Raw genomic sequence first — 57,671 nt, forward strand, 5'->3', positions numbered from 1 at the left:
CGCCATCGAACAGCGCGGTAACGAAATAAAAATCGGCACCCTGAAACGCTACGTTGAGGCGCTGGGCGGCACGCTTTCACTGCAAATTGAATTCCCGGAATCCGTGAAGCATTTAGGTGTCTGAGGGTTAGCCCCGGAACACCACTTCTGCCCAGCGCGCAAGGCCTGCGGTAACCGAGCCAAAATCATCGCCGCCCGCAAGCTCAATGCCCGGCAGCTGCTGTGCGAGCGCGTGCTTAATCATCGGCGAACGCGCGCTGCCGCCGGTGAGATAAATCACGTCCGGCTTCACGTTGCTGTTTTCAAGCGCCAGCGTTACCTGCTCCAGAATGCGCTGCAGCGGCTGGCTGATGGCGCTTTCCAGATCGGCCTGGGCAATCTCACAGCCCAGATCTTTGGCGATAAACGGCAGCAGGGTGGCAACCTTCGCGCTGTCGGACAGGGCGATTTTGCTCTCTTCCGCCGCGCGCACCAGGCGATAGCTCAGGCGTTGACGCCAGACTTTTTGCAGCCAGGCAACCTTGTCGGACTCGCGAGCGTCGCGCACCAGTTCATTGAGCATTCTGCCGTTGGCGGTGCTGTAGAAGTCGTTCTGCGCGGGCACGTCGTTAATGGCGACGGCGTTCCACCACGGCAGCACCGGCAGGGCAATCCCTTTCTCGGTCTGCCCGCCCATGCCGAGCAGCGGCGAAAGCTGCTTGAACGCCAGCATAATGTCGAGATCGTTACCGCCCACGCGGCAGCCGCTGTGTCCCAGCAGGCTGTGCTCGCGGTCGCGGCGCTTGTGCCACTCCGGGCCCATCAGCAGTACCGAACAGTCGGTCGTCCCGCCGCCGATATCCACCACCAGCACCTGTTTTTCCTGTGTCAGGGAGGCTTCAAAATCCAGCCCCGCCGCCACCGGTTCGAACTGGAACACCACGTCCTGGAACCCGGCACGGTGCGCCGCGCGTTCGAGAATGCCCTGCGCCTGCTGGTTGGCCTCATCGCCGCCCAGGCCCTGGAAGTTTATCGGACGGCCAATCACCGCCTGGCTGATAGGCTCGGCGACCTGGCTTTGCGCCTGGCTGCGGATATGTACCATCATGGCGCAGACCAAATCTTCAAACAGCGCGACCTGCTGCGGCTTGAGGCCGCTTGCGCCGAGGAAGGATTTCGGGGATTTGACGAAGTAGACTTCCTCCGGGTCCTCCATGTACTGGCGCAGCGAGTTCAGGCCGAACTGCACGCTGCCGGGGAGCACGTCGATATCTTCTTCGCGGTTAAACGACACGGCGCGGCGCAGCAGTGCCTGGGTTTCGTCGCCGGTGGCCGGAACCTGGTGGTGACGGTAGAGCCACTCGCTGACCGCTTCGCGCGTTGGGGCGCAGAGCATAGAAGGAAGCAGGGAGGAGCCGTTTTCCATTTCCAGCAGTTTCGGCGCGCCGTCGCGCATCACCGCAACGGAGCAGTTTGCCGTACCATAATCAAAGCCAATAAATTGCATAATATCCCCATGCCGGTGAGAAGGGGGGCGACTTTAGCGGAATGCGCCGCCGCGGGCAACTGAATATCAAAGCAAGGCAGGAATCGGCATTTGCTATTATGCTAAGCCCATCAAAACCCACGGGAATCGACTATGTTCGCACTTGTTTACCACCCGCCCTATGACTGGCAGTGGATGTTCGGCTTTCTCGCCGCCCGTGCGGTTGCGGGCGTTGAAACCGTGTCGCCAACCCGCTACTGCCGAAGCTTTGCCCTGGGCGCGCACCGGGGGCTGGTCACTCTCGAACCGGATGAGCAAAACCACCGGCTCAACGTGACCCTGACCGACGGGCTGCTGCCCGTTGCGGATGAGGTGTTAATAAGAGTGAGGCAGCTGCTGGACGTAGACCGCCAGCCGCAGCCGGTGTTGGAAAGCCTGGGCGAGCTGGCGCAGGCGAGGCCGGGCCTGCGGCTGCCGGGCTGCATGGATTCGTTTGAGCAGGCGATTCGCGCCATTCTCGGGCAGCTGGTGAGCGTGGCGATGGCGGCGAAGCTTGCCGGGAAGGTGGCGCGGGAATTTGGCGAACCGCTGGCGGGCTTCCCGGAGTGGCAGGTTTTCCCTTCCGCAGGCCGTCTTGCGGCCCTTGCCCCAGAACAGCTTAAGCCGCTTGGCATGCCGCTCAGGCGCGGGGAGGCGATTATTAACCTGGCGCGACTGGCCGCCGCCGGAGAGTTCCCGTTGACCCTCCCCGAGGACGTTGAACGCGGCGTGAAGCAGCTGATTACGCTGCCGGGGATCGGGAGCTGGACGGCGAACTATTACGCCCTGCGCGGCTGGCAGGCAAGCGACGTGTTTTTGCCCGACGATTATCTGATTAAGCAGCGCTTTCCCGGCATGACCCCCGCCCAGATCCGCCGCTACGCGGAGCGCTGGCACCCGTGGCGCTCCTACGCGCTGCTGCACATCTGGTACAGCGACGGCTGGGTGCCGGAAAGCCCCGCGCTTAGTTAATGCCGAAGTAGCTGGTGCTCAGCAGCAGGGGCAGCGGCTGCGGAGCGCTGATGTTTTCGCCGTAAATCAAATCAATGCCGATGCCGGACAGCGTGTCCATGACCATCGGCAGATCCGCAGGCCCGGCCAGCGTTTGCAGCATCAGGCGCTGGGCGTGGCCGTGAATAATGGTCACCATCATTTCGTCCATCAGGTTGCAGTGCACGTTCTGGATCAGCTGGCTGTCGATAAGGATATAGCTGAAGGTCTGGCGGCTGATGCGGTCGAAAATCTCAAGGTCGCGCCCAACGTGCGTCAGCACCATCTGGCAGCCCTTTTCGCGCAGGCGTTGCAGGTTGCTGTGCACCTGCTCATCGTCGACGATCAGGGTTTCACTGTTGATTTGCAGATGCAGCAGGCGCGCGGGTAGCGGGCTACGCGCGAGCATTCCCAGCAGCTCGTCGATAAAGCTCGCGCTGGCAAGCCCGGCGGGGGAGATAGGCAGCGCGACGCCGAAGCCCTTCTGCGCAACCTGGGTCGCGTATTCGCGGAAGAACTCGCCGAAGACGCGGCGATCCAGCGCGTGCTGCAGCTCGGCTTCGACCAGCCCGCTGCGCAGGCCGTGCTCTTCCACCACGTCGCCGTCGCTGTTCCAGAACTTGAGCGACAGCAGGTAGAAGCTGGTGGACTCCGGCACGCGCGGCGGTGCAGCCGCTGCCGCCACCATCAGCATCGCGTTATCGTTGATGATGCGCCACTTTTCCTCTATCGCCAGCTCGTTGCGGTCTTTGTGCATGTAATGCTGCTGGGCTTCATAAACCGTCACGCGCCCGCGGCCGCTGTTTTTCGAGGCGTAACAGGCGATGTCCGCCTGCGATAGCACCTCGGAGGCCACGCGGTTATTGGCGTCGATCTGCGTGATCCCGGCGCTGGCCCCGATGCGGTGCAGGCGGCCGTCCCAGATGAAGTGGTAATCGTTGATGGTATCGATGATCCGCCCGGAAATGTGGCGCGCGTTTTCCGCCGAGCAGTCCGGCAGCAGCAGGCCGAACTCGTCGCCCCCAAGCCTTGCCAGGAAATCGCCGGTGCGCAGCATGCTCATCATCAGCGAGGAAAGCTCGCGCAGCAGCGCGTCGCCCGCCGCGTGGCCTGCGGAATCGTTGACGGCCTTGAACCTGTCGAGGTCGATAAACACCAGCGCGTGGCGCTGACGGTTTTCGCTCGCGCTTTGCAGCAGGCGCTTCATGTGGTTTTCGAAGCTGACGCGGTTGGCAAGGTGGGTCAGACTGTCGTGCGAGGCGCTGTAGCTTAGCTGTTTGAGCATTTTGCGCGATTCCGTCACGTCCTGAATCACCAGCACCGAGCCGATGCACTGCCCGTCAAGCGTGGTCAGCGGCGTGATGCTGTAGTGAATGTCGTGGCTGCCGCCGTTGCGGCAGTGCAGCACCACGTCCTGCTCGATGGCCATCCGCGAGAAGTCGCCGCTGTGAATGTTCTCCATCACCGGCCCGCCGTCGCCGAAGGTGATGCGCAGAATCGTCAGAATGTGCTGGCCGATCGCCTCGTCCTGCGCCCAACCGCTGAGTTTTTCCGCCACCGGGTTCATAAAGGTGACGTTCATGTCGACATCGGTACAGATCACCGCTTCGCCGATGGAGTCGAGCGTGATGTGCAGGCGCTCTTTTTCCTGATACAGCGCTTCGTTAAGCTGCTTCACCTCGGTCATATCCATGTTGATGCCGAGCAGCCGCTCCACGTCGCCGTTTTTATTCAGCACGCGGTTGGCGAGCGAGCGGATATGGCGAATGCCGTCTTTTACCTTGATGCGGTATTCCATCTTGAACGGCAGGCGGGCCTGCAGCGATTCGCGGAGGATTTTTTCGGCCTGCGGCAGGTCTTCAACGAGTACGCATTCCGCCCACAGCTTATAGGTCGGCTTCATGTGCGGCGCGACTTCGTAGAGATCGAACATGCGCTTGTCCCAGCTGATCACATCGCTCGCCAGATCCCATTCCCAGATACCGATGCCCCCGGCTTCGTTAGCCAGCGTAATGCGCTCCATCAGGCGCTTATTGACCCATTCGGTGTGCTTGAGGTCGTTGATGTCTTCGATTTGGGCGATCAGGTAGAGCGGGGATTTGTCGGTATCGCGCACCACGGAAACCGCCAGCAGCGCCCACACCACTTCGCCCTGGCTGGTGTAGTAACGTTTTTCCATCGAATAGCTGTTGATGTCGCCCGCAATCAGCATATCGAGCTGTCGCAGGTCCGCGTGCAGGTCTTCGGGGTAGGTAATTTGCTGGAAGTTCAGCGCGCGCAGCTGGTCTGCGGTGTAGCCGAGGAACTTGCTGAGCGATTTATTTACCTGAATCCACTGGCCTTCAATCGATACCAGCGCCATGCCGATGGCGGAATATTCCATCGCGTTGCGAAACCGCGCCTCGCTTTCGGTGATGTGCTTGCGCTCTTCGCGGAAGGAGTACATCACCATGGTCATGACGTTCGCGGGCAGCAAAATCATCAGGAACGGCAGCCACGGGGCGTTGTCGACCACCGCCGCGTGCGGAGCCATCATCGAAACGCTGTTGGTCGCCATCATCAGCGACACCACCATCAGCGTGGCAAGAAAGATGATAAACGCCTCAAGGCGGGGCAGGCGAATCGCGCTCCACATCAGGAAGACGATGATAAACGTAAACGGCCAGGGCATGAAACGCAGCGCGAAGTAGCTGAGCATCAGCGTGATGATGAAGGTGAGCACCGTTTCGAGCAGCTGCTTCGGGTTGCGGTTGCGCAGGAAATACTGCGGCTTGATGAGCAGGCCGGTCGGGAGCAGGGCCAGCGCGCCTATGGATTCGGAAAGTACCCAAACCAGGAAATTTTTAAGCACCGTTCCGCCTGCCGGAGCCGCCAGCCAAATGGCCAGCAAGCCCCCGATAATCGGCGGAATAATCGCGCTGCACACCGCCAGCCGAACCCAGCTGTTGAGATTTTGCAGCGGATTTTTAGCCGATAGGAAATGGCGCATTAAGCCTGCGGCTATTAAAGCCTCAAGAAGGTTAATTGCCGTAAAGCCGAGATTAATTTCATTTAAGGGAATTAATACCGCCGTTGCCGCTACGCTTGCGGCAGAACAAATAAGCGCAATTAACGGCCAGCGGCGCGGCGGGTTGCGGAAAAAAGCAACCGTCATTATTGACGTTGGGAACCATAGGGGCGCAAGCACGGTGCCCACAAGACTTAATTCCAGAGAGTAAAGGGTAAAAATAAAGCTCAATAAACCCAGGCCCAGCAGGAGAAATCTGGGGGCGGTGACGTCTTTCTGATAGGTATTATTTTTGTTCATTCCCGCGAAATCCGTTAAGGCAGTGCCGCCAGGAGCATGCCCGGATGCAAAAATAGAATAGTTTCGGTTTATGCTAGTACAAACAATTTACAATTCCTATGGCGTGCGCTCATAATTTAACATCAACATGTTATAAATAAGTGCGCCTGCCCACGGCTTCTTTTCATTAATGCTTCTTTTATGCTGCTTTGCCGCAAATTATCCCCTCCCGGCGGGGCATATCCGCAGCGCACTGCCTGAACTTCGGGCGAAATATTCTGCCGGTGACCATTATTCTGGTATCAACCGGCGGTTGTCCCTATAATTGCCGCGTTTGACGCACCTCGCGTCGCCCTTCCATAACATTAAGTCAACAAGGCTCGTTAACAACATGACTGACAAGTCTCATCAGTGCGTCATCATCGGGATCGCCGGCGCATCGGCCTCAGGGAAAAGTCTTATTGCCAGTACGCTGTATCGCGAATTACGCGATCAGGTCGGTGATGAACACATTGGTGTCATTCCAGAAGACAGCTACTACAAAGATCAAAGCCATCTGTCGATGGAAGAACGAGTAAAAACCAACTATGACCATCCAAGCGCGATGGACCACAACCTGCTGTTCCAGCATTTGCAAATGCTCAAAGCGGGCAACGCCATAGAGCTGCCGGTTTACAGCTACGTGGAACACACGCGTACCGCGAACACCGTTCACCTGGTGCCGAAAAAAGTCATTATTCTGGAAGGGATTTTGCTGCTGACGGACGCCCGCCTGCGCGAAGAGATGAACTTCTCGATCTTCGTCGATACGCCGTTAGACATCTGCCTGATGCGCCGCATGAAGCGCGACGTCAACGAACGTGGCCGCTCTATGGACTCGGTAATGGCGCAGTATCAGAAAACCGTTCGCCCAATGTTCCTGCAGTTTATCGAGCCGTCTAAACAGTACGCCGATATCATCGTGCCGCGCGGCGGCAAAAACCGTATTGCCATCGACATTCTCAAAGCTAAAATTAGCCAATTCTTTGAATAATCACGCTACCTGATAGCGCAATGCGAGCGTATTCTGCCAACGAATGTTCGGAACACGCTCGCAAAATACAATGAATTCCCTGTAATTATCTGTCGTTCCGTGGCTATCTGCCGCCCGGTGTGGCAGGGTAAACATAACTGTGCTTGATAAGGAGAATCTGCGATGCGTTTGTGTGACCGCGATATAGAAGCCTGGCTTGATGACGGGCGATTAACGATTACTCCACGCCCTCCGGTTGAGCGTATTAACGGCGCGACCGTTGATGTCCGTTTGGGGAACAAATTCCGTACCTTCAGCGGCCATACCGCACCTTTTATCGATCTTAGCGGCCCGAAAGATGAAGTCACCGAAGCGCTGGAGCGCGTGATGAGTGACGAGATCGTGCTGCCGGAAGGCCAGGCCTTCTTCCTGCATCCGGGCGAGCTGGCGCTGGCGGTAACCCTTGAGTCGGTGACCATTCCCTCTGATTTGGTCGGCTGGCTTGATGGCCGCTCATCCCTTGCGCGTCTTGGGCTGATGGTTCACGTTACCGCGCACCGTATCGATCCCGGCTGGCACGGCTGCATCGTGCTTGAGTTCTATAATTCCGGCAAGCTCCCGCTGGCTTTGCGCCCGGGCATGATGATCGGCGCGCTAAGCTTCGAGCCGCTTTCTGGCCCCGCCGCGCGCCCTTATAACCGCCGCCAGGATGCCAAATACCGCGATCAGCAGGGCGCCGTGGCCAGTCGTATTGATAAAGACTGAGTTGACCCCCGTTCACTGAGGATTTTATGAGACGATTTCTAACCACGCTGATGATTTTGCTGGTCGTGATAGTGGCCGGTCTTTCCGCGTTGGTCCTGTTGGTCAATCCCAACGATTTTCGCGCTTATATGGTGCGCCAGGTTGAACAGCGCAGTGGTTATCAACTCACCTTAGACGGGCCTTTGCGCTGGCATGTCTGGCCGCAGCTCAGCATTCTTTCCGGGCGCATGTCCCTGACCGCGCCGGGCGCAAGCCAGCCGCTGGTTAGCTCGGACAACATGCGCCTCGACGTGGCGCTGATTCCCTTATTTTCCCACCAGCTCCAGGTGCGTCAGGTGATGCTCAAAGGGGCCGTAATTCAGCTCACCCCGCAAAGCGAAGAACGCAAGCCTCAAAATGCCCCGGTTGGCCCGGCGGGCAGCAATCCTCCCGCGCCGGAAAACGAGCTTGGCTGGTCGTTTGACATTGCCAAACTGAAAGTCGCCGACAGCGTTCTGGTGTTTCAGCATGCGGAAGATGAGCAGGTCACCGTGCGCAATATCAACCTGCAAATGGAGCAGGATGATAAAAAACAGGCGCACGTTGAGTTCAGCAGCCGCATCAACCGCGACCAGCGGGATTTAAACCTGTCGCTGGTTGCCGACCTTGACGCCAGTAACTTCCCGCAGCAGCTTAACGCGAAGGTAACCCAGCTTAACTACCAGCTTCAGGGCGCAGATTTACCCAAAGAGGGCATTTCCGGCGGCGGCACGCTGCAAATGAGCTGGGCCGATCCTGAGAAAAAACTGGTGCTGAGCAATCTCCAGCTCACCGCGAACGACAGCGACGTGCGGGGTTTGGCGAGCGTGGTGCTGGGCGATAAGCCGAAGTGGGCGGGGGAGCTGACTTCAGGCAACCTTAACCTCGACAAGCTGGTGGTGGGAACGCCTGCCACCAATAGCTCCGTGTCTCAGCAGGGGCAGCAGCAGAACACCTTGCCGCGTCCGGTGATTGCTCGCGGTACGGAAGACACCACCTATCGTAACCTTCGCGGCTTCGCGGCCGACGTGAAGCTTGCCGCAAAAAGCGTGCGCTGGCGCGGGCTGGAGTTTACCGACGTTCAGTCGGCCATCAGCAACGACTATGGGCATTTGAAAATCGCCGAGCTGACGGGCAAGTTTGGTAAAGGCGAAATGTCGCTGCCGGGCGAGCTGGATGCCACCGGCGACGAGCCGCAGCTGGCGTTTCATCCGCGCATCAGCAACATTGAAATTGCGCCAATCCTGAACGCCTTTGATTACCCCATCGCCTTATCCGGCGAGTTCTCGATGCAGGGCGATTTTACCGGCGACAAGCTAAATGCCGATGCCTTCCGCCACTCCTGGCAGGGCGACGCGGAAATCAGCATGGCCCATTCACGCCTGCAGGGCATGAACTTCCAACAGCTGATTCAGCAGGCGGTTGAGCGCAGCAACAGCAGCGTGAAGGCGCAGGAGAACTACGACAACGTCACGGTACTCGACGCCTTTACCACAAGCGTGGCGCTGGATAACGGCAGGCTGGACCTGAAAGAGATGAACGGCCATTCGGCGCTGCTCTCCCTGACGGGCGAGGGGACGATGAACCTGGTCAAAGAGGACTGCGACACGCGCTTTGCGGTGACGGTCACCGGCGGCTGGGAAGGGGACAGCAAGCTGATTGCTATGCTGCAGGATACCCCGATTCCGCTGCGCGTTTACGGCCCGTGGGAAAAGCTCAACTACAGCCTGCAGGTCGATCAGGTCTTGCGCAAGCAGCTTCAGGATGAGGCGAAACGTCGCCTGAAAGAGTGGGCCGACCGCAATAAAGACAGCAGCCGTTCGAAGGATATTAAGCAGCTGCTGGATAAGCTTTGATCGTAGCGGTGGATGGCGCTTGCGCTTATCCACCCTACAAATTCCACATCACGAACGTAGGTCGGGTAAGCGTAGCGCCACCCGACCTACACCCTACACCTCGTAATCCATCTAGTGGGCCGACCGCAATAAAGACAGCAGCCGTTCGAAGGATATTAAGCAGCTGCTGGATAAGCTTTGATCGTAGCGGTGGATGGCGCTTGCGCTTATCCACCCTACAAATTCCACATCGCGAACGTAGGTCGGGTAAGCGTAGCGCCACCCGACGCTACACCCTACACCTCGTAATCCATCTAGTGGGCCGACAGCAATAAAGACAGCAGCCGTTCGAAGGATATTAAGCAGCTGCTGGATAAGCTTTGATCGTAGCGGTGGATGGCGCTTGCGCTTATCCACCCTACAAATTCCACATCGCGAACGTAGGTCGGGTAAGCGTAGCGCCACCCGACCTACACCTTACACCTCGTAATCCATCTCCTCGTCATCCGCTAACGGCACAATCTGCACCTTCTGCACGCGGTGGCTTTCGACCTGCAGCGTTTTCAGCTGATAATTCCCCACCTGTACCGATTCCCCGGCGGTAGGGATCCTCTGCAAATACTCCATCAGCAGGCCGGCAATGGTGTGGTAGTTGCGCCTGTCGTCAAGCGGCAGCGGGATGTACTGCACCAGGTCTTCCAGCGGCATGTGGCCGTTGGCGGTCCAGCTGCCGTCCGGGTTTTTCTGGATGTCGTGGCGGGCGTCGATCTCTTCGACTTCGTTCGGCAGGTTGCCCGCAATGGTTTCCATGACGTCGCTTAACGTCACCACCCCTTCAATCGAGCCAAATTCATCCACCACAAACGCGAAGTGCGTGCGCGCGTTGCGGAACTGCTCCAGCGCCTGCAGCAGCGGCAGGGCTTCGGGGAAAATCAGCGGCTGGCGGATCAGCGACTCAAGGTCAAGCGGCTCGCCGCGCAGCGACTGGGTCAGCAGATCAATAACGTGCACCACGCCCAGCACCTCGTCGTTGTCGTCGGTGATAACGATGCGGGTATGCTGGTTTTTATCGAGGATCTCGCGTACGCGCTCGTCCGGTTCGCTGAGCTTAACGTGCTCCACGTCGTGGCGCGAGGTCATGATGCTGCTCACGGAACGCTGGTTAAGGTGCAGCACGCGCTCGATCATCAGCCGCTCCTGCGGATTGAAGATCTCGTCCTGCCTGTCGTGGTCGGCAATCAGCGAGGACGTCTGCGCGTCCAGCTCGGCCTCTTCTTTCTTGCCGTTCAGCAGGCGTAAAACCGCCTCGGCGGTGCGCTGGCGCAGCGACTGATTGGCGGACAGGAAGCGGCGGCGGTTGAAAATCGCCAGCTGGTTTAGCGATTCAATCATGACCGAGAAGCCGATAGCCGCGTACAGATAGCCTTTCGGGATCTGGTAGCCAAAGCCGTCGGCCACCAGGCTAAAGCCAATCATCAGCAGGAAGCTCAGGCAGAGAATGACGATGGTCGGGTGGCTGTTGACAAAGCGCGTCAGCGCCCTGCTTGCGAGCAGCATCAGGCTGATGGCGATGATAACCGCGGCCATCATGACGGCGAGGTGGTCGACCATGCCGACGGCGGTGATCACCGAATCCAGCGAGAAAACGGCGTCCAGGATAACGATCTGCACGACGACGGGCCAGAAGCGCGCGCCGCGCCGCTGGGTATGCGTTTCGCTGTCTTTACCCTCCAGCCGCTCGTTTAGCTCGACCGTGGCCTTAAACAGCAGGAATAAGCCGCCGAAAAGCATAATTAAATCGCGCGCGCTGAAGCCGTAACCGTGAACGTTAAACAGCGGTTTGGTGAGCGTCACCATCCAGGAGATGGACGCCAGCAGTACCAGGCGCATCAGCATGGCAAGAATAAGGCCCGTTACGCGGGCGCGGTCGCGCTGTGCAGGGGGAAGTTTCTCGGCAAGGATGGCGATAAACACCAGGTTATCGATGCCCAGGACCAGCTCGATGACCACCAGCGTCACCAGGCCCGCCCAAATTGATGGATCGGCAATCCATTCCATACGGCTTTAGGTACCTTCTTTCTTCAATTGATTGGGAATAAAAGTATGACAAATGTCACACTGAAATAATGGATAATCTGCGCTTAAAATGCAACGTTACCCTGAGATTAATCTTAACTAATGCACAAGAATAATGTTAATTAGCGATATACCCATTCAGTAACCGGGGTAAATAATTAAAATGTGTACAGAATAATACAGTCATATTTAATTATTATGACGCGGCGGCTATGAGATATATCTGTATATATCTCGGCTATTACTCTTTATTCATTTTTTGTCAATATAAAGAAATTCCTAAAGCGCGAGTTTTGCGGCGTTAATATTATTCTTAAAAGTATCTGTATTACGATAGGGCACCTTGCCTGCCGTAGGGTTAGCTGTAACAATCATTCGCAGTGTCTGACAATGGATGTATTTTTTATAATTGATTGGTGTGGCACTTAGCGCTTCATTACTCGTAACTCTGCCTAATTGATAAATATATACGGATTTATCTTAGGATCGGTGTCCTCATATTATCTGCTTTTGTTTCAGTGGTTTGGTGACTGTAAGCCAAGGGCGGTAGCATGCCCGAAGGCAAGAGTTTAAGCCTCAATTATTCTGTCAATAGGATGTCGGGAAATAAGCCAAATTTAGGACTGATGCCAGTTATTTTAGACAGTAAGTCATGTTCAATTCTTTAACTCGCCTCTCTGATAATGGGTCGCTTATTTTATTCGCTCAGGATAATTACTCTGCCATAGTGATAAATACTCAATGATAAAATACAAACTTAAATTGATGCCTTTATTGGTGTCGGTAACCCTGATGAGCGGTTGCACAGTTCTGCCCGGTAGCAATATGTCTACGATGGGAAAAGATGTTATCAAGCAGCAGGATGCAGATTTCGATCTGGATCGCATGGTTAACGTTTATCCGTTAACGCCGCGCCTTGTAGAGCAATTACGCGTGCGCCCGGCCGTCGCCCAGCCAAATATGTCTCTGGACCAGGAAATTTCGGCCTATCAATATCGCGTGGGGCCGGGCGACGTGCTCAACGTCACCGTCTGGGATCACCCGGAGCTGACCACCCCAGCCGGCCAGTACCGCAGCTCAAGCGATGCCGGTAACTGGGTGCAGTCCGACGGCACGATGTTCTATCCCTACGTGGGCAAAGTAAAAGTGACCGGCAAAACGCTTGCCGAGATCCGTAGTGATATTACCGGCCGCCTTGCGCAGTACATCGCTGACCCGCAGGTGGACGTTAATATCGCCGCCTTCCGCTCGCAGAAAGCCTATGTTTCCGGTCAGGTCAACAAATCCGGCCAGCAGCCCATCACCAACGTCCCGCTGACCATTCTTGATGCGATTAACGCCGCGGGCGGCCTGACGGATATGGCCGACTGGCGCAACGTGGTGCTGACCCATAACGGCCAGGAAAAGCGCATCTCCCTACAGGCGCTGATGCAAAACGGCGATCTGAGCCAGAACCATCTGCTCTATCCGGGCGACATTCTCTTCGTGCCGCGCAACGACGATCTGAAAGTGTTCGTGATGGGCGAAGTGAAGAAACAGACCACCCTCAAAATGGACTTCAGCGGCATGACGCTGACCGAGGCGCTGGGCCAGGCGGAAGGGCTGGATATGAGCGCGTCTAACGCCAGCGGCATCTTCGTTATTCGTCCGCTGAAAGGCCAGCAGGGCGGCAAAATCGCCAACATTTACCAGCTTGATATGTCCGATGCGACCTCTCTGGTGATGGGCACCGAATTCCAGCTGCAGCCGTACGACGTTGTTTACGTGACGACCGCGCCGGTAACGCGTTGGAACCGCCTGATCAACCAGTTGCTGCCAACCATCAGTGGCGTTCGTTATATGACGGATACCGCCAAAGATATCCATACATGGTAACGCGCTATGTTTAACAAAATTCTTGTGGTGTGTGTGGGGAACATCTGCCGTTCCCCTACGGGCGAGCGCCTGCTCAAGGCCTATCAGCCGAGCCTGACGGTGGAATCCGCCGGGCTGGGCGCGTTAGTCGGCAAAGGGGCCGATGCCAGCGCCGCTCGCGTGGCGCAGGAGCATAACCTTTCTCTGGACGGTCACCGCGCCCGGCAGGTTTCGGGCCGCATGTGTCGTGATTACGATCTGATCCTCACGATGGAAAAGCGCCATATTTCCGCCATCTGCGAGATGGCGCCGGAAATGCGCGGCAAGGTGATGCTGTTCGGTCACTGGGACGCGGAGCGGGAAATTCCCGATCCGTACCGCAAAAGCCGTGACGCTTTCGAAGCGGTCTATGACCTGCTCGACCTTTCCGCCCAGAAGTGGGCCAACGCACTCAACGCTCATCAGGGATAACAATGACTGACAAAGTACACCGTTCGAGCGCCTCGACCGAGGGCAATGACGAAATCGATATTGGCCGTCTGTTCGGCACCGTGCTCGAGGCCCGCTGGTGGGTGCTGGGGATCACGGCGGTATTTGCGCTGCTGGCGGCAGTCTACGCCGTTTTTGCCACGCCTATCTATAAGGCCGACGCGCTGGTGCAGATCGAACAGAACGCCGGTAACTCGCTGGTCAACGACATCAGCTCCGCGCTGTCCAACAAGCCTCCGGCTTCCGCCGCTGAAATGCAGCTTATCCAGTCCCGCCTCGTGCTGGGCAAAACCGTTGACGATCTGAACCTCGATATTTCGGTGGTTAAAAACACCTTCTGGCTGTTTGGCGCGGGCTGGGACCGCCTGCACGGCCGCCAGAACGACACGGTTAACGTCACCGACTTCACGCTGCCTGCGGGCATGGGCAAAGACACCTTCACCGTGGAAGTGCTTAGCCCGACCCAGTATCAGCTGACCAGCGACGGCGGCTTCAGCGCGAAAGGGCAGGTGGGCCAGGCGCTCAGCAAAGACGGCGTGACCATGAAGGTTGACGGGATCAAAGCGCAAAAAGGCGACACCTTTACCGTCACCAAATACTCCACGCTCGGTATGATTAACCAGCTGCAGGGCAACCTGACGGTGGCGGAAAATGGCAAGGACACCGGCGTGCTGAGCCTGTCGTTTACCGGCGAAGACAAAGACCAGATCCGCGCCATCCTCGACAGCATCACGCGCAACTACCTCGAGCAGAACGTTCAGCGTAAGTCAGAGGAAGCGGCGAAGAGCCTGAAATTCCTCGCCGAGCAGCTTCCGGAAGTGCGCAGCCGCCTCGATGCGGCGGAGAACAAGCTGAACGCCTATCGCCAGCAGCAGGATTCCGTCGATCTGTCGCTGGAGGCGAAGTCCGTGCTCGACACCATGGTGAACATCGACGCCCAGCTTAACGAGCTGACCTTCAAAGAGGCCGAGATCTCCAAGCTGTACACCAAGGCGCACCCGGCCTACCGCACGCTGCTGGAAAAACGCCAGACGCTGGAAGACGAGAAAAAGCGCCTGAACGGCCGCGTGACCGCGATGCCGAAAACCCAGCAGGAGATCGTGCGTTTGACCCGCGACGTGGAGTCCGGCCAGCAGGTTTATATGCAGCTGCTGAATAAACAGCAGGAGCTGAAAATCACCGAGGCCAGCACCGTGGGCGACGTGCGCATCGTTGACTCCGCTATCGCCCAGCCGGGCGTGGTGAAGCCGCAGAAGGCGCTGATCGTGCTGGGTGCGATTATCCTTGGCCTGATCCTGTCGATTGTCGGCGTGCTGCTGCGCTCGCTGTTCAACCGCGGCATCGAAAGCCCGGCGGTTCTGGAAGAGGCGGGCCTGAGCGTTTACGCCAGCATTCCGCTGTCCGAATGGCAGAAATCCCGCGACAACGCCACCGTGCGTAACGTCAAGGGCGCGCGCCGCAACAAGCAGAGCCAGCTTCTGGCGGTGGGTAACCCTACGGATCTGGCGATTGAGGCCATTCGCAGCCTGCGCACCAGCCTGCACTTTGCCATGATGCAGGCCACCAACAACGTGCTGATGCTGACCGGGGTTAGCCCGTCTATCGGTAAAACCTTCGTCTGCGCCAACCTCGCGGCGGTTATCAGCCAGACCAACAAGCGCGTGCTGCTTATCGACTGCGATATGCGCAAGGGCTATACCCACGAGCTGCTGGGCACCACCAACGTCAACGGCCTTTCCGACGTGCTGGCCGGGCAGGGCGAAATTACCCGCTGCGCGCAGAAAACCTCGGTGCCGAACTTCGACCTCGTGCCGCGAGGCCAGGTGCCGCCGAACCCTTCCGAGCTGCTGATGAGCGAGCGTTTCGCCGAACTGGTGAAGTGGGCAAGCGCGCACTATGACCTGGTGCTGATCGATACCCCGCCAATCCTCGCGGTCACCGACGCCGCTATCGTTGGCCGCCATGCGGGCACCACGCTGATGGTGGCGCGCTACGCGGTCAACACGCTCAAAGAGGTGGAAACCAGCGTGAACCGCTTCGAGCAGAACGGCATTCAGGTGCGCGGCGTGATCCTCAACTCCATCTTCCGCCGTGCGGCGGGCTATGACGATTACGGCTACTACGAGTACGAATACAAATCTGACGCTAAATAAGCCTGCGCTAAATGGCGGGTGGCGCAGGCTTTCCCGCCCTACGTTTCGCATCCGTAGGGTGGATAAGCGACAGCGCCATCCACCGCGAAAGCCGCACTTTTCTCATCAACGAGACTTTTTTGGGGAGTGTTATGAATACCACTACATCGCGCCCGCTTATTTCTATTTATATGCCGACCTGGAACCGCCAGCAGCTGGCTATCCGCGCAATCAAGTCCGTGCTGCGCCAGGATTTTGCCAGCTGGGAAATGATCATCGTGGACGACTGTTCTTCTTCGTACGAACAGCTTCAGCGCTTTGTCGAAGAGCTTGGCGACGCGCGCGTGCGCTACACGCGCAACGACTACAACTCCGGCGCCTGCGCGGTGCGCAACCAGGCGATTCGCCAGGCGACGGGGGAATTTATTACCGGCATCGACGACGACGACGAGTGGACGCCAAACCGCCTGTCCGTTTTCCTCGAGCACAAGCATCAGCTGGTCACTCACGCGTTCTTATACGCCAACGACTATGTCTGCGAAGGGCAGGTTTATTCGCAGCCGACCAGCCTGCCGCTGTACCCGAAGTCGCCGTATTCCCTGAAGCTGTTTTACAAGCGCAATATTATCGGCAACCAGGTTTTCACCTACGCCGACCGCTTTAAAACCTGCCTGTTTGATACCCAGCTGGCGGCGGCGCAGGACTACGACATCTTCCTGCGCATGGTGGTGGAATACGGCCAGCCGTGGAAAGTGGAAGAAGCCACGCAGATTCTGCACATCAACCACGGCGAAATGCAGATCACCAAATCGACGAAGAAATTTGCCGGCTATTTCCACTTCTATCAGAAGCACAAGGACAAGTTCGACCGCGCCAGCAAGAAATACCAGCTGTTTACGCTCTACCAGATCCGCAACAAGCGCATGTCGCTGCGCACCCTGCTGGCGCTGCTGACCGTGCGCAATACCAAGCGCCTCGCCGACGGACTACGGGGGAAATAATCGTGCTGGAAGACCTACGCGCCAACGCCTGGAGCCTGCGCCCGTGCTGCATGGTGATGGCCTATCGCATCGCCCATTTCTGCTCGGTGTGGCGCAAGAAAAACGTCATCAACAATATCTGGGCCGCGCCCGTTCTGCTTATTTACCGCTTTGTCACCGAATGCCTGTTCGGCTATGAGATTCAGGCCGCCGCGACCATTGGACGACGTTTCACAATCCATCACGGTTACGCGGTGGTCATCAACAAGTTTGTGGTTGCCGGGGACGATTTCACCATCCGCCACGGCGTGACCATCGGCAACCGCGGCCAGAGCCTGGCCTGCCCGGTCATCGGTAACGGCGTCGAGCTTGGCGCGAACGTCATCATTATTGGCGACATTACCGTGGGCAATAACGTCACCGTCGGCGCGGGCAGCGTGGTGCTGAACAGCGTGCCGGACAACGCGCTGGTGGTCGGTGAGAAAGCGCGAGTGAAGGTAATTAAATGAATATTATGCAATTTAACGTGCGCCTCGCCGAAGGCGGGGCTGCGGGCGTTGCGCTGGATCTCCATCAGCGCGCGCGTCTTGCGGGGCTTTCCTCGCGCTTTATTTACGGCTACGGCAAGGGCGGCAAGAAAAGCGCCAGCCACGACAGCTTTGCTAACGTAGAAAAACACACGCCGCGCCTGACGTCGATTGCCAACATCGTGCTGTTCCGCTTCTTCAACCGTGACCCGTTTGGCAACCTGAATAACCTTTATCGTAAAGTCACCCGCACCAGCGGCCCGGTTGTGCTGCACTTTCACGTGGTGCACAGCTACTGGCTGAACCTGGAAGAAATGGTCTCTTTCTGCCAGCGCGTCAAATCCCACAAGCCGGACGTGACCTTCGTCTGGACGCTGCACGACCACTGGAGCATCACCGGGCGCTGCGCGTTTCTCGACGGCTGCGAAGGCTGGAAAACCGGCTGCCAGAAGTGTCCGACGCTCAGCAACTATCCGCCGGTAAAAGTGGACCGCGCGCACCTGCTGGTGGACACCAAGCGTCAGCTGTTCCGCGAAATGCTGGCGCTGGGGTGCAGCTTTATCTCCCCGAGCCAGCACGTGGCCGACGCCTTCAACCAGATTTACGGGGCAGGGCGCTGCAACATCATTAACAACGGCATTGACGTTGCCACCGAGGCGATTCTCGCCGAGCTGCCCCTGACCCAGGAAAGCCACGCGAAGCCGAAAGTGGCGGTAGTCGCCCACGACCTGCGCTACGACGGCAAGACCAATCAGCAGCTGGTGCAGGCGATGATTGCGCTCGGCGACGACATCGAACTGCACACCTTCGGCAAGTTCTCGCCGTTTGAAGGCCCGAACGTCGTTAACCACGGCTACATGACCGACAAAAAAGCGCTGATGAGCGAGCTTAACGAGATGGATTCGCTGGTGTTCAGCTCGAAGGTGGACAACTACCCGCTGATTCTGTGCGAGGCGCTGTCCATCGGCGTGCCGGTCATTGCCACCAAAAGCGAGGCCGCGGACGAGGTGCTGTGCAAGGTAGGCGGCAAAACCTTCGGCGAAGCGCAGGTATTGGAACTGGTGAAGCTACCGAAGGCCGAGCTGGCGCAGCAGGTTTTCGGCATGGATCTACCGAGCTTTAAGGCTACAAGCCGCCGCTCATACAGCGGGCAACAGATGCTGGAGGAGTATGTCTCGTTCTATCAGAATCTGTAGCTATCTGCTGCTGCCTTTCATCTACCTGGTGGTCAACGTCAAGCTGGCCTCGCTGGGTGAAAGCTTCCCGATAACTATCGTGACCTTCCTGCCCGCGATTTTATTTTTGTACATCGACCGCATCAGCGTCAAAAAGCTGATGATTGCGCTGGGCATCGGCGCGGGCTTAACCGCTTTTAACTACATCTTCGGCCAGTCGCTGGACGCCAGCAAATACGTCACTTCGACACTGCTGTTCGTCTACATCGTGCTGATTCTGGCGATGACCTGGAGCTGCAGCTTCAAAACGATTTCAATCCGCAATCATCGAAAGATACTGCGCCTGTTTTATGGCGTGGTGGGAATAATCGTTACCCTGGCCGCGGCGGAAATGGCGCAGATCATTCTTACCGGCGGCAGCAGCCTGATTGAGAAAATTTCGAAGTTTCTTATTTACAGTAATAGCTATGTTCTGAACTTTATTAGCTTTGGCGGACGACGTACCACCGCGCTTTATTTTGAACCGGCGTTTTTCGCTCTGGCGTTAATCTCAATTTGGCTCAGCATCAAACAGTTTGGTATCAAAACCCCGAAAACTGATGGTATGATTCTTTTAGGGATTATCCTGTCAGGATCGTTCTCAGGGGTGATGACCTTCATCCTGTTTTACCTTCTTGAATGGGCATTCCAGTACCTTAATAAAAGTGCCATAAAGAAGAAGTTGCCGCTGGCGATTATTTCTTTATCAGTGTTTTTAGTGGGGTTAATTTTCGCCTTCCCTTATATCGCCACACGTCTTGGTGATTTAGGAACAGAAGGTTCGTCATCTTATTATCGTATAATTGGCCCACTGGCTATGGTGGGGTATTCCCTGACGAATATTGATGGCGTGGTGCGCTTTGGATCTTTATACGAATATGTCGCATCATTCGGAATCTTTAACGGTGCGGACGTCGGTAAAACAGTAGACAATGGTCTGTATCTGCTGATTATTTATTTTTCCTGGTTCGCAGTGTTATTGACGATTTGGTACATGTGGAAAGTCTTTAAAATGATGCGCACGGCGTTTGGAAATAATGAAAACTTCCGCGTGCAATTATGGCTTTTTACGCCAGTATCACTGTTTTTTACCGGTTCAATTTTTAGCCCGGAATATGCTTTCTTGATTGTGTGCCCATTTATTTTGCGCAAGGCTCTCAAGATTACAAACTCCTGATGAGGCGATTGCCATGTTATTAAGCGTTATTACCGTTGCCTGGAGAAATTTAGCCGGGATTGAAAAAACCTGGCGGTCGCTGGCTCACCTGGCGCAGGCTTCCGACATTACCTTCGAGTGGATCGTGGTCGACGGTAACTCGCAGGACGGCACGGCGGAGTTTCTGGAAAACCTTAACGGGCAGTACAACTTACGCTACGTCAGCGAAAAAGATAACGGCATCTACGATGCGATGAACAAGGGCATTGATATGGCCCAGGGGCGCTACGCGCTGTTCCTGAACTCCGGCGACATCTTCCACGAAGATATTGCAAACGTGGCCCGTAAGCTTGCAAAAATGCCCGCTGACGACCGGGCGATGATTATCGGCGACGCGCTGCTGGACTTCGGCGACGGCACAAAAATCGAGCGTCGCGCTAAGCCCGGCTGCTATATTTACCACAGCCTTCCGGCCAGCCATCAGGCCATATTTTTCCCGCTTTCGGGGCTGCGTAAATATCCCTACGACCTGCAGTATAAAGTCTCTTCTGATTACGCGCTGGCGGCCCGTATGTATAAAAACGGCTATGCGTTTAAGCGCGTTAAGGGCTATGTCTCCGAATTTTCCATGGGCGGCGTTTCCACCTCAAATAATATGGAATTATGCCGCGACGCAAAAAACGTACAGCGCAAAATATTAGGCGTGCCGGGATTTATTGCCGAACTGTCATTCAAACTTCGTATGAGAACCACCGGCAAAGCTAAGGCGTTATATAACAAAGCCTAAGCCCGTAGGTCGGATAAGCGTCAGCGCCATCCGACAAAAATAAGGAATTATTATGCAAGACCTAAGCGGCTTCACCATGCCGAGGGGCTTTCGCGGCGCAAACGGCATAAAAGTGCAATTGTGGTGGGCCGTTCAGGCGACGTTATTTGCCTGGTCACCGCAGATTTTATACCGCTGGCGCGCATTTTTATTGCGCCTGTTCGGCGCAAAAATTGGTAAAGGCGTGGTGATTCGTCCGTCGGTAAAAATTACCTATCCGTGGAAATTAACGCTCGGCGATTACGCCTGGGTAGGGGACGACGCGGTGTTATATACCCTTGGCGACATTACCATCGGCGCGAATTCCGTAGTGTCACAAAAGTGTTATTTGTGCACCGGCAGTCACGATTATTTGAGCGAGCATTTTGATATTACCGAGACGCCGATTGTGATTGGCGAGAAATGCTGGCTGGCAACGGACGTATTTGTTTCTCCCGGCGTAACGATTGGTGATGGCACCGTCGTGGGCGCAAGGAGCAGCGTTTATAAATCATTACCGGCGAATGCCGTTTGCCGGGGAAACCCAGCAGTGAAAGTACGCGATCGAGTTTTGTAGCCCTGTAGGCCGGATAAGCCTGCGCCATCCGACAAAGCGGTGGATGGCACAGCGTTTATCCACCCTACGGACCCACAAATAAGAACCTGGTTTAACAGAGGAAAATCCATTATGACTAAAGTAGCGCTCATCACGGGTGTAACCGGACAAGACGGCTCCTATCTGGCAGAACTGCTGCTGGAAAAAGGTTACGAAGTTCATGGCATTAAGCGTCGTGCTTCTTCTTTCAACACCGAGCGTGTTGACCATATTTACCAGGATCCGCATACCAGCAACCCGAAATTCCACCTGCACTACGGCGACCTGACCGACAGCTCCAACCTGACCCGTATTCTGCAGGAAGTGCAGCCGGACGAAGTGTACAACCTGGGCGCGATGAGCCACGTTGCGGTTTCCTTCGAATCCCCTGAATACACCGCCGACGTCGACGCCATGGGCACGCTGCGCCTGCTGGAAGCGATTCGTTTCCTGGGCCTCGAGAAGAAAACCCGTTTCTACCAGGCTTCTACCTCCGAGCTGTACGGCCTGGTGCAGGAAATCCCGCAGAAAGAAACCACGCCTTTCTACCCGCGCTCCCCGTATGCGGTAGCGAAACTGTACGCCTACTGGATCACCGTGAACTACCGCGAATCCTACGGCATGTATGCGTGCAACGGCATTCTGTTCAACCATGAATCCCCACGCCGTGGCGAAACCTTCGTCACCCGCAAAATCACCCGCGCGATTGCCAACATCGCTCAGGGCCTCGAAAAATGCCTGTATCTCGGCAACATGGACTCCCTGCGCGACTGGGGCCATGCGAAAGACTACGTGAAAATGCAGTGGATGATGCTGCAGCAGGACAACCCGGAAGACTTCGTGATCGCCACCGGCGTGCAGTATTCCGTGCGCCAGTTCGTGGAAATGGCTGCCGCCCAGCTCGGCATCAAGCTGCGCTTTGAAGGCACCGGCGTGGACGAGAAGGGCATCGTTGTCTCCGTGACCGGCCACGACGCGCCGGGCGTTAAGCCGGGCGATGTGATTGTCTCCGTTGACCCGCGTTACTTCCGTCCTGCCGAAGTGGAAACCCTGCTGGGCGACCCAACCAAAGCGCACGAGAAGCTGGGCTGGAAGCCAGAAATCACCCTGCAGGAAATGGTCGGTGAGATGGTAGCGAAAGACCTGGAAGCGGCGAAGAAGCACTCTCTGCTGAAATCCCACGGTTACGAGGTTGCCATCGCGCTGGAGTCCTGAGCATGAATAAAAAACGTATCTTTGTTGCCGGCCACCGCGGGATGGTCGGGTCGGCCATCGTCCGCCAGCTTGAGCAACGCGATGACGTGGAGCTCGTGCTGCGTGGCCGTGACGAACTGAACCTGCTGGACGCCGAGGCGGTAAACGCTTTCTTCGCCGACGCGCGTATCGACCAGGTTTACCTGGCCGCCGCAAAAGTGGGCGGTATTGTGGCGAACAATACCTACCCGGCGGATTTCATCTACGAGAACATGATGATCGAGAGCAACATTATTCACAGCGCGCACAAGCACGACGTGAATAAGCTGCTGTTCCTCGGTTCGTCGTGCATCTACCCGAAGATGGCCAACCAGCCGATCGCCGAGAGCGAGCTTTTGCAGGGCACGCTTGAGGCGACCAACGAGCCGTACGCGATTGCTAAAATCGCCGGTATCAAGCTGTGCGAGTCCTACAACCGCCAGTACGGTCGCGACTACCGCTCGGTCATGCCGACCAACCTGTACGGGCCGAACGACAACTTCCACCCGAACAACTCGCACGTGATCCCGGCCCTGCTGCGCCGCTTCCACGAGGCAACCGAGCAGAACACGCCTGACGTGGTGGTGTGGGGCAGCGGCACGCCGATGCGCGAGTTCCTGCACGTTGACGACATGGCGGCGGCGAGCATTCACGTGATGGAACTGGACCCGGAGGTGTGGGCCGAAAATACCGAGCCGATGCTTTCGCACATCAACGTCGGCACCGGCGTGGACTGCACCATCCGCGAGCTGGCGCAGACCATCGCCAAGGTGACGGGCTACCGTGGCCGCGTGGTGTTCGACGCCTCCAAGCCTGACGGCACGCCGCGCAAGCTGCTGGACGTCACCCGCCTGCGCCGCCTCGGCTGGTATCACGAGATTGCCCTGGAGCCTGGCCTTGCCAGCACCTACTGGTGGTTCCTCGAAAACCAGTCCCGGTTCCGGGGGTAAGCATGTTTCTGAGTCAGGAAGATTTCGCCACCGTTGTTCGCGCAACGCCGCTGATCTCCATCGATCTCGTTGTGGAAAACCCGGCAGGGGAATACCTGCTGGGCCTGCGTACCAATCGCCCTGCCCAGGGCTTTTGGTTCGTGCCGGGCGGCCGCGTGCAGAAAGATGAAACGCTGGCCGACGCCTTCGCTCGCCTGACCGAGGCCGAGCTGGGGCAGCGGTTCACGCTTGCCGACGGTGAGTTTTACGGCGTGTGGCAGCATTTCTACGACGACAATTTTTCCGGGAAGGATTTTTCCACCCACTACATCGTGCTCGGTTTCCGCCTGCGGGTGGATGACGCGCTCAAATTACCGGACGCACAGCACAGCAGCTATCTGTGGTTAACGCCTGAGCAACTGCTGGCGCGCGATGACGTACACGAAAACAGTCGCGCCTATTTCCTCGCGGATAAATGCGCACAAACTCCGGGCTGTTACACGAAATCATTCGGCCTGGGTCAAGGCGGCAAACCTGAGAGTCCCCAGGAGCTTACTCAGGTAAGTGACCGGGTGAACAGGTGCAGCCAACGCAGAAGCGGGCTGAAGGATGATGTGTAAATGAGAATTTTGGTCTACGGCATTAACTACTCGCCGGAACTAACCGGCATCGGGAAATACACCGGTGAAATGGTGGAGTGGATGACCGCCCACGGCCACGAGGTGCGGGTAATTACCGCGCCTCCTTACTATCCGGTCTGGGAAGTGCATCCGGAATATTCGGCATGGAAGTATAAAAAAGAGCAGGGTGCGGCGACCGTCTGGCGCTGCCCGCTATACGTGCCGAAACAGCCTTCCACCCTAAAGCGCCTGATTCACCTCGGCAGCTTTGCGGCGAGTTCGTTCTTCCCGCTGATGGCGCAGCGCCGCTGGAAGCCGGACTGCATTATCGGCGTGGTGCCGACCCTGTTTTGCGTGCCGGGCATGCGCCTGCTCGCAAGACTTAGCGGGGCGCGCACGCTGCTGCACATTCAGGATTACGAAGTGGACGCGATGCTCGGCCTCGGCATGGCGGGCGGCAGCAAAAGCCGCGTGGCAAAGCTTGCCCAGCGCTTTGAACAAAGCTGCCTGCACGGCGTCGACAACGTTTCTACGATTTCCCGCTCGATGATGAATAAAGCCGTCGAGAAAGGCGTTGACCCGCAGCGCGTGATCTTCTTCCCCAACTGGTCGGAAGTGGAGCGTTTTCGCGATGTTTCACCCGAGGCCGTGGCGGCGCTACGCACCAGCCTGAGCCTGCCTGCGGATAAAAAAATCATTCTCTATTCCGGCAACATCGGGGAAAAACAGGGGCTGGAGACGGTCATTGACGTTGCTCAGCGTTTTGCTGACCGGCCTTACCTGTTTGTGATTGTCGGCCAGGGCGGCGGGAAAGCGCGCCTTGAAAAACGCGTGGCGGACTGCGGGCTGCAAAATGTGCTGTTCCACCCGTTGCAGCCCTATGACGCGCTGCCAGCTCTGCTGCGGCTTGCCGACTGCCATTTGGTTATCCAGCGTCGCGGCGCGGCGGACGCCGTGCTGCCCTCCAAGCTCACCAATATTCTTGCCGTTGGCGGCAACGCGGTGATTACCGCCGAGCCGGAAACGGAGCTGGGCCAGCTTTGCGAGCAGTATCCGGGCATCGCCGTTTGCGTGGAGCCTGAATCCGCCGACGCGCTTGCCGCGGGTATCGAACGCTGCCTGCTGCTGCCCGCACACAACACGGTGGCACGTGACTACGCCGAGCGCACGCTCGAAAAAGACAACGTGCTGAGCCAGTTTTTATCAGATATCGCGTCACACGACGCCGGGGTTAAACCATGAGTCATTCGCAGCTTTATCCGGTGATTATGGCCGGGGGGAACGGCAGCCGTTTGTGGCCCCTGTCCCGCGTGCTTTACCCGAAACAGTTCCTCTGCCTGAAGGGGGATCTGACCATGCTGCAAACCACCATCAGCCGCCTAAACGGCGTGGAGTGCGAAAGCCCGGTGGTGATTTGTAACGAAGAGCACCGTTTTATCGTTGCCGAGCAGCTGCGCCAGCTGAACAAGCTGACCGAGAACATCGTCCTCGAGCCCGCAGGCCGCAACACCGCACCGGCGATTGCGCTGGCCGCGCTTGCCGCCATCCGCAACCAGCCGGAAAGCGATCCGCTGATGTTGATCCTCGCCGCCGACCACGTGATTCAGAACGAAGACGCCTTCCGCGCCGCGGTGCGCAACGCGCTGCCGTACGCCGAGGCGGGCAAGCTGGTGACCTTTGGCATCGTGCCGGATCTGCCGGAAACCGGCTACGGCTACATTCGCCGCGGCGAGCCGGAAGCGGCGGGCATGGACGCGGTAGCGTTCAGCGTGGCGCAGTTCGTGGAAAAACCCGATTTGAACACCGCGCAGGCCTACGTCGCCAGCGGCGAATACTACTGGAACAGCGGCATGTTCCTGTTCCGCGCCGGGCGCTACCTGGAAGAGCTGGCGAAGTTCCGCCCGGACATTCTGGAAGCCTGCGAAAAGGCGATGGCGGGCGTTGACCCGGATCTCGACTTCGTGCGCGTCGACGAGGCGGCGTTCCTCGCCTGCCCGGACGAGTCCATCGACTACGCGGTGATGGAAAAAACCGCCGACGCGGTGGTGGTGCCGATGGACGCGGGCTGGAGCGACGTTGGCTCCTGGTCATCGCTGTGGGAAATCAGCGCCAAAAGCACCGAGGGCAACGTGCACCACGGCGATGTGATCAGCCACGAAACCGAGAACAGCTATATCTATGCGGAATCGGGCCTGGTGACCACCGTCGGGGTGAAAGATTTGATCGTCGTGCAGACCAAGGACGCCGTGCTTATCGCCGACCGCGACCACGTGCAGAGCGTGAAGAAAGTCGTCGAGCAGATTAAGCACGACGGCCGCCACGAGCACCACAAGCACCGCGAAGTTTACCGCCCGTGGGGCAAATACGATTCGATTGATTCCGGCGAGCGCTACCAGGTGAAGCGCATCACCGTGAAGCCGGGCGAGGGGCTGTCTTTGCAGATGCACCACCACCGCGCCGAGCACTGGATCGTGGTGGCGGGCACGGCAAAGGTGACGCTGGGGGACGAGGTGAAGCTGCTGGGCGAAAACGAGTCCATCTACATCCCGCTGGGCGTGACGCACTGCCTGGAAAACCCCGGCAAGATCCCGCTCGACCTGATTGAGGTGCGTTCCGGCACCTATCTCGAAGAAGACGACGTGGTGCGTTTTAAAGACCGTTACGGGCGGATTTGATTTTGTCGGCTTTGTCGGATGGCGCTTCGCTTATCCGACCTACGGTCTGGATGATTTGTTGGATGGCGCTTCGCTTATCCGACCTGCGAAAGCCGGACGTGTAGGGTGGATAAGCGTCAGCGCCATCCACCGGAATGATGTCGGACGATCCGACCTGCGAATTTATTGAATCAAGGCCCTTCGGGGTCAGGGCTAACCGTTGCCCGAAGAAGAGGTCATCATGGAAAAATTAACCTGTTTTAAAGCCTACGATATTCGCGGCAGGCTGGGCGAAGAGCTGAATGAAGACATCGCGTGGCGCATCGGCCGCGCCTACGGCGAGTACCTGAAGCCGAAAACCATCGTGCTGGGCGGCGACGTGCGCCTGACCAGCGAAAGCCTGAAGCTGGCGCTTGCGCGCGGCCTGCAGGACGCGGGCGTGGACGTACTGGATATCGGCCTGTCCGGCACCGAGGAAATCTACTTTGCCACCTGGCATCTGGACGTGGACGGCGGCATCGAAGTGACCGCCAGCCACAACCCGATGGACTACAACGGCATGAAGCTGGTACGCCAGGGCGCGCGCCCGATTAGCGGCGATACCGGCCTGCGCGACGTGCAGCGCCTGGCGGAAGCGAACGACTTCCCGCCGGTGAATGAAGCAAAGCGCGGCGGCTATAAGAAGATATCCGTGGTGGAAGCCTACATCGACCACCTGTTCTCCTACATCAACGTCAAAAACATCAGGCCGCTGAAGCTGGTGATTAACTCAGGCAACGGTGCTGCTGGCCCGATCGTTGACGCCATCGAAGCGCGCTTCAGGTCCCTGAACGTGCCGCTGACCTTCGTGAAGGTTCACAACGCGCCGGACGGCAGCTTCCCGAACGGTATTCCTAACCCGCTGCTGCCGGAGTGCCGCGACGACACCCGCAACGCGGTGATTGAGCACGGTGCGGACATGGGCATCGCCTTTGACGGCGACTTCGACCGCTGCTTCCTGTTCGACGAGAAGGGGCAGTTTATCGAGGGCTACTACATCGTGGGCCTGCTGGCGGCGGCGTTCCTCGAAAAGCAGCCGGGGGCAAAAATCATTCACGACCCGCGCCTGTCCTGGAACACGGTGGATATCGTCGAGCGCGCGGGCGGCACGCCGGTGATGTCGAAAACCGGGCATGCGTTCATCAAGGAGCGCATGCGCGAGGAAGACGCGATTTACGGCGGCGAGATGAGCGCCCACCACTACTTCCGCGACTTTGCCTACTGCGACAGCGGGATGATCCCGTGGCTGCTGGTAACCGACCTGCTGTGCCTGAAGGGCAAAACCCTGGGCGAGCTGGTGTGCGACCGCATGGCGGCGTGGCCTGCGAGCGGTGAAATCAACAGCAAGTTAGCCGACCCGAAGGCGGCAATTGAGCGCGTGCAGCGGCATTTTGCGCCGCACGCCGAAGAAATCGACGGCACCGACGGGGTGAGCATGGCGTTCGGCGACTGGCGCTTCAACCTGAGAAGCTCGAACACCGAGCCGGTGGTGCGCCTCAACGTGGAGTCGCGTGGCAACGAGGAGCTGATGCAGGCGCGAACGCGGGAAGTTATGGCGCTGTTGAATCAGTAATTGCGGGTACGGAATCGCCTTGCATTTGTAGGGTGGATAAACGTAGTGCCATCCACCGCGAAGTCGCCCGATAGCGCGGCGGATGGCGCAGGCTTATCCGCCCTACAAAAGAAGGGAAGGGGTTCCGACACCCTTTGAACAAAGGTAAAACGATGACAAATCTAAAAAAGCGCGAGCTGCCAAAAACGAACGCATCGTTAATCTCCATGGTGCAACGTTTCTCCGACATAACCATTATGTTTGTTGGGTTATGGGTGGTGTGCAAGGTTAACGCGTTGCCGTTTTTGTACATGCATCTGCTGATGGCTCTGCTTGCCCTCGTGGTCTTCCAGATGGTTGGCGGGATCACGGATTTTTACCGCTCGTGGCGCGGCGTGAAGATTTCCAGCGAGCTGCTTCTGCTGCTGCAAAACTGGACGCTGAGCCTGATTTTCAGCGCCGGTCTGCTGGCCTTCAATCCTGATTTTGACGGTTCGTTCTGGGTCTATTTCGCCTGGTATGTGTTAACCAGCTTCGGCATGGTGGTCTGCCGTTCGCTTATCCGCTTCGGCGCGGGCTGGCTGCGCAATATGGGCTACAACACGCGCCGCGTGGCCATCGCCGGGTCGCTTCCCGTTGGGCGTCAGCTTGCGACCAGCTTCCGCAACGAGCCATGGTTAGGCTTTGAGGTCACCGGCGTTTACGACGATATGCAGCCCGCCACCGATTTGGGCGACTATGCGGGGAGCTTCGCCGAACTGGTTGAAGAGGCGCGCTCTGGCCGTATCGATAACGTTTATATCGCCATGGCGATGAGCGAGGAGACGCGCATTAAAAACCTGGTGCGCGAGCTGACGGACACTACCTGTTCCGTGCTGCTGATCCCCGACGTGTTCACCTTCAACATTCTTAACGCCCGCACCGAAGAGGTGAACGGCGTGCCGGTGGTGCCGCTGTTCGATACGCCGCTTAACGGTATTAACCGCATTCTGAAACGCCTGGAGGATATCGTGCTCGCATCGATGATCCTGCTGCTGATTTCCCCGGTGCTGCTGTGCATTAGCATCGCGGTTAAGGCGACGTCCCCCGGCCCGGTGATCTTCCGCCAGACCCGCTACGGCATGGACGGTAAGCCTATCAAGGTATGGAAATTCCGCTCGATGAAGGTGATGGAGAACGACGCGGTGGTGGTGCAGGCCACCAAAGGCGATAAGCGCATTACGCCGGTCGGCAACTTCCTGCGCCGCACCTCGCTTGACGAACTGCCGCAGTTTATCAACGTGCTGCTGGGCGGCATGTCGATAGTCGGCCCGCGCCCGCACGCCGTGGCGCACAACGAGCAGTATCGTTCGCTTATCGAAGGCTACATGCTGCGCCACAAGGTGAAGCCGGGCATTACGGGCTGGGCGCAGATCAACGGCTGGCGCGGCGAGACGGATACGCTCGAGAAGATGGAGAAGCGCGTCGAGTTCGACCTGGAGTACATCCGCGAATGGAGCCTGTGGTTTGACATCAAAATTGTCTTCCTGACCATTTTCAAAGGCTTTGTTAACAAAGCCGCGTATTGAGTGAAGCGATTATGAGTCTGAGAGAAAAAACCATCAGCGGCGCAAAGTGGTCGGCCATGGCTACGGTGATTATCATCGGCCTTGGGCTGGTGCAGATGACGGTGCTGGCGCGCATCGTTGACAACACCGAGTTCGGGCTGCTGACCGTGTCGCTGGTGATTATCGCGCTGGCGGATACGCTGTCGGATTTTGGCATCGCCAACTCCATCATCCAGCGCAAGGAGATAAGCCACCTCGAGCTGACCACGCTCTATTGGCTGAACGTCGGGCTTGGGCTGGTGGTGTTTGCGGCGGTGTTTGCGCTCAGCGATTTTATCGCGGGCGTGCTGCACACCCCGGCGCTTTCACCGCTGATCAAAACGCTGTCGTTTGCCTTTATCATCATTCCCCACGGGCAGCAGTTCCGCGCCCTGATGCAGAAGGAGCTGGAGTTCTCAAAAATCGGCTCTATCGAAACGATTTCCGTGCTGGCGGGCTTTACGGTGACGGTGAGCGCGGCGATGTATTACCCGTTCGCCATGACTGCCATTATCGGCTATCTGGTGAATACGGTGGTGCGCACCTCGCTGTTTGGCTTCTTCGGGCGCAAGATTTACCGCCCCGGCCTGCACTTTTCGCTTAAGTCCGTTGGCTCGAACCTTAAGTTCGGCGCGTGGCTGACCGCCGACAGCATCATTAACTACGTGAATACTAATCTGTCCACGCTGGTGCTGGCGCGTATTCTCGGCGCGGGCGTGGCGGGGGGCTATAACCTCGCCTACAACGTGGCGGTGGTGCCGCCCATGAAGCTGAACCCGATTATCACCCGCGTGCTGTTCCCGGCATTTGCCAAAATTCAGGACGATACCGACAAGCTGCGCGTGAACTTTTACAAGCTGCTGTCGATAGTCGGCATTATCAACTTCCCCGCGCTGCTCGGCCTGCTGGTGGTGTCGAATAACTTCGTGCCGCTGGTATTCGGCGAGAAGTGGACGTTCATTACGCCGATTTTGCAGCTGCTGTGCGTTGTGGGCCTGCTGCGCTCCATCGGCAACCCGATCGGCTCGCTGCTGATGGCGAAGGCGCGCGTGGATATCAGCTTCAAGTTCAACGTCTTTAAAACCTGCCTGTTTATTCCGGCGATTATCGTCGGCGGCCATCTTGCCGGCGCGCTCGGCGTGACGCTGGGCTTCCTGTTCGTGCAGGTGGTGAATACCGTGCTGAGCTACTTCGTGATGATTAAGCCGGTGCTGGGCTCCAGCTACCGGGAGTACATCGCCAGCATCTGGCTGCCGTTTTACCTTTCCATTCCAACGCTGGTGGTAAGTTTTGCCCTGGGCGTGGCGTTAAAGGGGCATTTGTCGCTCGCGGCTTTGCTCGGCGTGCAGATTGCCGCAGGCGCCCTGGCGTTTATCGTCATGCTGGCGTTATCCCGCAACGCGCTGGTGGTGGAGATGAAGCGCCAGTTTTGTCGCAACGATCGTTTAAAAGCGCTGCTTCGCGCGAGCTAAGAACCCCAAAGAGGTCCTGATAATATGAAATTACTGATTCTTGGCAACCACACCTGCGGTAACCGCGGCGACAGCGCCATTCTGCGCGGGTTGATTGATGCCATTACCGCCGTTGACCCAGAAGTTGAGGTTGACGTGATGAGCCGCTACCCGGTGAGCTCGGCGTGGCTGCTGGGCCGCCCGGTGCTGGGCGACGGGCTTTACAAGCAGATGAAGCAGCACAATAACGCCGTCGGCCTGATGGGGCGCGTGAAGAAAGTGCTTAGGCGTAAATACCAGCACCAGGTGCTGATGGCGAAAGCCACCGACAGCGGCCGCCTGCGCAACATTTCCATCCCGCAGGGCTTTATCGATTTTGTGAAGTCGCTACACGAGTACGACGCGATTATCCAGGTTGGCGGCTCGTTCTTCGTCGATCTGTACGGCGTATCCCAGTTCGAGCACGCGCTGTGCAGCTTCATGGCCAAAAAGCCGGTGTACATGATTGGCCACAGCGTGGGGCCGTTCCAGGACCCGCAGTTTAACCATCTGGCGAGCTACGCGTTTGGCAATGCAAAGGCGCTGATCCTGCGCGAATCCGTAAGCCTCGACCTGATGAAGCAAAGCAACATCGATACCAGCAAGGTTGAGATGGGCGTGGACACCGCCTGGCTGGTCGATCATCACAGCGAGAGCTTTGTGGCGAGCTACGCGGTGCAGCACTGGCTGGATATCATCAGGCGGAAGAAAACCGTCGCCATTACCTTGCGCGAGCTGGCACCCTTTGATAAGCGGCTCGGCACCACGCAGCAGGCCTACGAGCAGGCCTTTGCCGCGGTGGTCAATCGCGTGATTGAGCAGGGCTATCAGGTGCTGGCGCTGTCCACCTGCACCGGCATCGACAGCTACAACAAGGATGACCGCATGGTGGCGCTGAATCTGCGCCAGTATGTGAACAATCCCGACCAGTATCACGTGGTGATGGACGAGCTGAACGACCTGGAGATGGGCAAAATCCTCGGCGAGTGCGAGCTGACCGTGGGCACGCGCCTGCATTCCGCGATTATCTCCATGAACTTCGCCACCCCGGCTATTGCCATCAACTACGAGCACAAGTCGGCGGGCATTATGCAGCAGCTCGGCATGCCGGAAATGGCTATTGATATTCGCCAACTGCTGGACGGTTCGCTGCAGGGCGTGGTGTCCGACGTGCTGGGCCAGCTCCCGGCGATAAACGAGCGCTTAGCGAAAGCGGTGCGGGCCGAGCGTGAATGCGGCCTGCGCATGGTTGAGTCCGTGCTGAGCCGGGTCAAGGAGGCGAAATGAAAGTTGGCTTCTTCCTGCTGAAGTTCCCGGTTGCCTCCGAAACCTTCGTGCTCAATCAGATCGTGGCGTTTATCGATATGGGCTATGAAGTAGAAATTGTCGCCATTCAGAAGGGCGATTTGGCCCATACCCACGCCGCCTTTAAAGAGTACAGGCTGGCGGAGAAAACCACGTGGCTGATGGACGAGCCGGAGGGGAAGGTGGCGAAGCTTCAGTCCCGCGCGCTGAACACCCTGCGCGGCTCGCTGCGGCCACGCACCTGGCGGGCGCTGAATGCCAAACGCTATGGTGAAGAGGCGCGCAACCTGATCCTGTCGTCTATCTGCGGGCGTAATTCGCAGACTTTACGGGCCGACGTGTACATCGCCCACTTCGGCCCGGCAGGCGTAACCGCCGCCAAGCTGCGCGAGCTGGGCCTGCTGAAAGGCAAGATCGCCACCGTCTTCCACGGCATCGATATTTCCGGGCGCGAGGCGCTGGCGCACTACACGCCTGAATATCAGAAGCTGTTTACGCGCGGCGACCTGATGCTGCCGATAAGCAACCTGTGGGCCGGGCGGCTGGAAAAAATGGGCTGCCCGCCGGCGAAGATTGCCGTTTCGCGCATGGGCGTGGACATGGATCGCTTCTCGCTGCGCCCGGTTAAAGCACCCGCTAAAACGCTTGAGATTATCTCCGTTGCCCGCCTGACCGAGAAAAAAGGGCTGCACGTGGCGATTGAGGCCTGCCGCCTGCTGAAAGAGCGCGGCGTGGATTTTCGTTACAACATCCTTGGCATCGGGCCGTGGGAAACCCGCCTGCGCACGCTTATCGAGCAGAACCAGCTAGACGACGTGGTGTTTATGCCGGGCTTTAAGCCGAACCACGAGGTGAAGGCGATGCTGGACGAGGCTGACCTGTTCCTGCTGCCGTCGGTGACCGGCGAGGACGGCGATATGGAGGGTATCCCCGTGGCGCTGATGGAGGCGATGGCCGTCGGCATTCCGGTTGTGTCCACGGTACACAGCGGCATCCCGGAGCTTATCGACGCCGGAGAGTCCGGCTGGCTGGTGCCGGAATATGACGTCGTGGCCCTTGCCGACCGGCTTCAGGCTTTTGGCCGCGTCAATGAGAGCGAGCTTAAGCCGATGCTGGCGCAGGCCCGCGCGAAGGTCGAAACCGAATTCAATCAGAAAGTTATCTATCAAAATTTAGCCCGTCAGCTACATACGCTGTAAACCCACCGAGTGAAGCTTCACGAGGACGTATGCGCAAAAGATTTCAGGTCACAACCCTTCCGTTTTCCTCATCACGCCGCAAATTGCTTTGGGCCAGCTCGGTGCTGGCCGCGGTGCCTTTGGCTTTCCCTCGTGCGGTTTTGGCTGCCGGCCAGCGCAGCGAGGTAAACGTTCAGCAGTTCTACAAAGGCGACTGGATCGCCGCCTTCAAACAGGCCTTTGCCGCCGCAGATACCGTTGTCGTGCCCGTTGATTTGGTGTGCGACAACATCAACACCGCGATTTTTATGCCGGAAGGCAAAACGCTGCGCGTTGCGGGCGGCCTGAAGGGCAACGGCAAGGGGCGCTTTGTCATGCAGGACGGCTGTAAGATCCTTGGCGAGAAGGGCGGGAGATTTAACAATCTCACCCTTGATGTGCGCGGGTCTGACTGCACCATCAAGGGCATTGATATGAGCGGCTTCGTGCCGGTCACGCAGATTTACATCGGCGGAAAAGAGAAGCGCACCATGCGCAACCTCACGATCGACGATATCACCGTCCATGACGCCAACTACGGCATTTTGCGGCAGGGCTTCCACAACCGCATGGAAAACGTCAAGATCACCAACGGGCGCTTCAGCCAGCTGCAGGGCGACGCCATCGAGTGGAACGTGGCGATCAACGACCATGACCTGCTTATCTCCGACCATGTGATCGATAACATCAACTGCACCAACGGCAAGATTAACTGGGGCATCGGCATCGGCCTTGCGGGCAGCACCTACAATAATGACTACCCCGAAGACCAGGCGGTGAAAAACTTCGTGGTGGCGAACATCACCGGCAGTAATTGCCGCCAGCTGGTCCACGTCGAAAACGGCAAGCACTTTATTATCAGAAATGTGAAGGCGCGCAATATTAATCATACTTTCAGCAGGAAGGCGGGAATTGATAATGCGACCGTCGCAATTTATGGCTGTGATAATTTCGTGATTGATAATATCGATATGGTAAATAGTGCGGGCTTTCTCATAGGTTACGGCGTTATCAAGGGTAACTATCTGTCGATCCCGCAAAACTTCCGCCTCAATAACATCACGTTGGACAATACCAACATGGAGCTTAAGGCGCGAGGCATCCAGATTTCGTCCGGCAACGCCACCTCATTCGTCGCCATCACCAACCTGAACATGAAGGGGGCAGGGCTTGAGCTGAACAATAAGCCGCAGCACCTTTTCCTTAGGAATGTCAACGTGATGCAGAAGGCAAGCGTGGGGCCAGCGCTCAAGCTGCGCTTCGACTTGCGCAAGGACGTGCGGGGCCGCTTTATGGCGAAAGACGACACGCTGCTGTCGCTTGCCAATGTTCACGCGGTGAATGAAAAAGGGCAGAGTTCGGTGGACATCGACCGTGTCGATCATCAGCATGTGAACACGTCGAACCTGAATTTTGGTTTGCCTTTACATCGTAGATAGGCTGAAAGTTCGACTAAAAATATTAATAAAAGGCATAGAATCAGTTCTTTAGATATTAGTCCAGTATAAAAATTGGCAGGTTTTTTTATGCTGGCTATCAAGATTTAAAAGTTTATAATTCTGCCTTAAAATCAGATGTAACCGAGTGTTAGCGTCTGGACATCGCCATTGATTTCACACGGTTTTGAACTGTCTGACTCACTGGACAAAATTTACTCATTGGGCTTGGTATGAAAGATAAGGTTATTTTTGTTGGTGCATCAGGATTTGTTGGAACCAGACTTATTGAGACAGCAAAATCTGATTTCGAAATCAAAAATTTAGATAAGCAGACTAGCCATTTCTACCCTGACATTACTGTTCTGGGCGATGTTCGTGAACAAAGTTCTCTCAATGAACAGTTTGCTGACCAGCATACGGTCGTTCTACTCGCAGCGGAGCATCGCGATGATGTTAGCCCAACGTCACTCTACTATGATGTTAACGTTCAGGGTACGCGCAACGTTTTGGCCGCTATGGATAAAAATGGTGTAAAAAACATCATTTTCACCAGCTCCGTTGCGGTTTATGGTTTAAACAAAATTAACCCTGATGAAAACCACCCGATCGACCCATTCAACCACTATGGAAAGAGCAAATGGCAGGCTGAAGAAGTACTGCGTGCCTGGCATAATGAAGCTCCGCAGGAGCGATCTCTAACCATCATTCGTCCAACGGTCATTTTTGGTGAGCGTAACCGCGGCAATGTTTATAACTTACTCAAGCAAATTGCCAGCGGTAAGTTTGCAATGGTAGGCTCGGGTAATAACTATAAATCAATGGCTTATGTTGGAAATATTGTTGAATTTATCAAGTATAAACTTCACAATGTTGGGCAGGGATATCAGGTTTATAATTATGTCGACAAACCAGATCTCAATATGAATCAGCTTGTTTCAGAAGTTGAAAAAAGCCTCAATAAAAATATCCCTTCAGTACATTTACCATACGCTGTAGGCATGCTCGGCGGTTTTTGTTTCGACGTTTTAAGTAAAATTACCGGAAAAAAATACCCTATTAGTTCTGTACGTGTGAAGAAGTTTTGTGCAACAACGCAATTTGACGCGAGCAAGGTTCATAGTTCAGGATTTGTTGCGCCCTATACGCTTTCGCAGGGACTCGATCGTACCTTGCAGTATGAATTTGTTACGGCAAAAAAAGATGACATCACGTTTGTTTCCGAGTAACAAAAAAGCCAGTTTGGGAGAGTTATCTGATTCAGCCGCTCGCTCATAAGATATATTTTGAGTGGACATTTTGGGCTGAATTTTGCAAGAGTTCTGGACTTATCAGTCCAGGCAATCAAATCGGCATTTTAAGATGGATATGCTCTTGCGAGAGACTATAATCCTCCAACCATTTAAGAGGTGGGACTGAACATGACTAATTTGAAAGCAGTTATTCCGGTGGCCGGTCTTGGGATGCACATGTTGCCTGCAACAAAAGCCATCCCAAAAGAGATGTTGCCGATTGTCGATAAGCCGATGATTCAATACATCGTCGATGAAATCGTGGCTGCGGGTATTAAAGAAATTGTTCTGGTGACCCACTCTTCCAAGAATGCGGTCGAAAACCATTTCGACACGTCTTACGAGCTAGAAGCCCTGCTGGAACAGCGCGTGAAGCGCCAACTTCTGGCAGAAGTGCAGTCCATCTGTCCTCCTGGCGTGACCATCATGAACGTTCGTCAGGCGCAGCCGCTTGGCCTTGGTCACTCTATTCTGTGTGCGCATCCGGTCGTTGGCGATAATCCTTTCATCGTCGTTCTGCCTGACGTGGTATTGGACGACGCAAGTGCCGATCCACTGCGCTATAATTTAGCCGCGATGGTTGCGCGTTTTAACGAAACGGGCCGTAGCCAGGTGCTGGCGAAGCATATGCCGAACGAAGATTTGTCCGCTTATTCCGTGATCACCACGAAGGAATCTCTGGATAATGCGGGGCAGGTGAGCCGCATCGTTGAATTCGTAGAAAAACCAGACCAGCCGCAGACGCTTGATTCCGACCTCGCTGCCGTGGGTCGCTACGTGCTGTCTGCCGACATCTGGCCGGAGCTGGAAAAAACCGAACCGGGTGCCTGGGGCCGTATCCAGCTTACCGATGCCATTGCCGCGCTGAACGAAAAACAGCCGGTAGAAGCCGCGTTGATGACGGGCGAAAGCTACGACTGCGGTAAGAAAATGGGTTATATGCAGGCTTTCGTAAACTACGGCCTGCGTAACCATAAAGAAGGGCAGAAGTTCCGGGAGAGCATCCAGAAGATGCTGGCTCGTTGATAAATAAAATTCTGTTACAAAGAGGCATCTCGAAGCTTAAAACGAAATTATCTGGATACCTCTTTAATTTTTATTGAGTTGATGATAAGACCGTATGTCCAAATTAATAGGTAAACTACTTATCTGTTTGGACATATTAAAATTTAAATCGCTTTGTTATCGTTTTCTTGCAAAGCATCAGTATTATCAGTCCGCAGGTAGCTGTTGAGCTTGGGGCGGTAGCATTGAAAAAATGATGATGTCACAATATGATCACAATTATAACTCCTTCTTATAATGCTTCAGAGCACTTGCAAAGCCAGTATGTAAGGATGAAGTACTTATTAAGTGATGATGTAAAATGGATAATTGTAGATGATTGCAGCCAGGATGATACAGCTAAAATTGTTGAAAGCTTGGAATGTAAGTATATTACTTATGCTCGGTTGAGTAAAAATTCAGGACCTTCTATTGCAAGATTTGAAGGCGTTAAATTAGCGGAAACAGATCTGGTTTTTTTTCTGGATGCAGATGACTATTTATATAACGATAATTTTTTGCGATTGTGTGAGTTTGTCAGAAAAAATGAAGCTGATTATTATTATGGTACCGCGTGCATATCCTGTGATATAGCTAAAGTTCCACAGCAAAAAAAAAACATTCCAGAAAAGAGTGTCATAATAAAGAAACCCACGGATTTCCTGCATTCAGGCATGCCTAACTATAGTAGTTTATTAATAAATAGAAAGTTTTTCTTAAATTTCATTTTGATCAATCAATTGGAATGGGGGGAGGATATTGCATCCTATATGTCCATGGCTGATAAGGGTATCGGTATTAAGTGGGGCGGAGTAGTTAGTTGCTATATCATCACTGGTCATGGAAGAGGAAGTTCATTAGTTTGGCACAAAAGATTTTCTCTTTTTAAACACTTGATAATGCAGTCAGTATCATCGAATAAAAAAATAAACTGCATGTTTTTTTCTGTGTTTTTAATCGCTCGGTTTACTGCCAGCTATATGTATAAAAAAATGGTGAAATAATGAAACTGATTGTTTTTTTCATTCATGATGGTTTAAGACGTAACTTGTTTTTAAGTTTGTCGCGGAAAGCTATTGATAAAAAATATGATGTCAAAATTTATTGCTTTAGCTTGAGTGAATATGTTTGGTTTTGTAAAAAAGGATTGGCTAAACATGTTCATCTTCTTAAGACGTGCAAAACAAAAAAAATTAATAAATATGAATTGGTGACGAATTCGATTGATGTTATCGCTGGGTTTTTAAATAAAGATGATGCACTGGAAATTTACTTTGCAGTATTTCATGAATTAGATTCATTAAAAAACAAAGAATACGAAGAGATAATTGTTTTTGGTGGAAATGGACTTCATGCGTTTGACAAAGCAATCACCGGCTTCAGTGAAAACAATCAAAAAGTTAAAACATTATTTACAGAACTGTCAAACATTGATGGAAAATTGTTTGTTGATCGTAAAGGTTCAAATGCAAGCTCTGAATACTATAGGTTACTATGTTCAGGCTTAGCGTTAAAAAAATCGGCTGGTTCATTTGATCTTGCTGAGTGGAGAAATGACTATGTTAATAAAAAGAAAGACTCGCATATTATAAAGCAAGCACCAGAAAACAAAAAAATTCGACGGATAATTCATCGAGGATTAGGAATAGTAGAGTTTTTTTTGCAAACTACCTTCTTACCAGCGGTTTAAAATATCAGAATACTTATTTTCTGATAGAAAGCTGATTCCTAAAATATATGCAGAACAGTGGGCCCCTTATAGTGACGACATAAGTAAATTAGATGGTTATATTTTTTTTCCAATGCAGGTGTTCGGTGACTCACAAATAAAATTGCATTCCAAAATTGATAATGAAAAGGCGATAGAGCTTGTTTCTCAAAAAGCCAAGGCTAACAATATCCCGTTAGTTATAAAACCCCATCCGGCTGAATTTGATATTAATGCATTGCATACTGTTATTAAACTGAAGGAACAATATAATTTTTATATTTCAAGTGAAAACACATTCAGCTTGATTATGAAATCCAAAATGGTCACGGTTATTAATTCTACAGTAGGGCTTGAAGCGATACTCTGTGGTAAGGACGTGGATTTTTTGGGTGACAGCTTTTATCAATATTTTCAGGATGATGATTTTCTAAGGTATTATATTAATGACTGGCTGATTGAATATGATATTTTTTGCACTAATAAAATATATCTGACTGATGAGCAATTTAATAAGTTTTTGTCGAGAGCGGATGCAACTGTGATTGTATGATTAAATCAATTTTCTCCATGATTGTAGTTCGTGGGATCACATTAGTGTTTCCATTAATGTTAATACCTATTCAACTGAAACTATTAGGTATTGAACAATATGGACAATATAATCTACTTTTTGCAGTTTCATCTATAGCTGCAATTATCATTAATTATGGTTTTGATTATACAGCATGTAGAGAAATTGCTCGGCATGAAAATAAAAAGTTTCATAATATCACCTGGTCATCAGTTTTGTTATGTAAATGTATAATTTATTCTCTGATGATTGGAGTGCTGGCTATAGTATTCTTAATAAAAAATTATTGTTTGTTATCGTTCATTGGTATTAGTGTCTTTTTAATGAGTCAGATTTTGGTTCCTATATATATATTTCAGGGGCTAAAGAGAATGAGTTATTTGATTTACAACACAATGTTTTTAAATGTATTGTATTTTATTTTCATTCTCTTTTTGCTTAAATACTATCCACAGACAACAAAAGACATATTGTTTTTGGGGTATGCATTTATTAATATGCTAGCGGCAATACAAATGAATGTATATGTCTTGAAGAAAACTAATTTAAGAATATGCAAGGTAAGTTCCCATTTGGTATATAAGCAGTTCAAAAATGGTTTTCTGGTTTTTTTATCTCGAATTATGAGTGCCGGGCTTTCGCAATTCACTCTCGTTATTTTATCTAGTATGCTAAGCCCCGGACTACTTGGGATTTATTCATTAGGCGATAAACTTGTAAGGGCCGCTAATTCCTTCTTTTATGCTGTTCAGCAGGCAACTTACCCGTACTTTTGCAATGGGAAGAAAAGTGCTAATGAGAAAAAATTTCTATTGTTATTGATGGTGTTAATTTCATTGTCAATATTTTCCGTTTTTGTATTCCATTTAAGTAAAAACATCGTCATCATTTTTTTTCCAGCAATTGAGCAGTATTATCATGAAATGACAATAATGTTCTTGGCCTTAATTCCCATGACTATTAGTGGGATGATTGGGGTAAATTATCTGTTGGCCTCCAACCTGAACAAAGAGTTTGCTATGTCTCTGGGCATTGGTGCTATCTCCAACATAACACTTCTCTTACTATGTAATATTAAAAATTCTTTATTTTTGGCTATCATTATATTGCTGACAACTGAGGTAATTGTTGCCTTCGCTATGACTTGTATACTCTTAAAAAAAAGGACGTTCAAAAATGTCTCCAAGAAATAGTGACAGTATTAATTATGCCATATATGCATGTCTCTTCTTCGCTATAGCTGTTTCGTTGATATATCCTAATATTGCATTAATTCTTTTGTTGATAGTATTTCCTTCTTTATGCATCAAAACAAAATTCATCTCAAATTTGTTTTTGTGTTATGTGATTTTTTTTATCGCTTTCATTTTGGCAGGGAAAACAATCGATGGAGAAGGAAATGATTATGTGACATATTTAACCAATCTGGAAAATGGTACATATCCGGGCATAAAAGATAGTATCTTCGATTTCTTTTTCTGGAGTGTTGCTGCCTTTATTACATCAATACTACCAAGAAATGGTGGGTTTGAACTTTTCTTTATAGTCGGTATCATTTCGTTTATACCCTATCTCCCGATTTATAATTTTTTATCACGGCATTTAGGAAATCCTCTTTCAGTAAAAATAATATCTCTATACTTCCTGTTTCTAATATCATCACTATCATACTGGAATTTATATGGGAATTATATTCGACAGGCATGGTCATTTTCTTTTTTTCTATTGACGGCATTATATCTGTCAGAAAAGAAATTTTTATATTGCTTAATTTTTGGTTTGTTATCATTAGTTAGCCATAATAGTGGAGCAATATTTATTTTTCTGTTGTTGCTGGGGTATATCCTCTCACATGAAAAATTGAAGATAATCCAAATAGTTGTTATTACATTATCTTTTTTGACAATGTTTTTTTCTCCACTATCTCTGGTCTCTCATTTTTTACCAAGTCATATTGTGTCAAAAATCAGTTTTTATGAAGGGTGGAGTGGTTCTGATTTTGGTAAAGTAGCTGTTTTGAGATTATATGCATTATTTGCTATTGTTTTTTGTGCGAATAAAATCACAAAAATTAGTGATGAGCATCTACGAAAATGGTATAGCATTAATTATAGCATTTCTTGTGTATTTATATTAACAGCCTCAGCAATGTCTATAATATCCAAGATCGTTGAAAGGTTATACTATCCTGCAGTTGCGCTACTGTTCATTTTGTTAAGTGTTCAAATATGCATAATATTGAATAACATTAAAAATAGGGGTAGTAAAAATCTTTATGTAATGATTTTATTCATTGTTTTATTCCCGTTGTTATCATATTCACTTTATACTTCGTTGTATTATAACCCCTATTTCTATAATGGTAATTTATCCGAGTTTCTTTTCTATACTTATACAAACTAAATGAAAAAAACCAACACAGCCGTACTTATACAAACGCACAATAATGCCAGCTATATTAGCTTGCTGGCTAAACTTAACCCAGATGTAAGTTTTTATGTTCATGTGGACTTAAAATGCGATGATATTTTTCATGAAATAAAAAAAACATCTTGTGAAAATATATTTCTTCTAGAGGATCGCGTTTCTGTGTATTGGGGGGGGTATAGCCAAATAGTTGCAACATTAAAATTACTCCACATGGCACTAATAAAATCTAATGCATCCTATTATCATTTAATGAGTGGTGAATGTTTTCCATTGATTCCTTTTTCACAAATGGAGAAAATATGGGGATGCACACCGACTGTAAATTTCATTGAAAGTCATAAAAGACCTGATAATGAATGGCGGATGAGAACGTGGTTACCGTTTGTAGATACCAAACATATGCGCACTTTTCCTGGCAGAGTGATTAAAAAAACATTACGTTTTATCTCTAATATTGTAAAAACCTCTAACATTACAGACGATATATTTTATGGCTCACAATGGTTTTCCATTAATCGCGAACTGTGCCAAAAGATAGTGCATGTGTATCAAAATCAAGATTTTTTTAATAAATTTTCGAGTGTCACTTGCTCTGATGAACACGCAATTCAAATGCTTGTTCGTAAATTTGATAATGCTGACATTGCTGATAATAACAAAAGATATATCTTTTTTGAAGACGGAGCATCGAGTCCGAATTACTTAGATGAAGATAAAATAAATATGCTTAGACGTGACTTTAACTCAGAGTATTGGTTCGTTAGGAAAGTGCACGAAGTCGATATGATTAATCAATTGAATGGTTGCAAATAACGTATGTTTGAAAGTATATCTGTCCTGATGTCTGTATATTATCGTGAGAATCCGTTATATCTGGAACGAGCACTGGCAAGTGTTTATAATAATTCTATCATACCTCAAGAAGTTATTTTGGTTGAAGATGGTGTACTGACAGACGATCTATATAATGTAATCGAAAAATATGTCCGTGACTATAATCTAAAGGTAGTTAAATTAGCGAAAAATGTTGGGCTGGGTGTTGCACTGAATGAGGGGTTAAACGCGTGTAGTAATGATCTAATTGCAAGAATGGATACTGATGATGCCTGCCGAAACGATCGTTTCGAAAAGCAATTAGCTTATATGGAAATGAATCCTGATACAGTGCTTTTGGGTACAGGAATCGAAGAGTACGATGAAACAATGAGTTACTCTTTAGGGCAGCGATTGGTTCCATGTAGTAAAGATGCAATTAGAAATCACAGCATCAAGCGAAACCCATTTAATCATATGACTGTGATGTTTAGAAAAAATGTTATTATGTCTTTAGGTGGGTATCAGCATCATCTTTATATGGAAGATTATAATCTATGGCTCAGAGTCATCGCTTCAGGAGGCTTAGTTGCCAATTTACCCGACATACTAGTTAATGTAAGGGCGGGGAACAATATGATGAAGAGGCGAAGAGGTTATGATTATATAAAAAGTGAATTTAAACTGATGTGCTTGAAATTGAAGCTGAAGATGGATAGTGTTGCACATGCTATGTTTATTTTTACCGTTCGTACAGTTACCAGATTACTTCCTGCAAGTGTTTTATTGAAAGTTTACGGTTATCTGAGATGCAAGGTTAGTTCAAAGTGATGAATAATAACCAGAATTCTAGTATCCAAATAGGACGGGGAGTTGCCGCCTGCATTGTCGCCTTTTCTCACCTTCTCACTCCACAGCTTAAATCTATAAATCCAGAGAGTACTATTTTAAAATATATTAATTTGTCTTTTTTGGGGGATTTTTCGGTCTATTTTTTCTTCTGTATTAGTGGTTATGTAATGATGTTGTCATGCAGCATGAAAATAAGAGGCAGTATCTCGTTTTTGAAAGATAGAATTATTAGAATATATCCTTTGTATATAACCATTACTGGCCTGGCATTGCTTGTTTTCTCATTGACTCGAGCATCAGATGGTTGGATTATAAACCTAAATTACTATCCAAAGACTGTTTATGACTACATTAGTGTTTTTACTCTTTTCCCTCCTTTTGAACAAGGTGGCGGTTTTGCTATGCCATTAGCTACTGCATGGAGTTTAGTTTATGAGCTGTATTTTTATGTTGTCTTTGCTTTGCTTCTAAGGTTTGTAAAGATAAAAAATATTCCTTATGTGATTGTTGTTTTTTTATTTTTGAGTTTTTTGATTATAAATTCCCTGTTCGAGCCTGTGCGCCATAAATGGGTTTATTGGCCGTATATAATTTCGGATTTCATAAATCTTTGCTTTGGGTTGGGGTGTGTTTTGTTTTTGGCTCCGAAACCGACACAAATGATTAGAGATTATTCAGTTTTATATATAGTGATTATAGTTTTGGGGTTAATGCTTCTACCTCGAATTTATGCGGAAAAATTAACTTTTGTGATTGCATCCTCACTATGCTGTTATCTTCTAATTCATTATGAATTTCGTGATGGTGTGTTTAAGAAAGTATTCGTTTACCTTGGTAGTGCATCATACAGTATTTATCTAAGTCATATCCTTTTTAATTCATCTAGTTGGCATGTCATAAAGTTTGGCGCGTTAGCTGGTTTACTTTGGGTTTTATTTGCAATTTTAGTCGGATGTATGATTCATTCACTAGTTGAAAAAAAACTCACCACCTTTATAAAGACAACTTTGTCATAATTACTTATTTTATCATATGCACGAATATACTTTCTGAGTTAACATCCAAGCCACATTTCAAACCGCGCATACCTCGCGCGGTGACCACACCTGACAGGAGTATGTAATGTCCAAACAGCAGATCGGCGTCGTTGGTATGGCCGTGATGGGGCGCAATCTGGCGCTGAACATCGAAAGCCGTGGCTATACCGTTTCCGTGTTCAACCGCTCAGGCGATAAGACTGAAGAAGTTATCGCTGAGAACCCGGGCAAGAAGCTGGTTCCTTACTACACGGTACAAGAGTTCGTGGAATCCCTGGAAACTCCTCGCCGTATCCTGTTGATGGTGAAGGCTGGTGAAGCCACGGACAAAACCATCGATTCCCTGAAGCCTTATCTCGATAAAGGCGATATTCTGATTGACGGCGGTAACACTTTCTTCCTGGATACTATTCGTCGTAACCGTGAATTGTCTGCTGAAGGCTTTAACTTCATCGGTACCGGCGTTTCAGGTGGTGAAGAGGGTGCGCTGAAAGGCCCATCAATCATGCCTGGCGGCCAGAAAGCGGCTTACGAGCTGGTAGCCCCAATCCTCAAGCAAATCGCAGCGGTTGCTGAAGATGGCGAACCTTGCGTGACCTACATCGGTGCCGATGGTGCTGGCCACTATGTGAAGATGGTTCATAACGGTATCGAATACGGCGATATGCAGTTAATCGCTGAAGCTTACTCCCTGCTGAAGAACGGCCTGAACCTGTCCAATGAAGAGCTGGCAACAACCTTCACCGAGTGGAACAAGGGCGAGCTAAGCAGTTACCTCATCGATATCACCAAGGACATCTTCACTAAGAAAGACGAAGACGGAAAATATCTGGTTGATGTGATTCTGGATGAAGCTGCGAACAAAGGCACCGGTAAGTGGACTAGCCAGAGCTCGTTGGATCTGGGTGAACCGCTTTCCCTTATCACTGAATCTGTATTCGCGCGCTATATCTCCTCTTTGAAAGAGCAGCGTGTGGCTGCATCTAAAGTACTGAGCGGTCCCCAGGCTAAAGCCTTTGCAGGCGACAAAACTGAGTTTGCTGAAAAAGTTCGTCGTGCTCTGTACCTCGGTAAAATCGTATCTTACGCGCAGGGCTTTTCTCAGCTGCGTGCAGCATCAGAAGAAAATAACTGGGATCTTAACTACGGTGAGATTGCAAAAATCTTCCGTGCGGGCTGTATCATCCGCGCCCAGTTCTTGCAGAAGATTACCGACGCCTATGCTGAAAACCCGGCGATTGCGAACCTGCTGTTAGCACCTTACTTCAAGAAGATTGCCGACGAGTATCAGCAGGCACTTCGTGACGTAGTTTCTTATGCGGTACAGAACGGTATTCCAACGCCGACTTTCTCTGCGGCTATCTCTTACTACGATAGCTACCGCTCAGCGGTTCTGCCTGCGAACTTGATTCAGGCACAGCGTGATTACTTTGGTGCGCATACCTATAAGCGTACCGATAAAGAAGGCGTATTCCATACCGAGTGGATGGAAAAGTAATAACCAGGGTTGGCTAAGCCGCTCGACTTTTAATGAACCAGTGGTGATGTTTCCCCACTGGTTTTTTCGTTTGGATGGATGTGTAAAATTTGCTTTAAAGCGCATTTTGTTTCTATCAAAAAGACGTTTATTGGCTGATTACAATCAGGGCGCAAAGAGCCTTAGTTAATCTGTTATGAGTTGAATATCACATAATTAGAGAGAATCCTTTGTGAAAATTCTTGTTACCGGTGGCGCCGGTTTTATTGGATCTGCAGTTATTCGGCATATCATAAATAACACACAGGACAGCGTTGTTAATGTTGATAAATTAACCTATGCGGGCAATCTGGAATCTTTGGAGGATGTCTCTGACAGCGATCGCTACCGGTTTGTGCATGCAGATATCTGCGACCGGAGTGCTTTAGATAAGATTTTTGCTCAGCATGAGCCAGATGCGGTAATGCATTTGGCGGCAGAAAGCCATGTCGATCGCTCTATAACTGGTCCTGCTGAATTTATCGAAACTAATATTGTGGGCACCTATACGCTACTCGAAGCAGCGCGCGCTTACTGGTCTCAACTATCAGAAATGCGTAAAGCTGCATTTATTTTTCATCATATTTCTACTGATGAAGTGTATGGCGACTTGCCGCATCCCGATGAGCTTGCGGAAAATGCCAGTTTGCCTTTATTCACTGAAAGCACAGCTTATGCGCCCAGCAGCCCCTATTCCGCTTCCAAAGCGTCCAGTGACCATCTGGTCAGAGCTTGGATGCGTACCTATGGACTACCTTGTATTGTAACTAATTGTTCTAATAATTATGGCCCATATCATTTCCCAGAAAAGCTGATCCCTTTAGTGATTCTCAACGCTATTGAAGGAAAGACTTTGCCTGTGTACGGCCGAGGCGATCAGATTCGTGACTGGCTGTATGTTGCAGACCATGCTTGTGCGTTATATATCGTGGTAACTCGAGGGAAGGTCGGTGAAACCTATAATATCGGGGGTAATAATGAAAAGAAAAACCTCGACGTCGTGCTCGCTATTTGTGACCTTCTCGACCAGATGATCCCAAAAGAGACTTCTTATCGCGAGCAAATAATTTATGTTGCCGATAGGCCTGGTCACGATCGGCGTTATGCCATTGATGCCGGTAAAATTAGCAAAGAATTACACTGGCAACCGCAGGAAACTTTTGAAAGCGGTATTCGTAAAACAGTGGAGTGGTATCTTGCTAATCAACGGTGGGTCGAAAATATCAAGAGCGGCGCTTATAAAGCCTGGCTTGAAAAAAACTATGATGAGCGAAAATGAATATTCTTTTATTTGGTAAAAATGGCCAGTTAGGTTGGGAATTACAACGTTCGCTTGCGCCACTCGGCAACCTGACTGCGGTGGATGTAGATTCAACGGATCACTGTGGTGATTTTAGCAATTCCCATGATATTACTGAAACAATACGACAGGTTCAGCCTGACATTATTGTTAACGCTGCCGCCCATACTGCGGTAGATAAAGCTGAAAGCGAACGTGATTTTGCTCTCCAGGTGAATGCAACCAGCGTTGAAATTATCGCGAAAGAAGCTGCGAAATTAAATGCCTGGCTGGTACATTACTCCACCGACTATGTATTTTCAGGCGATTGCGCAATGCCCTGGCGCGAAACAGATAGTCCGTCTCCTCTGAATGTTTATGGGCAAACAAAACTGGCTGGTGAAGTTGCTATACAGACGTATTGCGAAAAGCATCTTATATTTCGTACCAGCTGGGTATACGCTAGCAGGGGAAATAACTTTGCCAAAACAATGCTGCGACTGGCAAAAGATCGCGAAGAGCTAGCGGTCATTAATGATCAGTTTGGGGCGCCAACAGGGGCTGAATTACTGGCAGATTGTACTGCCCATGCGATCATTCACGCATCGAGATCGCCTGAAGTAGCAGGGTTATATCATCTGGTGGCTTCAGGCACGACAACTTGGTTTGATTATGTAAACCTTGTTATAGCGGAGGCTAAAAAAGCAGGTTTACCTCTGGCAGTTACTAATGTTAAGCCTGTTCCCACAACTGCCTATCCGAGCCCTGCTCGTCGCCCCGGTAATTCCAGAATGGATACGACGAAATTCCAGGCAACATTCGGATTGAAGTTACCGTCGTGGGAGGTGGGTGTTAAACGTATGCTTGCAGAACTATTTGAACAGTAACTGCATGATAATAAATAACTAATATCCTATTTTCAGGATGTTTGAGCTGAGAGATTAAATATGACTTCTCGTAAAGGAATTATTCTCGCCGGTGGGTCAGGAACTCGTCTTTACCCGGTCACCATGGCAGTGAGCAAGCAACTGCTGCCAATTTATGACAAACCGATGATCTATTACCCTATTAGCACATTAATGCTGGCGGGAATTCGCGACATACTGATCATCAGTACACCGCAGGACACGTCGCGCTTTGAACAGTTGCTCGGGGATGGAAGCCAGTGGGGTTTAAATTTCCATTACAAGGTCCAGCCGAGTCCAGATGGTCTGGCTCAGGCATTTATTCTTGGTGAAGAATTTATTGGTAACGATGATTGTGCACTGGTATTGGGGGATAATATCTTTTATGGCCATGACCTACAAAAACAGCTCGAAAAAGCAGTGACTAAACAGTCCGGAGCGACCGTCTTTGCCTATCATGTTACCGATCCAGAACGCTACGGTGTTGTAGAATTTGATAAAGAGGGGCTAGCGATATCGCTTGAAGAAAAACCAATTGAACCGAAGAGTAATTATGCGGTAACCGGCCTCTATTTTTACGACAACTCAGTTATTGAGATGGCTAAGAACCTTAAACCTTCTGCACGCGGTGAGTTAGAAATAACAGATATTAACCGTATCTATATGAAGCAGGGGCGCATGTCTGTTGCAATGATGGGGCGTGGATATGCCTGGTTAGATACCGGAACACATCAAAGCCTGATTGAAGCGAGCAATTTTATTCAGACTATTGAACTGCGTCAGGGCCTAAAAGTATCATGCCCGGAGGAAATTGCATTTCGTAAAGGCTTCATTGATGCAGGCCAAATAAGAAAGCTGGCAGAGCCCCTAGAAAAAAATGATTACGGAAAATATTTGCTAAAAATGATTAAAGGTTATTTGAAATGAAAGTTATAAAAACCGAAATACCCGGTGTCCTTATTTTCGAACCTAGGGTATTTGGTGATGATCGAGGTTTTTTCTTTGAAAGTTTCAGTAAAATAAACTTTGAAGATGCCGTTGGATTTAGTGTTGATTTCGTCCAGGATAACCATTCAAAATCTTCGTTAGGTGTATTGCGAGGTTTGCATTATCAATCTCCACCCTATGCGCAAGGGAAGCTCGTCCGCTGTACAGCAGGGGAAGTTTTTGATGTCGCTGTTGATATTCGTAAGGATTCACCGACATTTTCTCGGTGGGTAGGGGTAAACCTTTCTGCTGAAAATAAACGTCAATTGTGGGTACCTGAAGGTTTCGCTCATGGTTTTTTGACACTGAGCGATTCGAGCGAGATACTTTATAAAGCGACAAATTATTATGTTCCTTCTTACGAAGGCTGCATCCTTTGGAGTGATGAAACGCTGGGTATACATTGGCCAATATCAGGCATGCCATCATTATCGGCAAAAGATGCGGTGGCGCATCCGTTGGATGTATGTTCATTACCAGAATGATTAATGCTGATAGGTTACACCTAAATTAGCTTACTTTTTGTTCATTCTTCATCGTGTTAAGGCTTTCGGGACATTCTTATAAAGATAGTCAGTTTTCACTGAGATATTTTTCACTTTCGTAACTATAATTGCTGCGTGCGAATGCAAGTTCAGTGTGAACAATTTTTCTTAGGGTAATCATGAATCAACATAACAATAATGTGACGCAGAACCACATTGGAAGTAATTCAGAACAAATTGATTTGATTGATCTTTTTATACAGATTTGGAAGGGGAAGGTGACGATCGTCGCTTTCACGCTACTCGCTATCCTTCTTGCCGTAATCTATCTTTTCGTCGCTAAAGAGAAATGGACCTCAACAGCGGTTATTACTCAGCCAGATGCTGCTCAAATTGCAACCTACAACAATGCCCTTAACGTCATCTATGGCAACGCGGCGCCGAATATCACAGACGTACAAAATCGTGTTGTCGGTCGTTTTAGCTCGGCCATGTCGGCGCTCTCGGAAACTCTGGATAATCTGGAACAGCCTGAGAAACTGGACATTGAGCCTGCGGTTAAAGGCCAGTCGCTGCCGTTGAAAATCTCCTACATTGGTGCATCCGCAGAAGAAGCAAAAACAAAAATCGCCCAGTATATTCAGCAAGTTGATGAACAAATTGGTGAAGAGTTAGGCGTCGATCTTAACGATAGCATCAAGCTGCAGATCAAAACCCTTGAAGATTCACTGCAAACTCAGGAAGTCGTCGCGCAGGAACAAAAGGAACTGCGCGTGAAGCAAATCAGTGAAGCTCTCAAATTTGCTACCGAAGCAAAAGTTGCTTCTCCGCAGATACAACAGGGTACGGACGTTACTCAGGACACGCTGTTCTTATTGGGTAGCGAAGCGCTGACTTCAATGATTAAGAATGAGGCGACTCGTCCGCTGGTTTACTCTGGCGCGTACTATCAGACCAAGCAGAACCTGCTTGATATCAAGAACCTGAAGGTCGACCCAAAAACCATTCATGCCTATCGTTATGTTATGAAACCGACTCTGCCTATCCACCGGGATAGTCCAAAGCGTGGGATAACCCTGATTCTGGCGGCATTGCTGGGCGGGATGATTGGTGCAGGCGTAGTGTTAGGACGTAATGCGATTCGCAATTACAAGACAACCGTTTGACCCATCTAATTGAACAAAAAGGCCGCGAAAGCGGCCTTTTTCACATCTAAACCAACCTACTTATGCCGCGCGCGCAAATTCTCAATAACCGCGCTTAGATCCAAATCCTGATCCTGCAACAGCACCAGCAGGTGATAGACCAAATCCGACGCCTCGTTTGTCAGCTCCAAGCGGTCGTTCACCGTTGCCGCGAGAGCGGTTTCCACGCCTTCTTCGCCAACCTTCTGTGCGATGCGTTTGGTGCCGCTGGCGTAGAGTTTTGCCGTGTACGAACTTTCCGGGTCGGCGGTTTTACGCGACGCCAGCAGCTGTTCCAGCTCGTACAGGAAATGCCAGTCATGTTTAGCCGGGGCGAAGCAGCTTGAATTGCCGAGGTGGCAGGTCGCACCGATCGGGTTTGCCAGCACCAGCAGGGTATCGTTATCGCAGTCAGGCGTGATGCTGACCACGTTGAGAAAGTTGCCGGAGGTTTCGCCTTTCGTCCACAGGCGTTGCCTGGTGCGCGAGTAAAACGTCACTTTGCCGCTTTGTTCGGTCTGCGCCAGCGCCTCAGGATTCATATAGCCCAGCATTAACACCTCGCCTGAAACGGCGTGCTGGACGATGACCGGCATCAGGCCGTCGGTTTTTTCCCAGTCAAGCTGGCCGCGCTGTTGTTCTGTTAACACAATCTAATCTCCACGCCGAATTGGGCCAGATAAGTTTTTAGCTCGCCAATATTAATAATCTGCTTATGGAACACCGAAGCCGCCAGCGCGCCGTCAACGTCCGCGTCACGGAAGGCTTCGAGGAAGTGTTCCATGGTGCCCGCGCCACCGGAAGCAATCAGCGGCACGTGGCAAACTTCGCGTACTTTGCGAAGCTGTTCCAAATCGTAGCCGCTGCGCACGCCGTCCTGGTTCATCATGTTCAGCACGATTTCCCCCGCGCCGCGCTTTTGCACTTCCTGCACCCAGTCCAGGGTTTCCCACTGCGTAACGCGCGTTCGGCTTTCATCGCCGGTGTACTGGTTTACGTGGTATTTCCCGGTTTCATGGTCAAACCACGTATCGATACCGACGACGATGCACTGCACGCCGAAGCGATCGGCCAGGCGCGTAATCAGCTCGGGGTCGGCCAACGCCGGGGAGTTAATGGAAATTTTGTCCGCGCCAAACGACAGAATTTTTGCCGCGTCCTCTACGGACCTGATGCCACCGGCGACGCAGAACGGAATGTCGATGACTTCCGCAACGCGTGACACCCAGCTCTTGTCCACCACACGGCCGTCGCTGGAGGCGGTAATATCGTAAAACACCAGCTCGTCGGCACCTTCCCGCGCATAGCGCTGGGCGAGGGGAACGATGTCGCCGATGATTTCGTGATTGCGGAACTGAACGCCTTTCACGACCTGGCCGTCACGCACGTCCAGGCAGGGGATTATCCGTTTTGCCAGCATGAAATCGCCTCCGCTACGTTAAATTTACCTTCCAGCAAAGCCCGCCCGACGATTACGCCGCGCACGCCCGTACCGCGCAGGGCGGCGATGTCGTTGATGTCGCCAATCCCGCCCGACGACTGAAAATCTACCTGCGGATATTTCGCGCAAACTTCTTCATATAATGAAACGTTAGAACCGGCGAGCGTGCCGTCACGGGAGATATCCGTACACAGCACGTGCTTCAGGCCCACGGGCAGATAGATTTCGACCAGCTCTTCAAGCGAAACGCCGGAATTTTCCTGCCAGCCGCTGACCGCCACCTGTTTTTTGCCCTGTTCATCAATGCGCACGTCGAGTGCCAGCACGAGGGCATCAGCGCCAAAGCGTCTGAACCAACCTTTCACTTCCTCCGGTGATTTCACGGCCGTCGAACCCACCACCACGCGCGCAACCCCAGCCTCAAGCAGCGCCGCCACGTCCTCTTCGGTGCGCACGCCGCCGCCGACCTGAACCGGGACTGAAACGCCAGCAACCAGCGTTTTAATCAGCGCGATCTGGCGTTTAGCCGGATCTTTTGCGCCGGTTAAGTCAACCAGATGCAGCACCTGCGCGCCCTGCGCCTCATAATCCTGCAGGCGTGGGAGCGGGTCGCTGCCGTAGTCGCGCTGCTTTCCATAATCTCCCTGATGGAGCCGCACTACCATGCCGTCAATTAAATCGAGAGCGGGAATAATCATCGTGCTTACATCTCCAGGAAGTTCTTAAGCAGCTTCGCCCCGGCGGCACCCGAACGTTCCGGGTGAAACTGCACGCCGTAGAAGTTGTCTTTTTGCACCGCCGCGGTGAACGGCTCGCCGTAGCTGGCCTGCGCGATAGTGTTCGCACAGACCGGCATCGCATAGCTGTGGACGAAGTAAAAATACTCGCCGTCTTCAATATCACGGAACAGGCGGTCGCCCGCTTTAGGGTAGACGCGGTTCCAGCCCATGTGCGGCAGCGGCAGCCCGAAGTCCGTCATCTTCAGCACTGGCTCATCGATAATGCCGAGAGTCTGCACGCCCTGGTTTTCATCGCTGTGGCTGCCCAGAATCTGCATGCCGAGGCAGATGCCCAGCACCGGCTGGGTGCAGGCCTGAATCAGCTCGACCAAATCGCGCTCGCGGATCTGGTCCATCGCCGCCTGCGCCGTGCCAACGCCCGGCAAAAACAGCTTGTCCGCGCGCAGCACCACATCGGCATCCCGGCTAACTACCGGGTCGTAGCCGAGGCGAATAATCGAAGACTTAACCGACAGCAGGTTGGCGCAGCCGGTATCGAGGATCGCGACGTTCATCACAACACTCCTTTCGAGGAGGGCAGCGTATCGCCCTCAACGCGGATCGCCTGGCGCAGCGTGCGGCCAAACGCCTTGAACAGGCTTTCCACGCGGTGGTGGTCGTTTTTGCCCTTGGTTTTCAAATGCAACGTGACGCCCATGGTGTAGGAGAGCGAGCGGAAGAAGTGCTCGACCATCTCGGTGCTGAGGTCGCCCACGCGCTGGAAGTTATACTCGGCCTTATATTCAAGGTGCGGGCGGCCGGAAATATCCAGCGCGCAGCGCGCCAGGCATTCGTCCATCGGCAGCGTAAAGCCGAAGCGGGTGATGCCGCGCTTGTCGCCGAGGGCGATTTTCAGCGCTTCGCCGAGCGCCAGCCCGGTGTCTTCCACGGTGTGGTGATCGTCGATGTACAAATCGCCTTTGACCGCAATCTCCATACGAAAACCGCCGTGCGTCGCGATCTGGTCAAGCATATGATCGAAGAAGCCCACGCCGGTGTTGATTTTGCTGCCGCCTTCGCGGTCGAGCCAGACCTGCACGTCGATCTGCGTCTCTTTCGTTGCGCGTTCGACGTGCGCGTAGCGGTCGCGCCTGGTGAGCCGGTCGCTGATCTGCGCCCAGTTCAGGGTGTCGGCGCTATAACGCAGGCCCTGTATGCCCATGTTTTCCGCAAGCTCCATATCGGTTTCACGGTCGCCGATCACGTAGCTGTTTTGCTTATCCAGCACGCCGTCTTCCAGATAGCCTTTGACCATCGCAATTTTGGGCTTGCGGCAGTCGCAGTTATCCGCCGGCAGGTGCGGGCAGATCAGCACCTCGTCAAAAGTGACGCCCTGCGAGGTGAACACCTGCATCATCAGGCCGTGCGGGCCGTCAAAGTCCGCCTGCGGGAAGCTCGCGGTGCCCAGCCCGTCCTGGTTGGTGATCATCACCAGCCTGAATCCCGCCTTTTGCAGCCCAAGCAGGGAAGGGATCGCCGCCGGTTCAAAGGCAAGCTTGTCCATGCGATCCACCTGGTAATCAGCAGGCGGCTCGGAAATCAGGGTACCGTCACGGTCGATAAAAAGAATTTTCTGGCTCACACGCCCTCCGTGGCCGTCAGGCCGGGTTGTTCGCGCAGCGCGGCGATAGCGCGGCTGCACTCTAAGCGGGTGCCGACGCTAATGCGCAGGCAGCCGCTTAACGATGGTTGTTTATTCTGGTCACGCAGGATAATGCCCCGATCCCACAGAGATTTAAACACCGCGCTTGAGGCGGTGATTCTCGCCAGCACGTAGTTGGTCTCGGATTCAAAAACCGTTTCCACGCAGGCGACATCTTTTAGCTCGCTAATCAGATACTGGCGATTAGCGACTATTTCCGCCACCCGCTCGCGCATCGCGTTGATTCCCTGCGGGCTAAGCGCCTGCGCCGCAATGTCGGCAACCGGCGTGGACAGCGGATAGGGCGCAATCACCTTCATCAGCAGATTGATAACTTCTTCATTTGCTAACGTAAATCCGCAGCGCAGGCCGGCAAGCGCGAAAGCCTTCGACAGGGTGCGCAGAATGACGAGGTGAGGGTATTCTTCCAGCCAGCCTGCAAGGGTCGCCTGCGGGCAAAACTCGATATAGGCTTCATCCGCCACCACCAGCGCCTTGCCGCGCGCCATCTCCAGCAGCACGCGCAGATCCTGCGGATTGATGAGCTGGCCGGTCGGATTGTTTGGGCTACAGACGTAAATCACCTTCACGCCGTCAATATTTTCCGCAATGCCCGGCAGGTCGAGCTGCCAGTTGTCCAGCGTTTGTACGGTGCGGTACTCAACGCCGAAGGCTTCCGCGCTAACGCTGTACATGCCGTAGGTCGGCGGGCAGTAAAGCACCGCGTCTTTGCCCGGCTCGCAGAAGGCGCGGATCAGCAGTTCGATACCTTCATCCGCGCCGCGGCTGACCAGCACCTGCTCCGGCTTCACGCCCGCGTAGGCCGCGTAACGTTCGATTACCCGCTTCGGCTGGCACTCCGGGTAGCGGTTCAGCGTCTGCTGGGTGAGTTCGAACTCAACGGCGGTGGGATATTCGTTGGCATTCAGCCACACGTCGCCATTGCCGCCCAGGCGGCGCGCCGACTGGTAAGGGGTCAGGGCGCGAACGTTGTCGCGGGCTAACTCTTCAATGCTCATGCTTGCTCCTTTAGCGCGGCAACGCGCAGGGTAACGGCGTTTTTGTGGGCGTCAAGCAGCTCGGCGGCGGCCAGCGTTTCAATGGTTTTGGCAAGGCTCGCGAAGCCCTGCGGGGTGAGTTCCTGAACCGTCATGCGCTTCTGGAAATCCGCCAGCCCAAGGCTTGAACAGGTGGACGTGTAGCCATAGGTTGGCAGCACGTGGTTGGTGCCGGACGCATAATCTCCGGCGGATTCCGGAGACCAGTCGCCCAAAAATACCGAACCGGCGCTGGTGATGCTGTCCACCAGCTCGCGGGCGTTGCGGGTCTGGATAATCAGGTGTTCCGGGCCGTAGCGATTGGAAATCTCAATGCACTGCGCCAGATCGCGGGCGACGATCAGGCGGCTGCTTTCCAGCGCTTTGCGGGCCGTTTCTGCGCGCGGTAATTCCGCCAGCTGGCGTTCCACGGCTTCCGCTACGGCCTGCGCCATTTCGGCATCGGGCGTGAGCAAAATCACCTGGGAATCCGGCCCGTGCTCGGCCTGGGAAAGCAGGTCGGAGGCGACAAAATCAGGGGTAGCGCCGCTATCGGCGATCACCAGCACTTCGGAAGGACCGGCCGGCATGTCGATGGCCGCTCCGTCCAGGCGCTGGCTCACCTGGCGTTTCGCTTCTGTCACGAAGGCGTTACCCGGCCCGAAGATTTTATCCACTTTAGGAATGCTGTCGGTGCCCAGCGCCAGCGCGGCGATGGCCTGCGCGCCACCAACCTGAAACACCTTCTGCACGCCGCAAAGCCGCGCCGCGTAAAGTATCTCGTCGGCAATCGGCGGCGGCGAGCAAAGCACGACTTTCTTACAGCCGGCGATGCGGGCGGGCGTGGCGAGCATCAGCACGGTGGAAAACAGCGGTGCCGAACCGCCGGGAATATAAAGGCCGACGGAGGCAACCGGGCGGGTCACCTGCTGGCAGCGCACGCCCGGCATGGTTTCCACGTCTACCGCGGCAAGCTGCTGCGCTACGTGGAATTTCTCGATGTTGGCAACGGCAACCGCCATTGCTTCTTTTATATCCGTCCCGAGGCGGGCAACCGCTGCGGAAATCTCTTCGTCGCTCACCTCGAGCTGCTGAACTTCAGCCTTATCAAATTTGGCGCTGTATTCACGAAGCGCCGCGTCGCCGTTGGCTTTTACGCTGTTAATAATGTCGGCCACGGTGCGCGTGATGCTTTCCGACGCGGTGATAGCCGGGCGCATCAGGAGCGCATCCTGTGTGGCCTCGTCGCAGTCGTTCCAGAAAATTCGCGTGTTGAAGTTCGACATTGGCTTACTCCATCATCTTCTCAATCGGCAGCACCAGAATGGAGCTGGCACCCAGCGCCTTCAGCTTTTCCATCGTTTCCC

Annotated in this window: 51 protein-coding genes and 1 pseudogene (2 of these 52 only partly in view); 41 read left to right on the plus strand and 11 right to left on the minus strand. The window is 52.8% G+C overall.

From position 1 onward, the window contains the following. Positions 1–124, plus strand: the 3' portion of a protein-coding gene (locus ACSPHG_RS08020; protein ID WP_435952958.1) for a helix-turn-helix domain-containing protein. The gene continues 182 nt to the left of window position 1, outside the view; the window shows 124 of its 306 coding nt (coding positions 183–306); its start codon lies beyond the left edge, outside the window; the stop codon is at positions 122–124. Positions 125–127: 3 nt separating this feature from the next. Here ACSPHG_RS08020 and yegD read toward each other — a convergent pair whose 3' ends face one another. Continuing rightward, positions 128–1,486, minus strand: a complete 1,359-nt coding sequence (gene yegD / locus ACSPHG_RS08025; protein WP_435952959.1) for a molecular chaperone — start codon at positions 1,484–1,486, stop codon at positions 128–130. A gap of 132 nt (positions 1,487–1,618) precedes the next feature. Between yegD and alkA the strand changes: the two genes are divergently transcribed. After that, positions 1,619–2,476: a DNA-3-methyladenine glycosylase 2 gene (alkA, locus tag ACSPHG_RS08030; RefSeq protein WP_435952960.1), complete on the plus strand. Its 858-nt coding sequence runs from the start codon at positions 1,619–1,621 to the stop codon at positions 2,474–2,476. On the opposite strand, the gene ACSPHG_RS08035 is transcribed toward alkA, so the two are convergent. Continuing rightward, positions 2,469–5,801 (minus strand): diguanylate cyclase, encoded by a 3,333-nt coding sequence (locus ACSPHG_RS08035; RefSeq protein ID WP_435952961.1) that lies wholly within the window; start codon positions 5,799–5,801, stop codon positions 2,469–2,471. The two genes, alkA and ACSPHG_RS08035, sit on opposite strands and share 8 nt — an antisense overlap. Before the next feature lie 370 nt (positions 5,802–6,171). Between ACSPHG_RS08035 and udk the strand changes: the two genes are divergently transcribed. The 3 genes from udk to asmA all read left to right on the plus strand — a co-directional run bounded on the left by udk (position 6,172) and on the right by asmA (position 9,431). Further along, positions 6,172–6,813: a uridine kinase gene (gene udk / locus ACSPHG_RS08040; RefSeq protein WP_435952962.1), complete on the plus strand. Its 642-nt coding sequence runs from the start codon at positions 6,172–6,174 to the stop codon at positions 6,811–6,813. 162 nt (positions 6,814–6,975) lie between these two features. After that, positions 6,976–7,557 carry a dCTP deaminase gene (gene dcd / locus ACSPHG_RS08045; RefSeq protein ID WP_435952963.1) on the plus strand — a complete coding sequence of 194 codons (582 nt, stop codon included), beginning with the start codon at positions 6,976–6,978 and terminating at the stop codon, positions 7,555–7,557. A gap of 26 nt (positions 7,558–7,583) precedes the next feature. Continuing rightward, on the plus strand, positions 7,584–9,431 hold the full coding sequence (asmA, locus tag ACSPHG_RS08050; protein WP_435952964.1) for an outer membrane assembly protein AsmA: 1,848 nt from the start codon (positions 7,584–7,586) through the stop codon (positions 9,429–9,431). Positions 9,432–9,887: 456 nt separating this feature from the next. Here the strand turns inward: asmA and ACSPHG_RS08055 are convergent, their stop codons facing one another. Then, entirely contained in the window at positions 9,888–11,468 is a 1,581-nt protein-coding gene (locus tag ACSPHG_RS08055) for a TerC family protein (protein WP_435952965.1), read from the minus strand. Positions 11,469–12,227: 759 nt separating this feature from the next. Between ACSPHG_RS08055 and ACSPHG_RS08060 the strand changes: the two genes are divergently transcribed. From ACSPHG_RS08060 to wzzB, 36 genes and pseudogenes are all read left to right on the plus strand, one after another. Beyond that, positions 12,228–13,361 (plus strand): polysaccharide export protein, encoded by a 1,134-nt coding sequence (locus ACSPHG_RS08060; RefSeq protein ID WP_435952966.1) that lies wholly within the window; start codon positions 12,228–12,230, stop codon positions 13,359–13,361. 6 nt (positions 13,362–13,367) lie between these two features. Next, positions 13,368–13,811 carry a low molecular weight protein-tyrosine-phosphatase Wzb gene (wzb, locus tag ACSPHG_RS08065; protein ID WP_435952967.1) on the plus strand — a complete coding sequence of 148 codons (444 nt, stop codon included), beginning with the start codon at positions 13,368–13,370 and terminating at the stop codon, positions 13,809–13,811. Positions 13,812–13,813: 2 nt separating this feature from the next. Further along, the gene (gene wzc / locus ACSPHG_RS08070; RefSeq protein ID WP_435952968.1) at positions 13,814–15,982 is read left to right on the plus strand and encodes a tyrosine-protein kinase Wzc; all 2,169 of its coding nucleotides are present in this window, start codon (positions 13,814–13,816) and stop codon (positions 15,980–15,982) included. Positions 15,983–16,113: 131 nt separating this feature from the next. Then, entirely contained in the window at positions 16,114–16,962 is an 849-nt protein-coding gene (gene wcaA / locus ACSPHG_RS08075; RefSeq protein ID WP_435952969.1) for a colanic acid biosynthesis glycosyltransferase WcaA, read from the plus strand. A 2-nt stretch (positions 16,963–16,964) separates the two neighbouring features. Beyond that, the gene (gene wcaB / locus ACSPHG_RS08080) at positions 16,965–17,450 is read left to right on the plus strand and encodes a colanic acid biosynthesis acetyltransferase WcaB (protein WP_435952970.1); all 486 of its coding nucleotides are present in this window, start codon (positions 16,965–16,967) and stop codon (positions 17,448–17,450) included. Continuing rightward, positions 17,447–18,664 (plus strand): colanic acid biosynthesis glycosyltransferase WcaC, encoded by a 1,218-nt coding sequence (gene wcaC, locus ACSPHG_RS08085; protein ID WP_435952971.1) that lies wholly within the window; start codon positions 17,447–17,449, stop codon positions 18,662–18,664. Before wcaB ends, wcaC begins: the two co-directional genes overlap by 4 nt. Next, on the plus strand, positions 18,639–19,859 hold the full coding sequence (gene wcaD, locus ACSPHG_RS08090) for a colanic acid polymerase WcaD (RefSeq protein ID WP_435952972.1): 1,221 nt from the start codon (positions 18,639–18,641) through the stop codon (positions 19,857–19,859). The genes wcaC and wcaD overlap by 26 nt, the downstream gene beginning before the upstream one ends. Before the next feature lie 13 nt (positions 19,860–19,872). Continuing rightward, positions 19,873–20,625, plus strand: coding sequence for a colanic acid biosynthesis glycosyltransferase WcaE (wcaE, locus tag ACSPHG_RS08095; protein WP_435952973.1), 753 nt, complete (start codon positions 19,873–19,875; stop codon positions 20,623–20,625). A 52-nt stretch (positions 20,626–20,677) separates the two neighbouring features. After that, positions 20,678–21,220 carry a colanic acid biosynthesis acetyltransferase WcaF gene (gene wcaF, locus ACSPHG_RS08100; RefSeq protein ID WP_435952974.1) on the plus strand — a complete coding sequence of 181 codons (543 nt, stop codon included), beginning with the start codon at positions 20,678–20,680 and terminating at the stop codon, positions 21,218–21,220. 111 nt (positions 21,221–21,331) lie between these two features. Beyond that, positions 21,332–22,453, plus strand: a complete 1,122-nt coding sequence (gene gmd / locus ACSPHG_RS08105; RefSeq protein ID WP_435952975.1) for a GDP-mannose 4,6-dehydratase — start codon at positions 21,332–21,334, stop codon at positions 22,451–22,453. Between the two features lie 2 nt (positions 22,454–22,455). Beyond that, a complete protein-coding gene (gene fcl, locus ACSPHG_RS08110; RefSeq protein WP_435952976.1) occupies positions 22,456–23,421 on the plus strand; it encodes a GDP-L-fucose synthase in 966 nt (321 codons plus the stop codon). Between the two features lie 2 nt (positions 23,422–23,423). Beyond that, positions 23,424–23,873 (plus strand): annotated as a pseudogene (locus ACSPHG_RS08115) (GDP-mannose mannosyl hydrolase); the annotation flags it as partial. Positions 23,874–24,020: 147 nt separating this feature from the next. After that, positions 24,021–25,262 (plus strand): colanic acid biosynthesis fucosyltransferase WcaI, encoded by a 1,242-nt coding sequence (gene wcaI / locus ACSPHG_RS08120; protein ID WP_435952977.1) that lies wholly within the window; start codon positions 24,021–24,023, stop codon positions 25,260–25,262. Then, positions 25,259–26,695, plus strand: a complete 1,437-nt coding sequence (gene cpsB / locus ACSPHG_RS08125) for a mannose-1-phosphate guanyltransferase (protein ID WP_435952978.1) — start codon at positions 25,259–25,261, stop codon at positions 26,693–26,695. The genes wcaI and cpsB overlap by 4 nt, the downstream gene beginning before the upstream one ends. A gap of 220 nt (positions 26,696–26,915) precedes the next feature. Continuing rightward, complete coding sequence (gene cpsG, locus ACSPHG_RS08130; protein ID WP_435952979.1) at positions 26,916–28,286, plus strand: phosphomannomutase CpsG; 1,371 nt, start codon at positions 26,916–26,918, stop codon at positions 28,284–28,286. 152 nt (positions 28,287–28,438) lie between these two features. Then, positions 28,439–29,833 carry an undecaprenyl-phosphate glucose phosphotransferase gene (gene wcaJ / locus ACSPHG_RS08135; protein WP_435952980.1) on the plus strand — a complete coding sequence of 465 codons (1,395 nt, stop codon included), beginning with the start codon at positions 28,439–28,441 and terminating at the stop codon, positions 29,831–29,833. A gap of 11 nt (positions 29,834–29,844) precedes the next feature. Continuing rightward, a complete protein-coding gene (locus ACSPHG_RS08140) occupies positions 29,845–31,323 on the plus strand; it encodes an MOP flippase family protein (protein ID WP_435952981.1) in 1,479 nt (492 codons plus the stop codon). A gap of 24 nt (positions 31,324–31,347) precedes the next feature. Further along, positions 31,348–32,628 (plus strand): colanic acid biosynthesis pyruvyl transferase WcaK, encoded by a 1,281-nt coding sequence (gene wcaK / locus ACSPHG_RS08145; protein WP_435952982.1) that lies wholly within the window; start codon positions 31,348–31,350, stop codon positions 32,626–32,628. Next, a complete protein-coding gene (wcaL, locus tag ACSPHG_RS08150) occupies positions 32,625–33,845 on the plus strand; it encodes a colanic acid biosynthesis glycosyltransferase WcaL (RefSeq protein ID WP_435952983.1) in 1,221 nt (406 codons plus the stop codon). The genes wcaK and wcaL overlap by 4 nt, the downstream gene beginning before the upstream one ends. A gap of 29 nt (positions 33,846–33,874) precedes the next feature. Further along, on the plus strand, positions 33,875–35,302 hold the full coding sequence (gene wcaM / locus ACSPHG_RS08155) for a colanic acid biosynthesis protein WcaM (RefSeq protein ID WP_435952984.1): 1,428 nt from the start codon (positions 33,875–33,877) through the stop codon (positions 35,300–35,302). A gap of 230 nt (positions 35,303–35,532) precedes the next feature. Beyond that, entirely contained in the window at positions 35,533–36,528 is a 996-nt protein-coding gene (locus ACSPHG_RS08160) for an NAD-dependent epimerase/dehydratase family protein (protein ID WP_435952985.1), read from the plus strand. Positions 36,529–36,720: 192 nt separating this feature from the next. Continuing rightward, the gene (gene galF / locus ACSPHG_RS08165; RefSeq protein ID WP_435952986.1) at positions 36,721–37,617 is read left to right on the plus strand and encodes a UTP--glucose-1-phosphate uridylyltransferase GalF; all 897 of its coding nucleotides are present in this window, start codon (positions 36,721–36,723) and stop codon (positions 37,615–37,617) included. Between the two features lie 248 nt (positions 37,618–37,865). Further along, positions 37,866–38,639, plus strand: a complete 774-nt coding sequence (locus ACSPHG_RS08170) for a glycosyltransferase family 2 protein (protein WP_435952987.1) — start codon at positions 37,866–37,868, stop codon at positions 38,637–38,639. After that, positions 38,639–39,325 carry a hypothetical protein gene (locus ACSPHG_RS08175; protein ID WP_435952988.1) on the plus strand — a complete coding sequence of 229 codons (687 nt, stop codon included), beginning with the start codon at positions 38,639–38,641 and terminating at the stop codon, positions 39,323–39,325. The genes ACSPHG_RS08170 and ACSPHG_RS08175 overlap by 1 nt, the downstream gene beginning before the upstream one ends. 34 nt (positions 39,326–39,359) lie before the next feature. Further along, positions 39,360–39,896 carry a capsular polysaccharide export protein, LipB/KpsS family gene (locus tag ACSPHG_RS08180; RefSeq protein ID WP_435955973.1) on the plus strand — a complete coding sequence of 179 codons (537 nt, stop codon included), beginning with the start codon at positions 39,360–39,362 and terminating at the stop codon, positions 39,894–39,896. Continuing rightward, on the plus strand, positions 39,893–41,110 hold the full coding sequence (locus ACSPHG_RS08185; protein WP_435952989.1) for an oligosaccharide flippase family protein: 1,218 nt from the start codon (positions 39,893–39,895) through the stop codon (positions 41,108–41,110). Before ACSPHG_RS08180 ends, ACSPHG_RS08185 begins: the two co-directional genes overlap by 4 nt. Then, positions 41,094–42,320, plus strand: coding sequence for an EpsG family protein (locus tag ACSPHG_RS08190; RefSeq protein WP_435952990.1), 1,227 nt, complete (start codon positions 41,094–41,096; stop codon positions 42,318–42,320). Before ACSPHG_RS08185 ends, ACSPHG_RS08190 begins: the two co-directional genes overlap by 17 nt. Beyond that, positions 42,321–43,160: a beta-1,6-N-acetylglucosaminyltransferase gene (locus ACSPHG_RS08195; protein WP_435952991.1), complete on the plus strand. Its 840-nt coding sequence runs from the start codon at positions 42,321–42,323 to the stop codon at positions 43,158–43,160. 3 nt (positions 43,161–43,163) lie between these two features. After that, entirely contained in the window at positions 43,164–43,991 is an 828-nt protein-coding gene (locus ACSPHG_RS08200) for a glycosyltransferase (RefSeq protein ID WP_435952992.1), read from the plus strand. Continuing rightward, positions 43,991–45,028 (plus strand): acyltransferase family protein, encoded by a 1,038-nt coding sequence (locus tag ACSPHG_RS08205; RefSeq protein WP_435952993.1) that lies wholly within the window; start codon positions 43,991–43,993, stop codon positions 45,026–45,028. Before ACSPHG_RS08200 ends, ACSPHG_RS08205 begins: the two co-directional genes overlap by 1 nt. Positions 45,029–45,134: 106 nt before the next feature. After that, a complete protein-coding gene (gene gnd / locus ACSPHG_RS08210; protein ID WP_435952994.1) occupies positions 45,135–46,547 on the plus strand; it encodes an NADP-dependent phosphogluconate dehydrogenase in 1,413 nt (470 codons plus the stop codon). 211 nt (positions 46,548–46,758) lie between these two features. Beyond that, positions 46,759–47,844 (plus strand): dTDP-glucose 4,6-dehydratase, encoded by a 1,086-nt coding sequence (rfbB, locus tag ACSPHG_RS08215; protein WP_435952995.1) that lies wholly within the window; start codon positions 46,759–46,761, stop codon positions 47,842–47,844. Further along, positions 47,841–48,731, plus strand: a complete 891-nt coding sequence (rfbD, locus tag ACSPHG_RS08220; protein ID WP_435952996.1) for a dTDP-4-dehydrorhamnose reductase — start codon at positions 47,841–47,843, stop codon at positions 48,729–48,731. Before rfbB ends, rfbD begins: the two co-directional genes overlap by 4 nt. A gap of 60 nt (positions 48,732–48,791) precedes the next feature. After that, entirely contained in the window at positions 48,792–49,676 is an 885-nt protein-coding gene (gene rfbA / locus ACSPHG_RS08225) for a glucose-1-phosphate thymidylyltransferase RfbA (protein WP_435952997.1), read from the plus strand. Beyond that, positions 49,673–50,221 carry a dTDP-4-dehydrorhamnose 3,5-epimerase gene (rfbC, locus tag ACSPHG_RS08230; protein WP_435952998.1) on the plus strand — a complete coding sequence of 183 codons (549 nt, stop codon included), beginning with the start codon at positions 49,673–49,675 and terminating at the stop codon, positions 50,219–50,221. Before rfbA ends, rfbC begins: the two co-directional genes overlap by 4 nt. Positions 50,222–50,400: 179 nt before the next feature. Next, positions 50,401–51,387, plus strand: a complete 987-nt coding sequence (gene wzzB, locus ACSPHG_RS08235) for an LPS O-antigen chain length determinant protein WzzB (protein ID WP_435952999.1) — start codon at positions 50,401–50,403, stop codon at positions 51,385–51,387. Positions 51,388–51,443: 56 nt separating this feature from the next. Here wzzB and hisIE read toward each other — a convergent pair whose 3' ends face one another. The 8 genes in view from hisIE to hisG are tightly spaced (at most 5 nt apart) and all read right to left on the minus strand, a layout consistent with a single transcriptional unit that may run on beyond the window. Then, entirely contained in the window at positions 51,444–52,055 is a 612-nt protein-coding gene (gene hisIE / locus ACSPHG_RS08240; protein WP_435953000.1) for a bifunctional phosphoribosyl-AMP cyclohydrolase/phosphoribosyl-ATP diphosphatase HisIE, read from the minus strand. Further along, the gene (gene hisF / locus ACSPHG_RS08245; RefSeq protein ID WP_435953001.1) at positions 52,049–52,825 is read right to left on the minus strand and encodes an imidazole glycerol phosphate synthase subunit HisF; all 777 of its coding nucleotides are present in this window, start codon (positions 52,823–52,825) and stop codon (positions 52,049–52,051) included. Before hisF ends, hisIE begins: the two co-directional genes overlap by 7 nt. Beyond that, complete coding sequence (gene hisA, locus ACSPHG_RS08250; RefSeq protein WP_435953002.1) at positions 52,807–53,544, minus strand: 1-(5-phosphoribosyl)-5-[(5-phosphoribosylamino)methylideneamino]imidazole-4-carboxamide isomerase; 738 nt, start codon at positions 53,542–53,544, stop codon at positions 52,807–52,809. Before hisA ends, hisF begins: the two co-directional genes overlap by 19 nt. Before the next feature lie 5 nt (positions 53,545–53,549). Then, positions 53,550–54,140 (minus strand): imidazole glycerol phosphate synthase subunit HisH, encoded by a 591-nt coding sequence (gene hisH, locus ACSPHG_RS08255; protein WP_435953003.1) that lies wholly within the window; start codon positions 54,138–54,140, stop codon positions 53,550–53,552. Beyond that, positions 54,140–55,207: a bifunctional histidinol-phosphatase/imidazoleglycerol-phosphate dehydratase HisB gene (hisB, locus tag ACSPHG_RS08260; protein WP_435953004.1), complete on the minus strand. Its 1,068-nt coding sequence runs from the start codon at positions 55,205–55,207 to the stop codon at positions 54,140–54,142. Before hisB ends, hisH begins: the two co-directional genes overlap by 1 nt. Beyond that, entirely contained in the window at positions 55,204–56,286 is a 1,083-nt protein-coding gene (gene hisC, locus ACSPHG_RS08265) for a histidinol-phosphate transaminase (protein WP_435953005.1), read from the minus strand. Before hisC ends, hisB begins: the two co-directional genes overlap by 4 nt. Next, complete coding sequence (gene hisD, locus ACSPHG_RS08270) at positions 56,283–57,590, minus strand: histidinol dehydrogenase (RefSeq protein WP_435953006.1); 1,308 nt, start codon at positions 57,588–57,590, stop codon at positions 56,283–56,285. Before hisD ends, hisC begins: the two co-directional genes overlap by 4 nt. 4 nt (positions 57,591–57,594) lie before the next feature. Further along, positions 57,595–57,671 carry the final stretch of an ATP phosphoribosyltransferase gene (hisG, locus tag ACSPHG_RS08275; protein ID WP_435953007.1) on the minus strand. Its footprint extends 823 nt past the window's final position, so only the last 77 of its 900 coding nucleotides appear in the window; the start codon falls outside the window, past its right edge — the gene reads right to left on this strand; it ends in the stop codon at positions 57,595–57,597.

The sequence above is a fragment of the Dryocola baronae genome (genome assembly GCF_051297175.1).
Classification (GTDB): Bacteria; Pseudomonadota; Gammaproteobacteria; order Enterobacterales; family Enterobacteriaceae; genus Dryocola.

Coding starts and splice junctions, on each gene's coding strand:
- yegD (WP_435952959.1), bottom strand. CDS start 1,486: ATGCAATTTATTGGCTTTGATTATGGTACGGCAAACTGCTCCGTTGCG.
- alkA (WP_435952960.1), top strand. CDS start 1,619: ATGTTCGCACTTGTTTACCACCCGCCCTATGACTGGCAGTGGATGTTC.
- ACSPHG_RS08035 (WP_435952961.1), bottom strand. CDS start 5,801: ATGAACAAAAATAATACCTATCAGAAAGACGTCACCGCCCCCAGATTT.
- udk (WP_435952962.1), top strand. CDS start 6,172: ATGACTGACAAGTCTCATCAGTGCGTCATCATCGGGATCGCCGGCGCA.
- dcd (WP_435952963.1), top strand. CDS start 6,976: ATGCGTTTGTGTGACCGCGATATAGAAGCCTGGCTTGATGACGGGCGA.
- asmA (WP_435952964.1), top strand. CDS start 7,584: ATGAGACGATTTCTAACCACGCTGATGATTTTGCTGGTCGTGATAGTG.
- ACSPHG_RS08055 (WP_435952965.1), bottom strand. CDS start 11,468: ATGGAATGGATTGCCGATCCATCAATTTGGGCGGGCCTGGTGACGCTG.
- ACSPHG_RS08060 (WP_435952966.1), top strand. CDS start 12,228: ATGATAAAATACAAACTTAAATTGATGCCTTTATTGGTGTCGGTAACC.
- wzb (WP_435952967.1), top strand. CDS start 13,368: ATGTTTAACAAAATTCTTGTGGTGTGTGTGGGGAACATCTGCCGTTCC.
- wzc (WP_435952968.1), top strand. CDS start 13,814: ATGACTGACAAAGTACACCGTTCGAGCGCCTCGACCGAGGGCAATGAC.
- wcaA (WP_435952969.1), top strand. CDS start 16,114: ATGAATACCACTACATCGCGCCCGCTTATTTCTATTTATATGCCGACC.
- wcaC (WP_435952971.1), top strand. CDS start 17,447: ATGAATATTATGCAATTTAACGTGCGCCTCGCCGAAGGCGGGGCTGCG.
- wcaD (WP_435952972.1), top strand. CDS start 18,639: ATGTCTCGTTCTATCAGAATCTGTAGCTATCTGCTGCTGCCTTTCATC.
- wcaE (WP_435952973.1), top strand. CDS start 19,873: ATGTTATTAAGCGTTATTACCGTTGCCTGGAGAAATTTAGCCGGGATT.
- wcaF (WP_435952974.1), top strand. CDS start 20,678: ATGCAAGACCTAAGCGGCTTCACCATGCCGAGGGGCTTTCGCGGCGCA.
- gmd (WP_435952975.1), top strand. CDS start 21,332: ATGACTAAAGTAGCGCTCATCACGGGTGTAACCGGACAAGACGGCTCC.
- fcl (WP_435952976.1), top strand. CDS start 22,456: ATGAATAAAAAACGTATCTTTGTTGCCGGCCACCGCGGGATGGTCGGG.
- wcaI (WP_435952977.1), top strand. CDS start 24,021: ATGAGAATTTTGGTCTACGGCATTAACTACTCGCCGGAACTAACCGGC.
- cpsB (WP_435952978.1), top strand. CDS start 25,259: ATGAGTCATTCGCAGCTTTATCCGGTGATTATGGCCGGGGGGAACGGC.
- cpsG (WP_435952979.1), top strand. CDS start 26,916: ATGGAAAAATTAACCTGTTTTAAAGCCTACGATATTCGCGGCAGGCTG.
- wcaJ (WP_435952980.1), top strand. CDS start 28,439: ATGACAAATCTAAAAAAGCGCGAGCTGCCAAAAACGAACGCATCGTTA.
- ACSPHG_RS08140 (WP_435952981.1), top strand. CDS start 29,845: ATGAGTCTGAGAGAAAAAACCATCAGCGGCGCAAAGTGGTCGGCCATG.
- wcaK (WP_435952982.1), top strand. CDS start 31,348: ATGAAATTACTGATTCTTGGCAACCACACCTGCGGTAACCGCGGCGAC.
- wcaL (WP_435952983.1), top strand. CDS start 32,625: ATGAAAGTTGGCTTCTTCCTGCTGAAGTTCCCGGTTGCCTCCGAAACC.
- wcaM (WP_435952984.1), top strand. CDS start 33,875: ATGCGCAAAAGATTTCAGGTCACAACCCTTCCGTTTTCCTCATCACGC.
- ACSPHG_RS08160 (WP_435952985.1), top strand. CDS start 35,533: ATGAAAGATAAGGTTATTTTTGTTGGTGCATCAGGATTTGTTGGAACC.
- galF (WP_435952986.1), top strand. CDS start 36,721: ATGACTAATTTGAAAGCAGTTATTCCGGTGGCCGGTCTTGGGATGCAC.
- ACSPHG_RS08170 (WP_435952987.1), top strand. CDS start 37,866: ATGATCACAATTATAACTCCTTCTTATAATGCTTCAGAGCACTTGCAA.
- ACSPHG_RS08175 (WP_435952988.1), top strand. CDS start 38,639: ATGAAACTGATTGTTTTTTTCATTCATGATGGTTTAAGACGTAACTTG.
- ACSPHG_RS08185 (WP_435952989.1), top strand. CDS start 39,893: ATGATTAAATCAATTTTCTCCATGATTGTAGTTCGTGGGATCACATTA.
- ACSPHG_RS08190 (WP_435952990.1), top strand. CDS start 41,094: ATGTCTCCAAGAAATAGTGACAGTATTAATTATGCCATATATGCATGT.
- ACSPHG_RS08195 (WP_435952991.1), top strand. CDS start 42,321: ATGAAAAAAACCAACACAGCCGTACTTATACAAACGCACAATAATGCC.
- ACSPHG_RS08200 (WP_435952992.1), top strand. CDS start 43,164: ATGTTTGAAAGTATATCTGTCCTGATGTCTGTATATTATCGTGAGAAT.
- ACSPHG_RS08205 (WP_435952993.1), top strand. CDS start 43,991: ATGAATAATAACCAGAATTCTAGTATCCAAATAGGACGGGGAGTTGCC.
- gnd (WP_435952994.1), top strand. CDS start 45,135: ATGTCCAAACAGCAGATCGGCGTCGTTGGTATGGCCGTGATGGGGCGC.
- rfbD (WP_435952996.1), top strand. CDS start 47,841: ATGAATATTCTTTTATTTGGTAAAAATGGCCAGTTAGGTTGGGAATTA.
- rfbA (WP_435952997.1), top strand. CDS start 48,792: ATGACTTCTCGTAAAGGAATTATTCTCGCCGGTGGGTCAGGAACTCGT.
- rfbC (WP_435952998.1), top strand. CDS start 49,673: ATGAAAGTTATAAAAACCGAAATACCCGGTGTCCTTATTTTCGAACCT.
- wzzB (WP_435952999.1), top strand. CDS start 50,401: ATGAATCAACATAACAATAATGTGACGCAGAACCACATTGGAAGTAAT.
- hisF (WP_435953001.1), bottom strand. CDS start 52,825: ATGCTGGCAAAACGGATAATCCCCTGCCTGGACGTGCGTGACGGCCAG.
- hisA (WP_435953002.1), bottom strand. CDS start 53,544: ATGATTATTCCCGCTCTCGATTTAATTGACGGCATGGTAGTGCGGCTC.
- hisH (WP_435953003.1), bottom strand. CDS start 54,140: ATGAACGTCGCGATCCTCGATACCGGCTGCGCCAACCTGCTGTCGGTT.
- hisC (WP_435953005.1), bottom strand. CDS start 56,286: ATGAGCATTGAAGAGTTAGCCCGCGACAACGTTCGCGCCCTGACCCCT.
- hisD (WP_435953006.1), bottom strand. CDS start 57,590: ATGTCGAACTTCAACACGCGAATTTTCTGGAACGACTGCGACGAGGCC.